The organism is Streptomyces sp. NPDC050548, from assembly GCF_044457385.1.
In the GTDB taxonomy this organism is placed as follows: Bacteria; Actinomycetota; Actinomycetes; order Streptomycetales; family Streptomycetaceae; genus Streptomyces.
Genome location: NZ_JBITGV010000004.1, coordinates 366,338 through 422,036, shown reverse-complemented (window position 1 = coordinate 422,036; position 55,699 = coordinate 366,338). Strand labels below are relative to the sequence as shown.

General features: G+C 70.9%; 56 protein-coding genes, 2 pseudogenes and 1 riboswitch (2 of these 59 cut by a window edge). Of the genes and pseudogenes, 21 read left to right on the top strand and 37 right to left on the bottom strand.

Annotated elements, in window-relative coordinates; all coding sequences use genetic code 11:
* A protein-coding gene (locus ACIBJH_RS15170; RefSeq protein ID WP_399117280.1) for an NADAR family protein crosses the window boundary here: on the top strand, positions 1–584 show its 3' portion. It extends 4 nt beyond the left edge of the window; 584 of the gene's 588 nt are visible here — the last part of the coding sequence; its start codon lies off the left edge, out of view; it ends in the stop codon at positions 582–584.
* Positions 585–987: 403 nt separating this feature from the next.
* Here the strand turns inward: ACIBJH_RS15170 and ACIBJH_RS15165 are convergent, their stop codons facing one another.
* Positions 988–1,815 (bottom strand): DUF4190 domain-containing protein, encoded by an 828-nt coding sequence (locus tag ACIBJH_RS15165; RefSeq protein ID WP_399117279.1) that lies wholly within the window; start codon positions 1,813–1,815, stop codon positions 988–990.
* 467 nt (positions 1,816–2,282) lie between these two features.
* Between ACIBJH_RS15165 and ACIBJH_RS15160 the strand changes: the two are divergent.
* Positions 2,283–3,427, top strand: a pseudogene (locus tag ACIBJH_RS15160) (adenosine deaminase).
* A 37-nt stretch (positions 3,428–3,464) separates the two neighbouring features.
* Complete coding sequence (locus tag ACIBJH_RS15155; protein WP_399117278.1) at positions 3,465–4,151, top strand: glycerophosphodiester phosphodiesterase; 687 nt, start codon at positions 3,465–3,467, stop codon at positions 4,149–4,151.
* Here ACIBJH_RS15155 and ACIBJH_RS15150 read toward each other — a convergent pair.
* Positions 4,135–4,809: an NADPH-dependent F420 reductase gene (locus tag ACIBJH_RS15150; RefSeq protein ID WP_399117277.1), complete on the bottom strand. Its 675-nt coding sequence runs from the start codon at positions 4,807–4,809 to the stop codon at positions 4,135–4,137. The genes ACIBJH_RS15155 and ACIBJH_RS15150 overlap by 17 nt on opposite strands.
* Positions 4,810–4,839: 30 nt before the next feature.
* Here ACIBJH_RS15150 and ACIBJH_RS15145 point away from each other — a divergent pair, with 30 nt between their 5' ends.
* Entirely contained in the window at positions 4,840–5,238 is a 399-nt protein-coding gene (locus ACIBJH_RS15145) for a winged helix-turn-helix transcriptional regulator (RefSeq protein WP_399117276.1), read from the top strand.
* On the opposite strand, the gene ACIBJH_RS15140 is transcribed toward ACIBJH_RS15145, so the two are convergent.
* Positions 5,220–7,421 carry an RNA polymerase sigma factor gene (locus ACIBJH_RS15140; protein WP_399117275.1) on the bottom strand — a complete coding sequence of 734 codons (2,202 nt, stop codon included), beginning with the start codon at positions 7,419–7,421 and terminating at the stop codon, positions 5,220–5,222. The genes ACIBJH_RS15145 and ACIBJH_RS15140 overlap by 19 nt on opposite strands.
* 16 nt (positions 7,422–7,437) lie before the next feature.
* A complete protein-coding gene (locus ACIBJH_RS15135; RefSeq protein ID WP_399117274.1) occupies positions 7,438–8,757 on the bottom strand; it encodes an alginate lyase family protein in 1,320 nt (439 codons plus the stop codon).
* A 246-nt stretch (positions 8,758–9,003) separates the two neighbouring features.
* Between ACIBJH_RS15135 and ACIBJH_RS15130 the strand changes: the two genes are divergently transcribed.
* Positions 9,004–10,161, top strand: a complete 1,158-nt coding sequence (locus ACIBJH_RS15130) for a serine hydrolase domain-containing protein (RefSeq protein WP_399117273.1) — start codon at positions 9,004–9,006, stop codon at positions 10,159–10,161.
* Here ACIBJH_RS15130 and ACIBJH_RS15125 read toward each other — a convergent pair.
* A complete protein-coding gene (locus ACIBJH_RS15125; RefSeq protein WP_399117272.1) occupies positions 10,154–10,678 on the bottom strand; it encodes a hypothetical protein in 525 nt (174 codons plus the stop codon). The two genes, ACIBJH_RS15130 and ACIBJH_RS15125, sit on opposite strands and share 8 nt — an antisense overlap.
* Before the next feature lie 62 nt (positions 10,679–10,740).
* Positions 10,741–11,385, bottom strand: a complete 645-nt coding sequence (locus tag ACIBJH_RS15120; protein ID WP_399117271.1) for a nitroreductase family protein — start codon at positions 11,383–11,385, stop codon at positions 10,741–10,743.
* A gap of 73 nt (positions 11,386–11,458) precedes the next feature.
* On the opposite strand from ACIBJH_RS15120, the gene ACIBJH_RS15115 reads away from it, so the two are divergent.
* Positions 11,459–12,151 (top strand): IclR family transcriptional regulator, encoded by a 693-nt coding sequence (locus tag ACIBJH_RS15115; RefSeq protein ID WP_399117270.1) that lies wholly within the window; start codon positions 11,459–11,461, stop codon positions 12,149–12,151.
* A gap of 6 nt (positions 12,152–12,157) precedes the next feature.
* On the opposite strand, the gene ACIBJH_RS15110 is transcribed toward ACIBJH_RS15115, so the two are convergent.
* The 7 genes from ACIBJH_RS15110 to ACIBJH_RS15080 form a co-directional block, all read right to left on the bottom strand.
* Complete coding sequence (locus tag ACIBJH_RS15110; protein ID WP_399117269.1) at positions 12,158–13,837, bottom strand: carboxylesterase/lipase family protein; 1,680 nt, start codon at positions 13,835–13,837, stop codon at positions 12,158–12,160.
* 83 nt (positions 13,838–13,920) lie between these two features.
* Positions 13,921–14,406: a hypothetical protein gene (locus ACIBJH_RS15105; protein ID WP_399117268.1), complete on the bottom strand. Its 486-nt coding sequence runs from the start codon at positions 14,404–14,406 to the stop codon at positions 13,921–13,923.
* Complete coding sequence (locus tag ACIBJH_RS15100; RefSeq protein WP_359609440.1) at positions 14,390–14,881, bottom strand: RNA polymerase sigma factor; 492 nt, start codon at positions 14,879–14,881, stop codon at positions 14,390–14,392. Before ACIBJH_RS15100 ends, ACIBJH_RS15105 begins: the two co-directional genes overlap by 17 nt.
* A gap of 85 nt (positions 14,882–14,966) precedes the next feature.
* Entirely contained in the window at positions 14,967–15,605 is a 639-nt protein-coding gene (locus ACIBJH_RS15095; RefSeq protein WP_399117267.1) for a class F sortase, read from the bottom strand.
* Positions 15,602–15,988, bottom strand: coding sequence for a sortase-dependent protein (locus ACIBJH_RS15090; protein WP_399117266.1), 387 nt, complete (start codon positions 15,986–15,988; stop codon positions 15,602–15,604). Before ACIBJH_RS15090 ends, ACIBJH_RS15095 begins: the two co-directional genes overlap by 4 nt.
* Positions 15,989–16,157: 169 nt before the next feature.
* Positions 16,158–16,517: a nuclear transport factor 2 family protein gene (locus ACIBJH_RS15085; protein ID WP_399117265.1), complete on the bottom strand. Its 360-nt coding sequence runs from the start codon at positions 16,515–16,517 to the stop codon at positions 16,158–16,160.
* A 122-nt stretch (positions 16,518–16,639) separates the two neighbouring features.
* Complete coding sequence (locus ACIBJH_RS15080) at positions 16,640–17,683, bottom strand: ABC transporter permease (RefSeq protein WP_399117264.1); 1,044 nt, start codon at positions 17,681–17,683, stop codon at positions 16,640–16,642.
* A 78-nt stretch (positions 17,684–17,761) separates the two neighbouring features.
* Between ACIBJH_RS15080 and ACIBJH_RS15075 the strand changes: the two genes are divergently transcribed.
* Entirely contained in the window at positions 17,762–18,214 is a 453-nt protein-coding gene (locus ACIBJH_RS15075; protein ID WP_399117263.1) for a MarR family winged helix-turn-helix transcriptional regulator, read from the top strand.
* 9 nt (positions 18,215–18,223) lie between these two features.
* Here ACIBJH_RS15075 and ACIBJH_RS15070 read toward each other — a convergent pair whose 3' ends face one another.
* Positions 18,224–18,937: a GntR family transcriptional regulator gene (locus tag ACIBJH_RS15070; protein WP_399117262.1), complete on the bottom strand. Its 714-nt coding sequence runs from the start codon at positions 18,935–18,937 to the stop codon at positions 18,224–18,226.
* A gap of 101 nt (positions 18,938–19,038) precedes the next feature.
* On the opposite strand from ACIBJH_RS15070, the gene manD reads away from it, so the two are divergent.
* The 6 genes from manD (at position 19,039) to ACIBJH_RS15040 (ending at position 25,950) form a co-directional block, all read left to right on the top strand.
* Positions 19,039–20,247, top strand: a complete 1,209-nt coding sequence (manD, locus tag ACIBJH_RS15065; protein ID WP_399117261.1) for a D-mannonate dehydratase ManD — start codon at positions 19,039–19,041, stop codon at positions 20,245–20,247.
* Positions 20,244–21,671 (top strand): mannitol dehydrogenase family protein, encoded by a 1,428-nt coding sequence (locus ACIBJH_RS15060; protein ID WP_399117260.1) that lies wholly within the window; start codon positions 20,244–20,246, stop codon positions 21,669–21,671. Before manD ends, ACIBJH_RS15060 begins: the two co-directional genes overlap by 4 nt.
* A 77-nt stretch (positions 21,672–21,748) precedes the next feature.
* Complete coding sequence (locus ACIBJH_RS15055) at positions 21,749–23,146, top strand: MFS transporter (RefSeq protein WP_399117258.1); 1,398 nt, start codon at positions 21,749–21,751, stop codon at positions 23,144–23,146.
* Positions 23,143–24,210 (top strand): L-idonate 5-dehydrogenase, encoded by a 1,068-nt coding sequence (locus ACIBJH_RS15050; RefSeq protein WP_399117257.1) that lies wholly within the window; start codon positions 23,143–23,145, stop codon positions 24,208–24,210. The genes ACIBJH_RS15055 and ACIBJH_RS15050 overlap by 4 nt, the downstream gene beginning before the upstream one ends.
* Before the next feature lie 34 nt (positions 24,211–24,244).
* Positions 24,245–25,252 (top strand): sugar kinase, encoded by a 1,008-nt coding sequence (locus tag ACIBJH_RS15045; RefSeq protein WP_399117256.1) that lies wholly within the window; start codon positions 24,245–24,247, stop codon positions 25,250–25,252.
* Positions 25,253–25,323: 71 nt separating this feature from the next.
* Entirely contained in the window at positions 25,324–25,950 is a 627-nt protein-coding gene (locus ACIBJH_RS15040; RefSeq protein WP_399117255.1) for a bifunctional 4-hydroxy-2-oxoglutarate aldolase/2-dehydro-3-deoxy-phosphogluconate aldolase, read from the top strand.
* 26 nt (positions 25,951–25,976) lie between these two features.
* On the opposite strand, the gene ACIBJH_RS15035 is transcribed toward ACIBJH_RS15040, so the two are convergent.
* The 4 genes from ACIBJH_RS15035 to ACIBJH_RS15020 form a co-directional block, all read right to left on the bottom strand.
* The gene (locus ACIBJH_RS15035; RefSeq protein ID WP_399117254.1) at positions 25,977–26,189 is read right to left on the bottom strand and encodes a hypothetical protein; all 213 of its coding nucleotides are present in this window, start codon (positions 26,187–26,189) and stop codon (positions 25,977–25,979) included.
* Positions 26,190–26,214: 25 nt separating this feature from the next.
* Entirely contained in the window at positions 26,215–27,408 is a 1,194-nt protein-coding gene (locus ACIBJH_RS15030) for an extracellular solute-binding protein (protein WP_399117253.1), read from the bottom strand.
* Between the two features lie 109 nt (positions 27,409–27,517).
* Positions 27,518–28,129 (bottom strand): sensor histidine kinase, encoded by a 612-nt coding sequence (locus tag ACIBJH_RS15025; protein ID WP_399117252.1) that lies wholly within the window; start codon positions 28,127–28,129, stop codon positions 27,518–27,520.
* Between the two features lie 143 nt (positions 28,130–28,272).
* Positions 28,273–29,712, bottom strand: a complete 1,440-nt coding sequence (locus ACIBJH_RS15020; RefSeq protein ID WP_399117251.1) for a gamma-aminobutyraldehyde dehydrogenase — start codon at positions 29,710–29,712, stop codon at positions 28,273–28,275.
* 165 nt (positions 29,713–29,877) lie between these two features.
* Between ACIBJH_RS15020 and ACIBJH_RS15015 the strand changes: the two genes are divergently transcribed.
* From ACIBJH_RS15015 to ACIBJH_RS14985, 7 genes and pseudogenes are all read left to right on the top strand, one after another.
* Complete coding sequence (locus tag ACIBJH_RS15015; RefSeq protein ID WP_026178557.1) at positions 29,878–30,393, top strand: Lrp/AsnC family transcriptional regulator; 516 nt, start codon at positions 29,878–29,880, stop codon at positions 30,391–30,393.
* Positions 30,378–31,757: an aspartate aminotransferase family protein gene (locus tag ACIBJH_RS15010; RefSeq protein ID WP_200716814.1), complete on the top strand. Its 1,380-nt coding sequence runs from the start codon at positions 30,378–30,380 to the stop codon at positions 31,755–31,757. The genes ACIBJH_RS15015 and ACIBJH_RS15010 overlap by 16 nt, the downstream gene beginning before the upstream one ends.
* Before the next feature lie 232 nt (positions 31,758–31,989).
* Positions 31,990–32,730, top strand: coding sequence for an ABC transporter ATP-binding protein (locus tag ACIBJH_RS15005; protein WP_399117250.1), 741 nt, complete (start codon positions 31,990–31,992; stop codon positions 32,728–32,730).
* The gene (locus ACIBJH_RS15000; RefSeq protein WP_399117249.1) at positions 32,712–34,061 is read left to right on the top strand and encodes a hypothetical protein; all 1,350 of its coding nucleotides are present in this window, start codon (positions 32,712–32,714) and stop codon (positions 34,059–34,061) included. The genes ACIBJH_RS15005 and ACIBJH_RS15000 overlap by 19 nt, the downstream gene beginning before the upstream one ends.
* 63 nt (positions 34,062–34,124) lie before the next feature.
* A complete protein-coding gene (locus ACIBJH_RS14995) occupies positions 34,125–34,532 on the top strand; it encodes a VOC family protein (RefSeq protein ID WP_399117248.1) in 408 nt (135 codons plus the stop codon).
* Positions 34,533–34,557: 25 nt separating this feature from the next.
* A pseudogene (locus ACIBJH_RS14990) lies at positions 34,558–35,717 on the top strand (LOG family protein).
* 161 nt (positions 35,718–35,878) lie between these two features.
* The gene (locus ACIBJH_RS14985) at positions 35,879–36,565 is read left to right on the top strand and encodes an LAETG motif-containing sortase-dependent surface protein (RefSeq protein ID WP_399117247.1); all 687 of its coding nucleotides are present in this window, start codon (positions 35,879–35,881) and stop codon (positions 36,563–36,565) included.
* A 61-nt stretch (positions 36,566–36,626) separates the two neighbouring features.
* On the opposite strand, the gene ACIBJH_RS14980 is transcribed toward ACIBJH_RS14985, so the two are convergent.
* The 10 genes from ACIBJH_RS14980 to rpsB all read right to left on the bottom strand — a co-directional run bounded on the left by ACIBJH_RS14980 (position 36,627) and on the right by rpsB (position 47,104).
* Positions 36,627–37,676: an ABC transporter ATP-binding protein gene (locus ACIBJH_RS14980; RefSeq protein WP_399117246.1), complete on the bottom strand. Its 1,050-nt coding sequence runs from the start codon at positions 37,674–37,676 to the stop codon at positions 36,627–36,629.
* Entirely contained in the window at positions 37,677–39,278 is a 1,602-nt protein-coding gene (locus ACIBJH_RS14975) for an ABC transporter permease (protein ID WP_399117245.1), read from the bottom strand. It lies immediately after the preceding gene.
* A gap of 44 nt (positions 39,279–39,322) precedes the next feature.
* Positions 39,323–40,402: a thiamine ABC transporter substrate binding subunit gene (locus ACIBJH_RS14970; protein WP_399117244.1), complete on the bottom strand. Its 1,080-nt coding sequence runs from the start codon at positions 40,400–40,402 to the stop codon at positions 39,323–39,325.
* Positions 40,399–40,505, bottom strand: a riboswitch (TPP riboswitch). It overlaps the preceding gene by 4 nt.
* 31 nt (positions 40,506–40,536) lie before the next feature.
* Positions 40,537–41,643 carry a 23S rRNA (adenine(2503)-C(2))-methyltransferase RlmN gene (gene rlmN / locus ACIBJH_RS14965; protein WP_399117243.1) on the bottom strand — a complete coding sequence of 369 codons (1,107 nt, stop codon included), beginning with the start codon at positions 41,641–41,643 and terminating at the stop codon, positions 40,537–40,539.
* Positions 41,644–41,706: 63 nt separating this feature from the next.
* The gene (locus ACIBJH_RS14960; RefSeq protein WP_399117242.1) at positions 41,707–42,153 is read right to left on the bottom strand and encodes an SRPBCC family protein; all 447 of its coding nucleotides are present in this window, start codon (positions 42,151–42,153) and stop codon (positions 41,707–41,709) included.
* A 121-nt stretch (positions 42,154–42,274) separates the two neighbouring features.
* On the bottom strand, positions 42,275–43,480 hold the full coding sequence (locus ACIBJH_RS14955; RefSeq protein WP_399117241.1) for a phosphatidate cytidylyltransferase: 1,206 nt from the start codon (positions 43,478–43,480) through the stop codon (positions 42,275–42,277).
* Positions 43,480–44,037 carry a ribosome recycling factor gene (gene frr / locus ACIBJH_RS14950; RefSeq protein WP_200716139.1) on the bottom strand — a complete coding sequence of 186 codons (558 nt, stop codon included), beginning with the start codon at positions 44,035–44,037 and terminating at the stop codon, positions 43,480–43,482. The genes ACIBJH_RS14955 and frr overlap by 1 nt, the downstream gene beginning before the upstream one ends.
* A gap of 130 nt (positions 44,038–44,167) precedes the next feature.
* A complete protein-coding gene (gene pyrH / locus ACIBJH_RS14945) occupies positions 44,168–44,926 on the bottom strand; it encodes a UMP kinase (protein WP_200685070.1) in 759 nt (252 codons plus the stop codon).
* 204 nt (positions 44,927–45,130) lie between these two features.
* Entirely contained in the window at positions 45,131–45,967 is an 837-nt protein-coding gene (gene tsf, locus ACIBJH_RS14940) for a translation elongation factor Ts (RefSeq protein ID WP_399117240.1), read from the bottom strand.
* A gap of 195 nt (positions 45,968–46,162) precedes the next feature.
* The gene (rpsB, locus tag ACIBJH_RS14935) at positions 46,163–47,104 is read right to left on the bottom strand and encodes a 30S ribosomal protein S2 (RefSeq protein ID WP_399117239.1); all 942 of its coding nucleotides are present in this window, start codon (positions 47,102–47,104) and stop codon (positions 46,163–46,165) included.
* A gap of 280 nt (positions 47,105–47,384) precedes the next feature.
* Here rpsB and ACIBJH_RS14930 point away from each other — a divergent pair, with 280 nt between their 5' ends.
* Positions 47,385–47,966, top strand: coding sequence for a murein hydrolase activator EnvC family protein (locus ACIBJH_RS14930; RefSeq protein ID WP_399117238.1), 582 nt, complete (start codon positions 47,385–47,387; stop codon positions 47,964–47,966).
* 131 nt (positions 47,967–48,097) lie between these two features.
* On the opposite strand, the gene ACIBJH_RS14925 is transcribed toward ACIBJH_RS14930, so the two are convergent.
* From ACIBJH_RS14925 to lepB (ACIBJH_RS14885), 9 genes are all read right to left on the bottom strand, one after another.
* Entirely contained in the window at positions 48,098–48,655 is a 558-nt protein-coding gene (locus ACIBJH_RS14925) for a TetR/AcrR family transcriptional regulator (protein ID WP_399117376.1), read from the bottom strand.
* 118 nt (positions 48,656–48,773) lie between these two features.
* Complete coding sequence (gene whiG / locus ACIBJH_RS14920) at positions 48,774–49,616, bottom strand: RNA polymerase sigma factor WhiG (RefSeq protein ID WP_019068776.1); 843 nt, start codon at positions 49,614–49,616, stop codon at positions 48,774–48,776.
* Between the two features lie 283 nt (positions 49,617–49,899).
* Positions 49,900–51,060, bottom strand: a complete 1,161-nt coding sequence (dprA, locus tag ACIBJH_RS14915; protein ID WP_399117237.1) for a DNA-processing protein DprA — start codon at positions 51,058–51,060, stop codon at positions 49,900–49,902.
* Positions 51,057–52,682: a YifB family Mg chelatase-like AAA ATPase gene (locus tag ACIBJH_RS14910; RefSeq protein ID WP_399117236.1), complete on the bottom strand. Its 1,626-nt coding sequence runs from the start codon at positions 52,680–52,682 to the stop codon at positions 51,057–51,059. Before ACIBJH_RS14910 ends, dprA begins: the two co-directional genes overlap by 4 nt.
* Before the next feature lies 1 nt (position 52,683).
* Positions 52,684–53,046, bottom strand: a complete 363-nt coding sequence (locus tag ACIBJH_RS14905; protein ID WP_399117235.1) for a YraN family protein — start codon at positions 53,044–53,046, stop codon at positions 52,684–52,686.
* 128 nt (positions 53,047–53,174) lie between these two features.
* Positions 53,175–53,483 (bottom strand): DUF2469 domain-containing protein, encoded by a 309-nt coding sequence (locus ACIBJH_RS14900; RefSeq protein ID WP_003965949.1) that lies wholly within the window; start codon positions 53,481–53,483, stop codon positions 53,175–53,177.
* 56 nt (positions 53,484–53,539) lie between these two features.
* Entirely contained in the window at positions 53,540–54,079 is a 540-nt protein-coding gene (locus tag ACIBJH_RS14895) for an NUDIX hydrolase (protein ID WP_399117234.1), read from the bottom strand.
* Positions 54,069–54,848, bottom strand: a complete 780-nt coding sequence (gene lepB, locus ACIBJH_RS14890) for a signal peptidase I (protein WP_399117233.1) — start codon at positions 54,846–54,848, stop codon at positions 54,069–54,071. The genes ACIBJH_RS14895 and lepB (ACIBJH_RS14890) overlap by 11 nt, the downstream gene beginning before the upstream one ends.
* A gap of 78 nt (positions 54,849–54,926) precedes the next feature.
* Positions 54,927–55,699, bottom strand: partial view of a signal peptidase I gene (gene lepB, locus ACIBJH_RS14885; RefSeq protein ID WP_399117232.1) — the 3' portion only. 202 nt of this gene lie beyond the right edge of the window; only the last 773 of its 975 coding nucleotides appear in the window; its start codon lies beyond the right edge, outside the window; the stop codon is at positions 54,927–54,929.

Below are 55,699 nucleotides of genomic sequence, written 5' to 3'. Positions count from 1 at the left end.
ACGGGATCACGGGGAAGCACGCGGCGGGCGCCGCGCAAAAGATCGATTCGCAGGAAGCCCTGATCAGGGAAGTGCGCGCCGGGACCAGGGTCAAGTACCTCCACTTCTGGGGCCACCGACCACGCCCGGACGGCCGCGTGAGCGCGAGCTGCCTGAGCCAGTGGTGGCCGTCGCCGTTCACGGTGGACGGGGTGACCTATGCGACCGCCGAGCACTGGATGATGGCGGGGAAGTCGCGGCTCTTCGGCGACGCCGAGGCGCTGGCGCGTGTGCTTTCCGCCGGTCATCCGTCCGAGGCGAAGAAGGCGGGGCGGCTGGTGCGTGGCTTCGACGAGGAGATCTGGACGCGGGAGCGGTTCGGAATCGTCGTCGAGGGGAGCGTCCACAAGTTCGCCGCGGACGAGGAACTGCGGGGGTTTCTGCTGGGCACGGGTCAGCGCGTGCTGGTGGAGGCGAGTCCGGTGGACCGCGTGTGGGGGATCGGGCTCGCGGCGGACGACCCGGCGGCGGAGGATCCCGAGCGGTGGCGGGGGCCGAACCTGCTGGGGTTCGCGTTGATGGAGGCGCGGGGGCGGTTGGGGTAGGGGGCGGTGGGGCGAGCCGCGAGGGTGTGTCGGGCGGGCGCTTCGGCCAGGTTGGGGGCACGCTGGCCGGGGTCCGGCGGCGGCTGCGGTTCGTGGGGGCGGGGTGAGCCTGAGCGGCGTATCGGGGAGCACACCGTGGGTGCGGTTCGGGCTCGCGCCAGCCAGGAGGCGGGGGTGGTCGAGGGAAAGGCCGAGGCGAGCCCAGGGGCGTGTTGACGAAGGCGCTTTGGCTGCGGCTGGGGTGCGCGTCGGCGCAAGGTCGCGGGGTGCTTCGGCGCGGCGAGCTTTGGGGGCCTGTCGGGGAGGTGCTTCGGCCGTGGGTGGGCTCGTGGGGATGGAGGGCTGGGGGTGGCTTCAGCGAGACTGGGCGCCGGGGGTGTGTCGGAGGGCTCGGTTGTTGTGATCAGGCCTGGGGTTGGAGCGGTGCCGACAGGCTGGGGGCCGAGTTGTAGGACGAGGTCGAGTCCGAGTCCTGGCGGTCGTTCTCGTGCTGGTAGACCGCGAAGCCGATGCCCAGCAGGACGATCACTGCGAGGCCGAGGATGATCCCAATGATGCCCGTGACCAGACCCGCCTGGGCCTGCCCCCGGTTCGTGGCCTCGCCCCTGTCGGCCCGCTTCTTGCCCTTGACGCCCAGGACGACGGCGATGACACCGAGGATCAGGGAGACGATGCCGTAGATGCAGAACAGGCAGCAGGAGAGGATGCCCAGCACCAGGGCCGTGGTGCCCATGTTGTTCCGCGGGGCCATCGGCATACCGGGCCAGCCGTAGCCCTGCGGGTAGCCGGGGTAGCCGTATCCGCCGGGGGCGTTGGGCGGGCCGTAGCCGGGAGTGCCGTAGCTGGGGAGGCCGGGGGGTGTACCGGGGTTGCCGGGAGGCGGTGTAGTCGGCTGGCCGTAGCCGGGTGCCCCGGAAGGGTGCGGGACTCCTGGCGCGCCGGAGGCGGGCGGGGTTCCGGGGGCGCCGGAGGCGGGCGGGGCGAAGCCGTCGGACGGGAGGGCGGTCATGGTGGGCTGGTAGTGCAGGGACTGCGGCGGAGGCTGGTGGGGCTGGGCAGCGGTGGGTGGCTGGTCCTGCGGGTGCGGCTGCCGGCCGGGGGCGGGCGGATAGGGCTGTGGCCCGGGGGTGGGCGGCTGTGCGCCCTTCTCCAGCGATGGCTTGCTCTCCGGCGGTGCCCACGGGTCGTCGTTCGCTCCCGCGCCGCCGTCCGGCTGTGTCTGGTCCCCCATGTCCCGTCCCCGTCCCCGTCGGTCGATTGTCAGGCGGACCATGCTAGAGCGTTCCCGTGACGGTTCCGCCACGCGGGCGGCCACGGGGGCAGGCGGCCCAGCCGGGCATCACGGGCGGCCTCACGGGTCCTGACCGGCGCGATCAGACGCGCGCTGCCCGGCGGACGCCACGGACGACTCGGGCGACACCCATCGGTCCGGACCGGCGGGACCAGCCGCCGGCCCGTCCGCTGTCCGCCTCCCGCCTCCCGCCTCCCGCCTCCCGCCTCCCGCCTCCTGACCCTACGAACGGCACCACCGGACGCGACCGATGCCATCAGCCCCCCTCCGCCGCGCACCAAGCACAGCACAGCGCACCGCCCACCGCCCACCGCCATAGGCACCCCACCAGCCCCAACACCCACCCCACTCCCCCCCACCCCACCCACCTCTGCCCCCACCTCCGTCCCCACCCACCCCGGCCTACGATGATTCCGAGTCATCGATCAGCCGATCACCCGCGTCCCGTACGGCACTGCCCGGGGCGCCGTTCCGGGGAGGAACCTTGTCCGACCACAGCGCCGTACCCGCCGCCGGTCAGGCCCGCGAGCTGCATGCCTTTATCGCCGGGCTGCCCAAGGCCGAGCTGCATGTTCATCACGTCGGCTCCGCCTCCCCGCGGATCGTCTCGGAGCTGGCCGCCCGGCACTCCGACTCCACGGTGCCCACCGACCCCGAGGCCCTGGTCGACTACTTCAGCTTCACGGACTTCGCGCACTTCATCGATGTGTATTTGTCCGTGGTCGACCTTATTCGGACGCCTGAAGACGTGCGGCTGCTGACCTACGAAGTCGCCCGGGACATGGCTCGCCAGCAGGTGCGGTACGCCGAGTTGACCATCACGCCGTTCTCGTCGACGCGGCGCGGGATCGACGAGCGGGCGTTCATGGACGCGATCGAGGACGCCCGCAAGGCGGCCGAGGCGGAGTTCGGGACCGTACTGCGGTGGTGCTTCGACATTCCCGGTGAGGCCGGGCTGGAGGCGGCGGAGGAGACCGTGCGGCTCGCGACCGATGACCGGCTGCGCCCGGAGGGCCTGGTGTCGTTCGGGCTCGGCGGGCCGGAGATCGGGGTGCCCCGGCCGCAGTTCAAGCCGTACTTCGACCGGGCCATCGCGGCCGGCCTGCGCTCCGTGCCGCACGCCGGTGAGACCACCGGACCCGAGACGGTGTGGGACGCGCTCAACGACCTGCGCGCCGAGCGCATCGGGCACGGCACCAGTTCCGCGCAGGACCCCAAGCTGCTCGCCCATCTCGCCGAGCACGGCATCGCGCTGGAGGTCTGCCCGACCTCCAACATCGCCACCCGCGCGGTCCGCACGCTCGACGAGCACCCCATCAAGGAGTTCACCCGGGCGGGGGTCCTCGTGACGATCAACTCCGACGACCCGCCGATGTTCGGCACCGACCTCAACAACGAGTACGCGGTCGCCGCCCGCCTCCTCGACCTCGACGAACGCGGTGTCGCCGACCTCGCGAAGAACGCCGTGGCGGCCTCCTTCCTGGACGCGGCAGGCAAGGCCCGTATCAACGCCGAGATCGACACCTACACCTCGGCGTGGCTCGCGCCCTGACGGTCGGCGCTCCCGCGACAACCAGCACAATGAGCCCATGGAGAACGTGACCGCCGTGGGCCATCGCGGCGACCCCTACCGTGCCCGTGAGAACACCGTCGACTCGCTGCGTTCCGCGCTCGAACAGGGCGCGGACGCCGTCGAGTTCGACGTACGCGTGACCCGTGACGGCGTGCCCGTGCTGCTGCACGACGAGACGCTGCAGCGGCTGTGGGAAGTGGACCGGCCGCTGAAGTCGCTGTCGGTGGACGAGGTGCGCGGGCTCACGGACGGCGGGGTGCCGACGCTGGTGGAGGCGCTGACCGCGACCGAGGGCTGCCGGGTGATGATCGACCTGCCCGGCGCGGCCGACCCGCGGGCCGCGCGCCGGATCGTGGAGGTGATCCGCAAGTACGGGGCGGACGACCGTGCCTACTACTGCGCGGGCGCCGACACGATGCTCGCCGTACGCGCGGCCGACCCGTCCGCCGAGATCGCCCTGACCTGGACCTCGCTCGCCCCGCCGCGCCCCGCGGTACTGGAAGCGGTACGGCCGCGCTGGCTCAACTACCGCTTCACACTGGTCGATCGGGACCTCGTCGCCCGTGTCCACCGTGACGGCTACCTCCTGTCGGTCTGGACCCCGGACACCCGACGCTCGATGCGCCGCCTCCTCGACCTGGGCGTCGACTCGATCACCACCAACCGCGTCGGCGTCCTGTGCGGGCTCAGGAAGAAGGGGTGAGGGCGGAAGCGGCTGGGGCGCGCGGGCCCGCGAACTCCCCCGGCGGCGCGATCGATTGAGCATCCGCCCCCTCCCCCACCCACAACCGGATGAGCAGCGCGGCGGTCGCCTCCAGTAGTGCCGCCCCCTGCTCCAACTCCCCCGCCGTGAAGGGTTCGCAGCCCACGTCCCGTACCAACTGCCGTACGACCGTGAGGGCTTGTTCGTTGTCGGCGCTCAGGGGGACGCCCAGGGGGCGGCCGTCGAACACCGGGGGTGTCAGGCGCCAGACGTCCTCGTGGCAGAGGTTGAACGCCTTGACCACGTGAGTCTCGGGGCCCGCGGCGGTGGCGAGTTGTGCGGCGGCGGAGGGGCCGCCCGCGGTGAGCAGGCGAAAGCCTTCGCCTACCGGGTTCGTGCAGTCGATCAACACGCGGCCGGAGAGGGGGAGTTGGCGGGCGGCCTCGATCGCCGCCCGCCACGGCAGTGCCATCAGTACGGCGTCGGTGCCAAAGTCGGCGGCCTGGTGGAGGGTGCCGTAGGCGCCACCCCAGCGGCGCGCGAGAGCTTCCGCCCGGCCCAAGTCCCGTCCGCCGAAACGTACTTCGTGTCCGGAGCGGAGCCACTGCGCGCCGAGCGCGTCCGCCATTCCGCCTGTGCCGAGGATTCCGATTCGCATGGCACGACAGTAGGAAGCGGCTCGGGCACCATGTGGTGCGTGACCTCCGAACCCGTGTTTCTCGCCGACTGCCGGGCCCGGCTCGCCTTCGACCTGTTGGGCAACACCTGGAACTGTGTGGTGCTGTGGGCGTTGCGGCACGGTCCGCGGCGGCCGGGGCAGTTGCGGGGGCGGATCGGCGGGATCAGCCAGAAGGTGTTGACCGAGACCTTGCGGCGGCTGGAGTTCAACGGGCTGGTGGCGCGGCGGTCCTACGGTGGTTCGCCGCCTCGGGTGGAGTACGAACTCACCGCGCTGGGGCGGACGTTGCTCGAACCGATCGACGCGTTCGGGGCCTGGGCCTTCGAGCACGGGGACGAGGTCATGGCCGCGCAGGACGACTACGCGCGGGACGCCTCCGCGCGGGACGGTCAGACCCGGGAGGCCTGAGCGACCGTCGCCGGGTCGGCCGGGGTGGTGCGGGTGACGTACTGGGGTACCGGCGCGTTGTCCTTTCCGGTGTCGCGAGTCAGGCCGTAGCGGGTCGCGCCCTGGGTGGGGCCGGTGGTGATGTCCTGCTCCACGGCGTTCCACGTGGTGGGGAAGACGTTCAGGCCGTAGTCGGCGCCGCGTTCGTTGACGGTGAGGGTGACGCTGCCGTCGACGTAGAAGTACTCGTTCTGCCACATCTGTTGGGTGCCGGTGGGCACGACGTCGTAGCCGGTGGTCTTGTTGCCCATGCCGGTGGCGGTGGGGTCGGTGGTGCTGACCGGGTCGTCCATGCGACGGCCGCCGCCCGAGGCCACGTGGAAGAGCTTGCCCTTCAGCGCGGTCCAACTCGGCATGACCAGCGCGCCGGAGCGGTACTGCGGCGAGACCTGCCAGCGGACGAGGACGTAACCCTGGCCGCTGAGCGTCACGTTGTCCCCGCGGTGGTTCATGGTGGCGTGCGCTCCGCCGGTGCTGGTGACGCCCGAGGCCGGGCGGTGCGGGAGGGCCGCGGGTGGAGTGTCGGGGTTCGGGGCCCGGTCCACGGCGTCGACGACCGAGCCGTACGGTCCGGTCGTCGTCTTCGAGGTGGAAGGGGAGGGCGAGGGGGAGGTCGACGGGGAGGGGGGTGCGGTGGTCGCGGGGTCGGACGAGGGGTGGAGCGTGCCGGCCGTCGCCGTGGGGGTCAGGGCCCTCGGGGGTGGGGTGTTCGGGGTGTGGGTGGCGACGTAGACGCCGCCCGCCGCGATCGTCGCGCCCGCCGTCACCGCGACGGCGGGCTTGGTCAGCAGCCCGAGCACCTTGGCCGACCAGCCGGCGGACCCACCGGCCGAGCCGACCGTTCCCGCCGCACCGGCGGCGGTTCCGGCCGTTCCGGCGGAGCCTACGGCGCCGGAGGCACCGGCCGCGCCCGCCGAACCCACGGCCCCCGCACCCGCACCCGCACCCGCACCCGCACCCGCACCATGCACTGCACCCGCCGAACCCGCGGCACCCGCGGCACCCGCGGCTCCGGCAAATCCCGTGGAGCCCGCGACACTTGAAGCACCCGCGGCTCCGGCCGCCCCCGCCGAACCGGAAGCCCCGGCAACCCCCGCCGACCCCAGGGCCCCGGCTGCGTGCACCGCACCCGCCGAACCCATGGAGCCCGCCGCTCCTGCCGTCCCTGCCGCCCCCGCGACGCCCGAGGCACCCGCCGAGCCGGCGAAACCCGCAGCCCCGGCCGAACCTGCGAAGCCCGCCGATCCCACGGCACCCGCCGTACCCGCCGCGCCCGCTGTTCCGCCTGCCCCGCCCGCCCCCGCCGCGAAAGCCGCCGCCGCCAGCCCCGTCGCGGCCGCCGCCGTCTTCGCGCCGAAGGCCAGGGACAGGGTGAAGCCGAGGGGGAGGGGGACGAGGGCGATGCCGACGAGGAGGCGTTCCGCCGGTACGACGGACTCGCGGGGGTCGCCGCAGTAGGCGCAGCCTCGCAGGTGGCGGGCCACGCGTTTGCGCCAGACCGAGTCCTGGCGGCCGTCCCAGCGGGCGGTGACCTCGCGCAGTTCGGGGCAGGCGCCGTCGAGGGCGCGGACGATGGCGCGGGCGGTCTCCAGGCGTTCCTTCATGCGCTGGACGCGGACCGCCGCGTGCTGGCGGCTGATGCCGACGGCGGACGCCAGTTCGCGGCGGGTGAGTTCGCCGCCGACCTCCAGCCACCACAGGGAGAGGAGTTGGCGGTCCTCGTCGTCGAGCCAGCGGACCGCCTCCGCGACCTCGCGCCGCTGGCCCTCCAACTGGAGCCGCAGGACGGTGAGTTCGGCGAAGTCGGCGGCGTCGCCAGGTAGTCCGTCCGGGAGTTGGTCGGGGGACTTGCGGCGGCGGGCCCGGTCCCGGATCTGGCGCATGGCGATCGCGACCAGCCAGGACCGGAAGCTGTCCGGGTCGCGGAGCGAGCCGAGGTGGTCGACGGCGCGGAGCATCGTCTCCTGGACCACGTCGTCCACGTCGGCGTGGCCGTTGAGGGCGCGGCCGACCACGTTGTAGACCAACGGCAGCCAGCCCGCGACCAGTTCGTCCAGCGCCCGCCGGTCACCGGCCTGTGCCGCCTCGATGGTGGAGTGCCACTGCCGCCCGTCCACGTCGTTCTCCGCCCTTCCCGACCTCACCCGGTCTCCCCCGACGTCACTTGCTGTACAGCAGCGTCCCGAAGCCGAGTTGGTCGTAGCCGCCGCTGTTGGGCCCGTAGTCGCCGCCACCGCCCTCCGCACGCACCTTCTCAGCCATGAGGGTGATGAACGGGGTGCTCAGGCGCCGTCGGCGGGCGTAGTGGTTGTGCAGAATCTCCCAAACCGGGCGAACGGTTCCCCGCGCTATGTCGGAGATCACAGGCTGCTCCAGGTAGCGTCCGGCGCCCTGGCCGCTGCGCCACGCGTACGTCGTGAAGGGCACGGCCGCGCCGAGGTTGTACTTGGCGACGTACTCGGCGGCCTTCATGAACCGGTTGTCGAGGTAGCCGTAGAGGTCGATGCCCTGGTTCCAGGCCATCTCGCAGATCGCGCCCATGAGGCCCATGCCCATCATGGTGTGGCCCTGGTCGCGGCCGCTCTCCTGCCACTGGGCGAGGTTCTGGCCGCTGTAGACGAACGGGATGGCGTGCTTGAACGAGCCGTTGCCCGCACCGGTCTTCATGTACGTCACCGCGCGTTCGAAGGTGGCGCGGTCGTCGCACAGGATGCCGGTGGCCATCAGGGAGGCGACGTTGCACAGGTCCCAATTCGCCCAGTAGTTGGTGATGTTGGCGGTGTTGTGGTTGGTGAGGAAATCGGTGTTCATCGGCGTGAAGACGGTTTGCAGCATCTTCTTGAAGCGGGTGAACTCGAAGTCCGGGTGGTCGCGGACGAGTTCGGCGGCGTTGGCGAACTGGTAGCCGTAGATGCCGGAGGCCAGGAAGCGGTCGGCGTTGCCGTTGACCGAAGTGAGCGTGGCCGACCAGGCGTTGAGGATGGCGACGGCCGTGTCGCCGTTGGCCTTGGTGCCGCCGATCTGCCAGCGCAGGGCGTTCTGGTAGGCGGCGTGGATGTCGTTGTAGAGGATGCCGTAGTTCTGGCCGGTGCCGCCGCGGACGACGACGGCCTGCGGGCGGGGCTGCCAACTGCTCGCGGAGTGCGGGTTGTTGGTCAGCCGCGTCCAGCCCTTCAGCCAGGGGTCCTTGTGGGCGGCGATCCGGACCTTGGCGCGGTGCAGGTCGCCGGCGTTGTGCAGCATGCCCGGGTGGGTCAGCGCCTGCGGCCGGGCGGTGGCGGTGCCGATGGCCGTGCCGGGCTGCGCGGCGTCCGCGCCGCCTCCGGAGAACGCGGCGATCCCCCCGCCGACGACTCCCGCCGCCGCGATTCCGCCGCCGAGCGTGAAGAGGCCCCGGCGCGTGAGGCGGTGCTTGTTGGCGGGCTTGCGGGTGCCGGTCGGCTCGGGGGCGCTGGTCGGCTCGGGTGCGTTCGTTGCCATGTGGGTGGCTCCGGTGCGTGAGGAAACGGAGGACGCAGAGGGAGACGGGGTGAAGGCTCGGGCGATAACAGTTTTTGCGGCGCCGAGTTGGATCCCGTAGGGGGAAACCCCGGTAAATCCCTTGTGGGGTAGGGGAGTTGGTGCGGGTGACACCAGGGGCGGGTGCCCTCCCCGCCGACGATCCGGGGACGGGCGTACCGGACGAGGCTGATCACCGACACCCGCCGGAGATCCCAGGAGCAGCCGATGCGCGCCCGCCGTCGCACCACCGTCCTCACCGCCTCCCTCGTCCTCGCCCTCGCGGCCGGACCGCTCGCCGCACCCGCGTTCGCCGCGTCCCCGACTCCCTCGACTGCCGTACGGGGGACGGCCGGTCCGGACGCCGAGGCGCTGCGCGCGGCGCTCGCCGGGCTGCCGGACGCGGATGCCACGGCGGCTCTCGTGCGGGTGGGAGGGACGGACGGGAGCTGGCGCGGGAGTGCCGGTGTGCACGATCTGGAGAGCGGTGCCGCCGCCGATCCGGACGCCCGTTTCCGGGCCGGTTCGACGACGAAGGTGGTGACGGCGGCGACGGTGCTCCGGCTCGCGGCACAGGGGAAGGTCGACCTGGACACGCCGGTCCAGCGCTATCTGCCGGGGCTGCTCACGAAGGCCTTCGAGCCCATATCCGTACGGCAGTTGCTGAACCACACGAGTGGTATCCAGGCCGGTGACGGCTTCGGGGACGCCTTCGAGGACCAGTACGCGCACCGCTTCGACACGCTCACGCCCCGGCAGGTCGTCGCGTCGGCGGTGGCGAAGGGGCCGGAGTTCCGGCCGGGCACGCGGCAGGACTACCTCAACATCAACTACACGATCCTCGGCCTGCTGATCGAGAAGGTGACGGGACACTCGTACGCCTCGGAGGCCACCCGGCTCGTGCTGCGCCCGGCGGGCATGCGGGACACGTACTTCCCCGGCACCGACCCGCGCATCCGCGGCCCGCACAACCACGGCTACCAGGTGGTCCGACAGGCCGACGGCGCAACGAAGTTCGTCGACGTGACCGACTGGAACCAGGCGGACCGGTGGGCGGCCGGCGACATGATCTCGACGACCGCCGATCTGGAGCGGCTGATCACGGCGCTGTTCCGGGGGCGGATCGTGCCGGGCCCGCAGCTGAAGGAGATGTTCACGGTGCCGGCCGGTGTCGAGGGCGCCAGTTACAGCGCCGGGCTCCAGCGGTTCGAGTACGGCGGGAAGGTGTACTGGCTCAAGTCCGGTGCCCGGTACGGCTACAGCGCCGTCGTCCTCGCCACCCGCGACCTGTCCCGCACCCTCGTCTACTCGGTCGGCTCGACGGACGCCAAGGGCGAGTCGATGAACGCGGTCGCGATGCGGATCGCGCTGGCGGCGCTCAAGTAGCCGGTGCGGGGGCGGGAGTTGGCGCGAGTGCCGCTTCCAGGCGCTTGATCTTCTTCCGGACGACGTACAGCGGGACGATCCCGATGACCCCGAAGGACATGTCGATCACCGTCCACCAGAGGGGAATTCCGCGGATCGGTCCGCAGATCAGAGCGAGCGGGATGATTCCGGCACAGGCGATCATCCCGAACTCGACGACCCAGATGTTGCGGACGGGGTCGCGGTAGGGGCCGTAGAAGGCGACCGCGATGACGAGGTGGGCGAAGGCCAGCCAGTCCGTGCCGTAGAGGAGGAAGGGGTAGTCGGTGTCGGCGGTGTCGAGTCCCTGGCGTACGCGCTCGATCCAGTCCGCGAGGGCGGGCAGGTAGTGCGGTACGGACAGGGACGTCAACACGTCCTCGGTCCAGCGGAGTTCGTGGACCAGCGGGAAGGCGGTGGCGCCGCTGAGCACCAGACAGACGACGAACAGGGCAAGCCAGGCGCGGATGCCCTTCAGGAGGACGGCTCTGTCGTTCATGGCGGCAGCCTACATTCATAATTGAACACGTTCAAAACAATCGACGGGTGCCCTCTCCTCCGTCACCACGCGTCCCAGTGCAGCACCTCCTCGCGGGGGATCCTGCGGGCCGGGCGGAAGTCCGTGCCGAGGGTGTACGCGACGGGGATCAGGGCCGTCTGCATCACGTCGGTGTACGGGATGCCCAGGAAGCGGGCCGTTTCCTTCTCGTGGACGAGGTTGCCCGTGGTCCAGCAGGTGCCGAGGCCTCGGGCGCGGGCGGCGAGCATGAAGCTCCAGACCACCGGGAGGATGGATCCCCAGGTGCCCGCCTGGTGGAGCACGGGGGCGTCGTCGGTACGGCCCTCGACGCAGGGGACGACGAGCGCCGGTACCTCGTGGAGGTGTTCGTAGAGGTGTGCGGCGCCGGAGAAGACGCGGTCCATGTGGGCGACGTCGGCCCGGCGGATGTCGCGCTGCGGGACGGGGGCGGAGACCCCCGGCGTGCTCACCCCGGCCCGCCACAGGTCGGCGAGGGCGGCTCGCCGCTCCGGGTCGGTGACGATGACGAAGTGCCAGCGCTGGCGGTTGCGGCCGGTGGGGGCCTGGACCGCCAAGTCCACGCATTCTTCGAGGAGTTGACGGGGGACGGGGCGCGCGAGGTCCAGGCGGTGACGGACGGCCCGGGTGGTGGACAGGAGCTCGTCGGAAGAGAGGTCGAGAGTCATGCGTTGACCTTCGCGGGGCGTGCCTGGCGGCGACAACGTCCGGCTTTCACTGGATGAAAACGTGGGGTGCGAAGTGGCCGAGAGTGTGGCCGGGCGGGTCTTCTCGGTGCTGGACGCCTTCGTGGGCGGCCCGGACACCCTGCGGCTGACGGACATCGCACGGCGGACGGGACTCCCGGTGCCCACCGCGCTGCGGATGGTGCGGGAACTGGTGGCCTGGGGCGGCCTGGAGCGCGCGGCCGACGGTTCCTACCGCCTGGGCACCCGCATCCGGGCGCTCGGCGCGGCGGCGCCCTGCCCCCGTGGGCTGCTGGACGCGGCGCTGCCCGCGCTCCGCGCGCTGCCCGCGCGCACCGGCGGGCACGCCGACGTCGCCGTACCGGCGGACGGTACGGCGCTGTGCCTGGTCAGCGGCGAGCGGCTGCCGCTGTACGCGACGGCGGCCGGCAAGGTCCTGCTGGCCCACGGCCACGGCCCGCCCGCCTCCGTCGAACGCCATACCCCGCACACCCTGACCGCGCCGGGCCCCCTCGGCGCCCAGCTGGCCCGGGTCCGGGCGACGGGCCTGGCCAGCGTGCACGAGGAGCACCGGCTCGGCGAACTGTCGCTGGCCGCACCGGTGTTGAGGGCCGGCATCACGGTGGCGGCCGTCTCGGTCACCGCCGTCACCAGCACGCCCTACGACCGGCTGGGCGCCGCCGTACGGGAGGCCGCCGTCGCGGTGAGCCGCGTACTCGGCGAGCCGCCGCGCACGGGGCGACCGTAACTCGCGTCAGCTGCTCGGTGTCGCGAGGCTCCCCCAGAAGTCCAGGTCGTGTTCCTGGGCGAAGTCACGGGTGGACGTGGAGCAGGCGGCCGGAGGCGCGTCGCTGGAAGGGGCCGTGTCGCAGGCCTTCAAGGACATCAACTCGCCTGTCCCCGTACGGTACTTCGGCCAGTTCGGGAGGCCGGAGCCGTTCGGGTCGCCCGTCGCGGTGAAGCGGTCCCAGAAGGTGATCATCTGGCGGGACAGCTCCAACTGGTCGTCGTCGTACGGGAGAGTCTGGCCCAGGTAGTCCCAGAGGTAGCCGAGGTCGTCGACGTGGATGGCGCCGCCGAAGGGGAAGTCCCGGGCCGTGGCGCTCTGTTGCTGGAGGCGGAAGATCGAGGTGAAGTGCGGGGTGTCGCTCTCGGCGAACTCGTAGGCGTACGTCGGCACCCAGCGCGACAGCCGCGCCATCAGCTGTTGACGGTCGTAGGAGGTCGAGCCGTTCTGGACGGCGGTCCAGGCCTGGCCCGGGGTGGGGTAGGCGGTGAGCGGGTACTCGGCGAGGACCTTGTCGGCGTTGGTGCCGTACGTCGACTTCACGGTCTGGGTGTACTGGTCGGCGGTCATCGGTGTGCCGAGGTAGTCGTAGTTCTGGAAGGTGAACAGGCCGCGTTCGCTGTTGGTCTGGCCCAGCATGACCGGGACCCTGGTGAAGTTCCCGGTCTGTACGGCTGTTGCCGGGTCGAGCGGGAAGGCCGTGCCGCCGAGGGACGGGCGGACCGGGGCCTTCAGCTGGGCGGCGACGATCGCGGTGGCGGGCTTGGCGCGCAGACAGGCGAGGACGTCGGGGGCGGTGGCGCAGCCGATCTCCTTGACGAAGGCCCGGCTCTGCGTCTCACCGGCGGCGGCCGACTGGAGGGCGCAGCTGCCGCTCATGATGACCGCGCGGGCGAACAGGCCCTTGGCAGCGGGCGAGGCGAGCTGGTCGCAGACCGAACTGCCGCCCGCCGACTGGCCCGCGATGGTGACGTTGCCCGCGTCGCCGCCGAAGTGCCCGATGTTGGAGCGCACCCAGCGCAGCGCCGCCTGCTGGTCCAACAGGCCGTAGTTCCCTGCCCCGTTGGCGTTCTCGGCGCGGAGTTCGGGGAGGTTGAGGTAACCGAGCGGGCCCAGGCGGTAGTTGACGGTGACGACGACCGCGCCGGTCTGCTGGACGAACTTGCGCGGGTTGGTGTCCTGGCCCGCGCCGCCGAAGAAGCCGCCGCCGTGGATCCAGACCACGACCGGGGTGTCGGCGCTACTCCCTTGCGGGGCATAGACGTTGAGGGCGAGGCAGTCCTCGGTGGTGATCGCCTTCTCGTAGCCGGGGTCCCAGCCGGAGGGCTGGGCGCAGCGGTCGGAGAAGCGGGTGGCGTCGCGGACGCCCGTCCAGGAAGCGGCCGGGCGTGGGGCCGTCCAGCGGTCGGCGGCGGCGGGGGTGGCTGCGTACGGGATGCCGAGCCAGGCGTCGTATCCGGTCCGGGCCTGTCCCTTCACCTTGCCGGAGGCGGTGGGGACCACCAGTGAGGTGCGGTGCGAACTCCCTTGTGCGGGAGGGGATTTCAGCGCGTGTACGGCGATCGGGGACAGAAGCCCGAGGCCGAGCACGCTCACGGTCGCCAGGATGGTGCGGACTCTGCTGCGGAGTGTCGTCGTCCTTCCCATGACTCACTTGTGTAACCGCTCGGCAATATTGTCGGCAAGATGCGCGACACGATTGGCTGCAATTGCCCGTGCAGTCGCGGGAGTTACCGCGTGCGGGTCGGTATGGCCGAGGGGGCGACGGTCCGGGCCGTGGGTGAGGCCGGTGCCGACGAGGGTGCCGATGCCGATGCCGTGGGGATCCTGGACGGTTCCGTGGTGGGGGCGCTCGTGCGGCTCGGGGTCGCGCTGGGGGCGGGTGCCTGGGTGGCGGACGGGGCGGGCGGAGTCGTAGGAGTAGGACTGCTGCTCGCGGGAGGTGGGGCGAGGGGGACCGTGGGGGTCACGGGTGAGTCGTGGTGGGCCAGGCGGAAGGGGAGGGCGGCGAGGACGAGGACCGCGCAGGTCGCGCCGGCGCCGGCCGCCGCGCGGAGCAGGCGGCGGCGGTGCGCGCCGCGGCGGATCGACTCGTAGCGGCCGGGGGGCGGGCCCAGGTACTCGGCGGAGGAGGGCCGCAGGATGACCGTGAGGGGGTCGTCGAGGGCGAAGTCGGGCTCACGTCCCCCGTCCTCCTCGTCAAAGTGTGTGGTCAAGGCTTCTCCTCAGATGGGCTCGGAGCAGTTCGCGGGCCGCGTGGAGGTCGGCCTTGATGGTTCCTTCCTTGCGCCCGGTCAGCACGGACACCTCCCGGATCGGCATGTCAGCGTAGTAGTGCAGGAGGATCGGGACGCGCAGTCGTTCCGGCAGCGACTGGACGAGCAGCCGTACGGACGGGTCGGTCTGTTCGGTGGGCGGGCGTACCGCTTCCTCGGTGGTGGCGCGGCGCACGGCCCGGCGTTCGCGCTCCAGTTTGCGCCAGTGGTCCCGGACGAGATTGGCCGCGGTGACGTAGAGGAAGCCGCGCGGTTCCGCGACCTTCGTCCAGCGGGCCCAGAGCCGGGTGAAGGCCTCGGAGGCGATCTCGTGGGCCGTCTCGTCGTCGTCGACGAGCCGGCGGCACCAGCCGGCGAGGCGCGGGTAGACGGCGGCGAACAGTTCGGACGCTGCCCTCTCGCGGGACCGTTTCAACATGCTCCGTAGGGGGTGGTGAGGTTCACCGGGGAAGACCCCGGACCGCCGGCGGGGGTTCCGGCGGTCCGGGATCCGGACCGGGTCAGGGGCTCGCGGCGGTCAGTGCCGCGAAGACGATCACGTTGTCGAGGTAGCCCGTACCGGTACGGGTTCCGCCGCAGGTGATGAGCCGCAGTTCGGGGCGGTCCACGTTCCCGTACACCTCGTCGGACGGGAAGTCGGCCTTGGCGACCGTCCGCACCTCGGTGACCGCGAACACGGCCGTCGTGCCGTTCTCCAGGACCACGTCGATCCGGTTCCCCGTGCGCAGCCGCGCGAGGTGCCGGAAGACCCCGTCCCCGTACGCGCCGACCGTCACATGCCCGAGGATCACCGACGGCCCGGTCCGGCCGGGGGTCGGCGAGTACCGGTACCAGCCCGCCCGGTCGTGCGCCGTGATCGGCGGCACCTGCACGGTGCCGTCCGCGGCCAGCCCCAGTTTCATGACCGGGGTGTCGACCCCGATGGCCGGGACGCGCAGGGTGACCGGGACGGACCGGGCGAGGGCGTGGACCGGCTTCGCGGCGGCGGACGGCGTGGCGGGCGTCGGGCTGCCCTGCTCCGAACTCCCCTGTTTCGCGGCGGAGTTCGAGGCCGGGGCGGTCCCGTCTCCGCCGCCGCAGCCGGTGAGCAGGGCCGCCGCCGACGCCGTGACGAAGGCGCGCCTGGAGAGCGAGGTCATGCCCCGGTCGCCCTCCGGCGCCGTACGACGACGAAGGCGCCGCCACCGACGACGGCCGCGGCGGCCGCCCCGCCGATCAGCGTGGTCGACAGGTCGGACGACTTCGACTCCGGCGCGACACCGGTGTCCGGGGCGCCGCGGGGGACGGTGCCGACCTGGCTCGGCGCGGCGCTCGGCGCGACGGTCGGTTCGGCGGAGGGCGCGCTGCTCGCGCTCCGGGTGGGTTCGGCGGTGGCGCTGGGGACCGGGCTCGGCGCCCTGGTCGGTGCGGCGGTCGCGGCGCGGCTGGGTGACGCGGATGCCCCGTCGGCGAACGCGGGCGCGGTGCTCGCCAGTACGGCGCCGCACGCGAGTGCCATGGCGCTGAGGACAGTTCGGCGCATGAATCGCTCTCTCTCGTCGGCCGGCCCGCCGGGTCCGCCGGTGGTGCACCGGCGGGGCGGGTCACGGATCGAGCGGAGAGACGAGCCGGCGGGAGGGCGGGTTGTAAAGAGCGGGCAAAGTCCTGGAGGCGTACGGGACTTCGCCCACCGCGCCGCGCTGTCCCGCGGCTCAGGCGTAGAGCGGGGCGAGGTCGATGTAGACGCGGAAGTCATCGATGAGGCCGGTCTCGTCGACGTGCCACATGGTGACGGCGGGGACGGTGACGGTGTCGCCGGTCAGCCGGAAGTAGTCGACCGTCTCCTCGACGATGGCGTCGGCACCGGTGTACCACTCGCGCACGATGTTGTGGCGCAGCCCCTTGACGGTGCCGAAGAAGCCGCCGATGCCGGCCGCTATCTCCTCGGGCCCGGTCATCGGCGCGGCGTTCCCGAAGCGCATCCGGCCCTGTAAGGCGAACAGACGGCTGAAGCCTACGGCGTCGGTCCCGTCGACCAGGGCGAAGACCCTGGCGGCGAATTCTGTGGGCATGGCGGGCTCCCTCAAGTCGAGACTCCGGTGACGGCACCGGCGGCCCGGTCCCTTCGTACGGCGTCGAGCCTAGTCGGCGCCGATCGGCCCTGATCCGCGCCGGGGCAAGGGAGTTGACCGCTTCACGCGGGCACGGCGGCCCGTTCGGCGGCCGGGGTGCCGCGGCGGTACACGTCCTTGAGGTAGAGGACGAGGGCGGCGCCGAGTATCCACACCGGGAGGATCACCAGGGCGCGGGTGAGGCCGTCGTTCTGGAAGCGGGACAGACCCTGCATCGCGCGGACGCCGACACCGACCGGCAGGATCTCGGAGAGCGGGCGCAGCCAGCCGGGCAGATAGGCGGCCGGCATGATGCCGCCGCTGCTGCTGTTGCCGAGGATCAGCATGAGGATCGAGGCGAGGCTGACGCCGGCCGAGCCGAACACCCGCAGCAGCACCATGGTCGTACCGCCGACCGCCGCGCCCATCAGCGCGATGACCGTGACGAGCGGCACGAAGGAGCCGGGCAGCGCGCCGAAGCCGGTGCTTCCCGCGATGGTCGCGATCAGGAGTCCGCCGACGATGCCGAACAGGGCCAGGCTGGCCATCCGCCAGCGGTACTGGAGGCGGGGCGCGAGCTGGTAGGTGGTCATACCGAAGAGGTAGCCCGCGAGGACCAGGCCGAAGGCGGCGTAGAAGACGGAGAGGCCGCGGGTGTCCCCTGCTGCCGCCGGGGCCACGTCCTCGACGGCGAGTTCGTGGTGCTCGGCGTGGGCGACGGAGCCGAAGGCGGTGGTGACGGTCGCGGTGACGGCGCCGCCGTTCGCGCTGCCGTAGAGGAGCTTGCCGCCGCCGAGGTAGGCCGCGTAGACCTTCCTGTCCTGTACGGCGTTCCGGGCGGCGGTCTCGTCGGGGTAGGTCTCGACGGTGAAGCCGCCCGGCGCGACGCGCTCCAGGTCCTGGCTCAGGTGGGTCTGTGCGGTGCCTATCTCCGTTGTGCCGACGCGGAGTTGGTGCGGGCGCGGGGCGTGGAAGGCGGCGAGGTAGACGCTGACGAAGACGGTGCCGATCAGCAGCACGACCGCGACGGGGAGCAGGACGGCGCGCGTGTTTCCGGGGCCGGGGGGCGGGTGCGCCACGTCCAGGGCGTGCTTGTGAGTTTGCCGGACGGCGAATTGCTGGGACATGGGTACGGTCCTAGATGAGAAGGCAACTGATATTATTTGTACATCACAATCAGCTGCCTTACAAAAGAGGTCCACCCTGTGAACCATCCCGACCGCCGCACCGGCTACGTCACCTGGCAGATCGGCCAGATCATGGCGGCCCGGATGGAGCGCGCCCTGCGCCCGCTCCGGCTGACCCTCGCCCAGCACCGGGCCCTGATGCAGGCCGTGCTCGATCCGGGGGTCTCCAGCGCGACCGCGGCACGGCGGGCGGCGATCACCCCGCAGTCCATGGGGACCGCGGTCAACGGGCTGGTGGAGCGGGGAATGCTGGAGCGCCGGACCACGCCGGGCGACCGGCGCACCCAGCGCCTGCACGCCACCGAGGCCGGCGTCCGCCTCGCGGCCCAGGCCGCCGAGACGGTGGACGCGGCCCACGCGGAGGCGCTCCAGGCCCTGACACCGGCCGAGCAGGAACAGGCGCACGCACTGCTGCTGAAGCTGCTGGCCTCGCTGAATCCGTCGGCGCTGGAGGGTGGCGGCGCGGAGTAGCCGGGGCCGCTACTCCCAGACCACCACGTTCCGCCGCACCGGCACCGTCGACGGCCCGCTGGCGAAGAGTTCCGGTGAATGGGCGTGGATGCGCTCGATGTCGCTGAAGACGGCCCGGAGATGGGTGCGCATCGCGGCGCGGGCGAGCGGGATGTCGCCGGCGACGACCGCGTCGTAGATCTCGCGGTGCTGGAGCGCGAAGACGGCCGGGGAGACGTTCTCGTGCAGGCCGAGGCGTCGGGCGCGGTCGAGGTGGCCCTTGGCGGCGGCGACGTTGGTCCACACGTTGCCGTGACCGCTCAGTCGCATCAGGCCGTGGTGGAAGGCCTCGTCCAGGGCGAAGAACTCCTCCAGGTCGAGGTCCGCGCGCTGCTGGCGGGCGAGGTTGTCGCGCAGTTCCCCGTCGACGTCGGGGTCGAGTTCGGCGGGCAGGTCGTCGAGCGAGGCGAGTTCCACGGCCTCCCGCAGGAACTGCGCGTCGGCGACCTGCGCCGGGTCCACCCGGGAGACGAAGGACCCGATCTTCGGGAAGACCTGCACCAGGCCCTCCTGCGACAGCAGGATCAGGCTCTCCCGCACCGGGGTCCGGCTCACGCCGAGGGATGCCGCGAGTTCGTTCTCCGACAGGGCGGCGCCCGGGGCGAGTTCGAGGGTCAGGACCATCTGACGCAGTTTCAGATAGATCGCGCGCCGACTGGTGCGGTCCCGATTCGAGTGAGCCATGCGGCCATCGTATCCGTGACGCGACCATTGCCACTTCGCGACACCTGCTTGTATACAAGTACTGACCGACCAACGACCGACCCTTTTGAGGAGAGTCACCCGTGAGCAAGATCGAGCGCGTCGACGTGTTCGTCGCCTCCCCCGGGCGCACGTTCGTCACGCTGCGCGTCACCACGGACGACGGTGTGACGGGCCTCGGCGACGCCACGCTCAACGGCCGTGAACTGGCCGTGGCGAGCTATCTGCGCGATCACGTGGCACCGCTGCTGATCGGCAAGGACCCGGCCCGCATCGAGGACATGTGGCAGTACCTCTACCGGGGCGCGTACTGGCGGCGCGGGCCGGTCACCATGACGGCGATCGCCGCCGTCGACACCGCGCTGTGGGACATCAAGGGGAAGACGGCCGGCCTGCCCGTCTACCAGCTGCTCGGCGGCCGGTCCCGGGACGGCGTCCTGATCTACTCGCACGCCAGCGGCACCGACGTGCCCTCGCTCCTCGACGACGTCGAACGCTATCTGGAACTGGGCTACAAGGCGGTCCGCGCGCAGGCCGCCGTACCCGATGTCGGCGGCACCTACGGCGTCCGCAAGGGCAAGGTCTACGAACCGGCCGCGACCGAACTGCCGGACGAGCAACCCTGGGACACCGAGGCCTACTTGGGGTTCGCGCCGAGCTATCTGGCGGCCGTCCGGGAGCGGTTCGGCTTCGGCTTCCATCTCCTCCACGACGTGCATCACCGGCTCACGCCGATCGAGGCGGCCCGGTTCGGCAAGAGCGTCGAGGAGTGCCGGCTGTTCTGGATGGAGGACCCGACACCGGCCGAGAACCAGGAGGCGTTCCGGCTGATCCGGCAGCACACCACGACCCCGATCGCGGTCGGCGAGGTGATGAACTCGATCTGGGACGTCCAGCACCTGATCACCGAGCAGCTCATCGACTACGTCCGCACCACCGTCGTGCACGCCGGCGGCATCACGCATCTGCGGCGGATCTTCGACCTCGCCGCGCTCTACCAGGTGCGGACCGGTTCGCACGGCGCGACCGACCTCTCCCCCGTCAGCATGGCGGCGGCCGTGCACCTCGACATCGCCGTGCCGAACTTCGGGATCCAGGAGCACATGGGCCATCCCGACGAGGCCGCCGAGGTGTTCCGCACGGGCGTCACCTTCGCCGACGGCATGCTCCACCCCTCGGAGGAGCCGGGCCTCGGCGTCGAGTACGACGAGAAGGCAGCCGAGCGCTTCCCCTACCAGCAGCGCTATCTCCCGGTCGCGCGCCGCCTCGACGGGTCGGTGCACGACTGGTGAGCGCGCGCCTGCGTCGTACGACGCCCCTCGCCCCACAGGTACGGCCGGCCGTCGACCCCGACCGACTCCGCACCCGCGTCGTCCACTTCGGCCTCGGCGCCTTCCACCGCGCCCACCAGGCCGTCTACACCGAGAACGCCGCCGCGCTCTCCGGTGAACCCTGGGGCATCACCGCCGTGGCGCCCCGCTCGGCGGAGACCGTACGCGCCCTGCGGGACCAGGACTGTCTGTACTCGCTCACCGAGCGCCGTCCGGAGGGACCGCGCACCCGGGTCGTCGGCTCGGTGCTCGACGCGCTGGCCATGGGGCCCGAAGCGAAGGCCGTGGACGCCCTGTTGGCCGATCCGGAGGTGACGGTGGTGACGCTCACCGTGACCGAGAAGGGCTATCAACGGCTCGCGTCCACCGGCGGGTTGGACAAGGCAGCCGTCGCCGCCGACCTGGTGGCGGACCCGGCCGGACCGCTCACCACCGTGATCGGACGGCTGGCCGCCGGACTGGCGGCCCGGATGCGGGCGGGAGCCGCGCCGATCACTGTCGTGTCCTGCGACAACATGGCAGGGAACGGTGCGGTGTTGAGCCGGATGGTGCGGGAGTTCGTCGGCGCCTCCGACCGGCCCGACCGCGACCGGATCCTGGACCGGATCGCCGAGAGCGTCGCCTTCCCCTCGACGGTGGTCGACCGGATCGTGCCCGCGACGAGTGCGGCCGACCGGGCCGCCGCCGAGACCGCGCTCGGGGCGCGCGACGCGCTCGCGGTGACGGCCGAGCCGTACCGGCAGTGGATCCTGGAGGACTCCTTCGCGGCACCCCGGCCGCCCTGGGAGCGCGACGGCGCCCTGTTCGTACGGGATGTGACGCCGTATCAGCTCACCAAGCTCCGGCTGCTGAACGGCTCCCACTCGGCGCTCGCCTACCTGGGCCTGGCCGCGGGACACACCACGATCGCCGACACCATGGCGGCCGAATGGGGCGAGCGGCTGGTCCGCGCACTGTGCGCGGAGGTCGCCCCCACGCTCCCGGCGGGCGGCCCCGATCCGGCGGTCTACGGCGACGATCTCGTCGTCCGGTTCCGCAACCCCGCGATGCGGCACGCGCTGCGGCAGATCGGCTCCGACGGGTCGCTGAAGATCACGGAACGCTGGCTGCCCGCCCTGCGCACCCTGCGGGCGACCGGCGCCGCCACTCCCGTGCTCGAACTCGCCCTCGCCGCCTGGGTGTTCAGCACCCGTCCGCCCTCCGCCGTCACCGACCCGGCGGCCGACGCCCTCGCCGCCTGCTGGGCCGGGAGCCGCCACCCGGTGGACACGGTCCGCGCACTGCTGCGCGCCGTCGACGCGCCGGACCTGGCCGACGACGCCCCGCTCACCACCGCCGTCACCGCCCGGCTGCCCGCACTCCAGGCGGGCCGCATCGAGATCTGAGCCCCAGTCCTCCGCCCTCTGTCCCCTGTCCCCTGTCCCCTGTCCCCACTCAACTCGGCACACGAACAACGGAGTTCATGATGCAGAACAGCCCCACCATCCCGGAGACCGCTCACTCCGCCCGGCGCACGACCCGCGACCTCACCAAGGCGGCCGTCTCCGGCTGGCTCGGCACGGCCATGGAGTTCATGGACTTCCAGCTGTACTCGCTGGCCGCCGCGATCGTCTTCAACAAGATCTTCTTCCCGGACGTCAGCCCCGCCATCGGCCTCATCGCCGCGATGGCGACCTACGGCGTCGGCTACGTCGCCCGGCTCGCCGGCGCCGTCTACTTCGGCCGGATGGGCGACCGGATCGGCCGCAAGAAGGTCCTCGTCATCACCATCCTGCTGATGGGCGCGTCCACCACCCTCATCGGCGCCCTGCCCACCTACGCCACGATCGGCATCCTCGCGCCGAGCCTGCTCGTCCTGCTGCGGCTGGTGCAGGGGTTCGGCGCCGGGGCCGAGATCGCCGGGGCGACCGTGCTGCTCGCCGAGTACGCCCCCGTGCGCCGACGCGGCCTGATCGCCTCGCTGGTCTCGCTCGGCACCAACTCCGGGACGCTGGCCGCCTCCGGGCTGTGGGCCATCCTCATCGGCGTGCTCAGCGAGGACCAACTCCTGTCCTGGGGCTGGCGGTTGCCGTTCCTGCTGAGCTTCGCGCTGATGCTCTTCGCGGTCTGGCTGCGGCGCGGCCTCAGGGAGAGCCCGGTCTTCGAGAAGCGCCCCGACGTCGTCGAGGGGGTGGCGATGGCCCGCAGCGAGATCGAGGCCACCGTCGCCGAGGCCCCCGAGACCGAGGGCGGCGTCCTCGCGGCGGGCATCCGGCAGCGCAAGGGCAGGGCGTTCTTCCTCGCCCTCGGCCTGCGCCTCGGCCAGGCGGGCAACTCCGGGCTGATCCAGACCTTCCTGGTCGGCTACATCGCCACCAACCTAGCCGTCGGCCGCTCCGTCCCCACCGACGCGATCGTCTACGGCTCCCTCCTCGGCTTCGCCACCGTGCCGGCCGTGGGCCTGGTCGGCGACCGCTACGGACGCCGCCCCGTCTACATGGCGCTCTCCCTCCTGACCGTCGTCCTCGCCTTCCCGGTGATGTTCCTCATCGCGTCCGGCTCCCCCGCGGCGGTGCTGCTCGGCATGGTGCTCGGCCTCAACGTCGGTGTCCTCGGCCTCTTCTCCCTGGAGAGCGTGACGATGGCCGAACTCTTCGGCTCCCGCACCCGGTTCACCCAGCTCGCCCTCGCCAAGGAGATAGGCGGCATCCTCACCACCGCGATCGGCCCGGTCCTCGCGGCCTCCCTCACCGCCGTCACCGGCAGCTGGTGGCCCATCGCGGTGATGCTCGTCGTCTACTCCCTCATCACCTTCGTCAGCGCGTACCTCGCGCCCGAGACCCGCGGCCGCGACCTGGTCCGGCTGGAGGACGCCGTATGAGCGACTGCCGTACCGACACAGGCCGGATGCGGGCGGTCGTGGTGCACGGGCCCGGCGACGTCCGCATCGACGAGCGGGCGCGGCCAACTGCCGCCGCCGGAGAGGTACTTCTGGCCCTGGAGTGGGGCGGGATCTGCGGATCCGACATCGCCTACTGGAAGAACGGCGCGTCCGGCACCGCCTCGCTCGCCCACCCGCTGGTCCTCGGCCACGAGGTCGCGGGCCGGATCGCGGCACTCGGCGCCGGGGTCACCGGCCTGGACGAGGGACAGCAAGTCACCGTCCACCCGGCCCAGTTGGTGGGTGACGGCGTCCTCCCCGACCGGATCGCCGGCCGCACCAACCTCTACCCGCACATCCGCTACTTCGGCTCGGCCGCCTTCGACCCGCACACCGACGGCGGGTTCAGCGAATACCGTACGGTCCCCGCCGCCCAGATCCGCCCCCTGCCGGACGGCGTCGACACCCAACAGGGCGCCCTGGCCGAGCCGTTGGCCGTCGCCCTGCACGCCGTGGGCCGCGTCCCCGCACTGCGCGGCCGGACGGTTCTGGTCAACGGGGCAGGTCCGATCGGCTCGTTGGTGGTCGCCGCCGCACGGCACGCCGGAGCCGGCACCGTCGTAGCGGCCGACCTGTCCGCCGCCTCCCTGGCCGTGGCCCGCGCGATGGGCGCCGACGAGACCCGGGACATCTCACGCGGCGAGTCCCTCCCCGAGGACGTGGAGGTGGTCTTCGAGGCGTCCGGCGCCCCCTCCGCCGTCGGCCCGGTCCTCCGCTCCACCGCGCGCGGCGGCACCCTCGTCCAGGTCGGAAACCTCCCCGGTACGGCGGTCTCCGCCGCCCTCGGCGACCTGGTGACCCGCGAGATCACCTGGATCGGCTCCTACCGCTTCGTCGAGGAGATCGACGAAGCGCTGCGCGCGCTGCGGGACGGACTCGACGTGACACCGGTGATCAGTCACCGCTTCCCGCTGGAACGGGCCGAGGAGGCGCTGGCCGTCGCGGCGGATCCGGGCAGCGGGAGCAGCAAGGTGATGCTGCGGCTGGCCGCCCCGTCCACCTGAACCTCGTACCCCCGGAAGATCACAGGAGATTCCCGTGCCCCTGCCGCTCCCACCCGGTCCGGCCGACGTCGTGTGCGTCGGCGAGACGATGGTCGTGCTCGCCCCGCCGGACGGCCGCCCGCTCGCCGAACAGCCCTCGGTCACCATGGCCGTAGGCGGTGCGGAGTCGAACGTCGCCTGCGGTCTGGCCGGCCTCGGCCACCGCGCCGCTTGGCTCAGTCGCCTGGGCGACGATCCCTTCGCGCACCGCGTCCTGGCCGAACTCACCGCGCGCGGCGTGGACGTGAGCGGGGTCGAGACCGACCCGGCCCGCCCGACGGGGGTCTACTTCAAGGACCCGGCCCCGACCGGCACCCGTACCCACTACTACCGCGGCGGATCGGCCGCGTCCGCGATGGGCCCGGACCTGCTGACCCGGACACCCGCGCTGCGCCGGGCCCGCGTCGTCCATCTCTCGGGCGTCGCCGCGGCACTCTCCGACGACTGCGCCGCGCTCCTGGAGGCGATCCTCGTCGACCGCGCCCTCGGCCGTGACGAGAACGCCCCGCTCATCTCCTTCGACGTCAACCACCGCCCCGCGCTGTGGCGTCACGGCTCCCCGGACGCGGCGAAGACCCTGCTGACCCTCGCCCGCGCCGCCGACCTCGTGTTCGTCGGCCGCGACGAGGCCGAAGCCCTGTGGGGCACCGCCCGCCCCGACGACGTGGCCGAACTCCTCGCCCCCGCCCCGCTGATCGTCGTCAAGGACGCCGAACACGGCGCGACTTCGTACGCCGACGGCACCCGTACGTTCGTCCCCGCGCTGCCCACCGAGGTGGTAGAGCCGGTCGGCGCGGGCGACGCGTTCGCCGCCGGCTACTTGGCCGCGCTACTGGAACACCGCGACGAACGCTCCCGGCTCCGCCTCGGCCACGTGGCGGCGTCGGCGGCGCTACGGACGAGGGGGGACGTGCCCGTGATGCCTACGCGCACGGAAACCGATCGTCAGCTCGGCCTGGACGAAGCGGCATGGGTCAACCAACGCGAGCACCAACTCCCTTAGGGGCGCGGGGAACTGCGCGACAAGCCCCCACTGAGCCGCACCCGACCAACGACCAAAGGACCCCCGAACCCATGTCCACAGACTTCCTCACGCAGCTGACCAAGGACCGCGTGATCGCCGTGGTCCGCGCACCAGAAATCCCGGACGCCTCAGCCCTCTGCACAGCCCTCCGCGCAGGCGGCATCCACTGGATCGAGTTCACCCGCACCACCCCCTCACTCGCCGCACACCTGCGCCGCGCCGTCGCCGACGGCCTCGGTGGTGTCGGCGCGGGCACGGTGATGACCGCCGAGCAGGCCGAGGAACTGATCGACGCGGGCGCCGAATACCTGGTCACCCCCGGCTGCCGCCCAGGCGTCGCGCGGGCGGCGACCGCGGCCGGCGTGCCGGTCGTCATGGGCGCCCTGACCCCCACGGAGGTCGGCCAGGCCCTGGACCTCGGCGCGGACGCGGTGAAGATCTTCCCGGCGCGCGCGTTCGGCCCGAGGCACTTCCGCGACCTGGCGGGCCCGTTCCCCGACGTACCGCTGGTGGCTTCGGGCGGCGTCAACGCCGAGAACGCGGCCGGCTTCCTCACGGCCGGCGCACGCGCGGTCTGCGCCGGTTCGGAGGTGGTACCGCCGGGGGTCGTGGCGGCCGGGGACTGGGCGGAGATCACCCGCAGGGCACGCGCGTTCACGGAGTCGCTGGTGAGGTGACGAATGCCGCCGGCGTCACTGCTCGCTCAGGCGCACGGAGTGATGATCGCCCAGTCCTTCGCGGGATCCCCGGTCAGCAGGTACTCGCTGAGGTACAGGTCCGTGTCCTCGTGGAGATCGTCCTCCAACTCCCAGACGGACTCGCATTCCGGGCACAGGAAGAACCTCCTGCCCGTGTCCTTGCGCTCGTAGCAGCGCACCCGGTCCTGGCCGCAGTGGGCGCAGGCAGCCTTTTCCATCAGTTCCAACTCCCCGGACGTGCTCCTACAGCCCCACGATCTTGTTCCACTCCTTCGCGAACTCCACCCGTTCCGTCGACGTGATGTCGCGGGCGATGGCGAGGTGCTTGCGCATCGTCGCGTCCGGGAAGATCAGGGGGTTTTCGGCGAGGGCCGCGGTGTCCTTGTCCTTGGAGGACGCGAGGACGTCCTGGGCGGCGGGGACGGGGCAGACGTAGTTGACCCAGGCGGCGAGTTCGGCGGCGACCTCGGGGTCGTAGTAGTAGTCGATGAGTTTTTCGGCGTTGGTCTTGTGGCGGGCCAGGTCGGGGATCATCAGGGAGTCCGCCCAGAGTTCGGCGCCCTCCTCGGGAACGACGAAGCGGATGTCCGGGTTGTCGGCCTGGAGCTGGATGACGTCGCCGGAGTACGCCTGACAGGCCAGGACATCGCCGCTGACCAGGTCCTTGGTGTAGTCGTTGCCGGTGAAGCGGCGTATCTGCTTCCTGCTGATCTGGGTCTGGACCTGGTCGCACACCTTGTGGAAGTCCGCGGCGGTCCACTTGGTGATGTCGACGCCGTTGCCCTGCATCAGCAGCGCGAACGCCTCGTCGAGACCGGAGAGCAGGGTGACCCGGCCCTTGAGGTCGCTCGCCCACAGGTCGGAGACATGCCGGATCTCGCGGCCGAGCTTGCGGTGGTTGTACGCGATGCCGGTGATGCCCGACTGCCACGGCACCGAATAGCGGCGGCCCGGGTCGAAGGCGGGCGAACTCAGCTGCGGGTCGAGGTACTTCGCCACGTTGGGCTGCGCGGCCCGGTCCATCCGCTGGACCCAGCCGAGGCGGACGAAGCGCGCGCACATCCAGTCGCTCATGACGATCAGGTCGCGGCCGGTCTGCTGGTGGTTCATGAGGGCCGGGCTGATCTTGCCGAAGAACTCGTCGTTGTCGTTGATCTCCTCGATGTAGTCGACGGAGATCCCGGTGCGCTTCTCGAAGGCGTCGAGGGTGGGCCGCTTGGTGGCGTCGTCGTCATCGGTGTCGATGTACAGCGGCCAGTTCGCCCAGGTCAGCCGCTTGTCCTTGGCGGACAGATCGGTACCGGCCCGGTCTCCCGCCTTCACATAGGCGGCGGGCACACCGCACCCGGCGAGGGCACCGAGCGCGGCGGTACCGCCGAGCGCGCGCAGCAGGGAGCGGCGGGAGGGCGGCGGGTACGACTTCGGAGTCTTGGGCACCCGCGCAGCATGACCCGCCGACCCGTGTCCGATCAATGGACGCTGCGTCCAGCGGCCACCCGCGGACCCGACACCTTGTCGATCGGTTGTCTGTGAAGTAACCGCCAGTTCACACGAGAGGCGCGGGGTGCGAGATCCCGGCCGCCGCGGAGGCCGGGCTCCGGTGCTCGGCCGGGGCGTACGGCGGGGCGTGCAGCGGGGCGTACGGCGGCAGGGGCACCTCCACCACGAGGCCACCCTGCGGACGGGTCCGCACCCGCACCCGTCCGCCGTCCCGTCTGCCATCCCAACTCCCCTCCCCCACCGGGAGGTTGTGCCGCACGGACAGCTCCACGCCCTTCAACCGCTCCCCCGCGACCGCCGCGAGATCCACGAACTCCCCTGCCCCAAGCCCCCGTTGACTGCGTGCGAGGGTCAACAGCGCGTCGATCAGCCGCTCCTGCTCCTGCCCGGGCGCCCGCACCCGGCCCAGCGCGGCCCGCAGCACCTGCGCCGAGGCGTCCGGGTCGGCGAGCGTGACGTCCACGATCGCCTGCTGGAGCGTGAGCGGGGTGCGCAGTTCGTGCGAGGCGTTGGCGACGAACTGCTTCTGCGCCTCGAACGCGCCCTCCAGCCTTGCCAGTACGGCGTCGAAGGTGTCACTTCGCCCGCTGCCTGCGTGGGCACGGCCGGACCGTCTTCCCCGGCTTCCACGCCGCCAAGGACACGGCGGGGCACGCAAGCCGGGCGATCCCGGCAAGGTCACCTCCGAACTGCCCTCCCTCACCCGCGTCTTCGAGAACTCCTGACCATCCGGAGGGGGAAACAGCGTGGCCCCGGACAGATCAACTCCCGTCCGGGGCCGCGCACTTGTACCAGTGACCGCTACTCGCCCAGCGACGTCATCACGTGCTTGATCCGGGTGTAGTCCTCGAAGCCGTAGGCCGAAAGGTCCTTGCCGTAGCCGGACTTCTTGAAGCCGCCGTGCGGCATCTCCGCGACCAGCGGGATGTGGGTGTTGATCCACACGCAGCCGAAGTCGAGCGCCTTCGACAGGCGCATCGCACGGGCGTGGTCCTTCGTCCACACGGACGACGCGAGCGCGTAGTCGACGCCGTTGGCCCACTCGATCGCCTGGGCCTCGTCCGTGAACGACTGGACGGTGATGACCGGTCCGAAGACCTCGTTCTGGATGATCTCGTCGTCCTGCTTGAGGCCGGAGACGACGGTCGGGGCGTAGAAGTAACCGACGTCACCGACCCGTTGACCGCCCGCCTCCACCTTCGCGTGCGCGGGCAGCCGCTCGATGAAGCCCGAGACCTGCTTGAGCTGGTTGGGGTTGTTCAGCGGGCCGTAGAGCACGTCCTCGTCGTCCGGCTGGCCGGTCTTCGTCTCGGCCGCCGCCTTCGCGAGCGCGGCCACGAACTCGTCGTGGATGCCCTCCTGGACGAGGACGCGCGTCGCCGCCGTACAGTCCTGCCCGGCGTTGAAGAAGCCCGCGACCGAGATGTCCTCGACGGCCTTGGCGATGTCGGTGTCCTCGAAGACCACGACGGGAGCCTTGCCGCCCAGCTCCAGGTGGACCCGCTTGAGGTCCTTGGACGCGGACTCGGCGACCGACATGCCGGCGCGCACGGAGCCGGTGATGGAGGCCATCGCCGGGGTGTGGTGCTCGACCATCAGGCGGCCGGTGTCGCGGTCGCCGGTGACGACGTTGAAGACGCCCTTGGGGAGGATCGAGCCGATGATCTCGGCGATCAGGACGGTGGAGGCGGGGGTGGTGTCCGAGGGCTTCAACACCACGGTGTTACCGGCGGCCAGCGCCGGGGCGAACTTCCACACCGCCATCATCATCGGGTAGTTCCACGGGGCGACCTGCGCGCAGACGCCGATCGGCTCGCGCCGGATGATGGAGGTCATACCCTCCATGTACTCGCCGGCCGAGCGGCCTTCGAGCATCCGGGCGGCGCCCGCGAAGAAGCGGATCTGGTCGACCATCGGCGGGATTTCCTCGGAGCGGGTCAGCCCGATCGGCTTGCCGGTGTTCTCCACCTCGGCCGCGATCAGTTCCTCGGCCCGCTCCTCGAACGCGTCCGCGATCTTCAGCAGGGCCCGCTGGCGCGCCGCGGGAGTCTCGTCCCGCCAGGCCGGGAAGGCCGCCGCGGCGGCCGCCATCGCGGCGTCCACGTCCGCCGGCCCGGACAGCGGGGCGGTGGCGTACGCCTCGCCGGTCGCCGGGTTGACCACCTCGGTGGTCCGTCCGTCGGCGGCGTCCCGGAACTCACCGTCGATGTAATTGCGCAGACGACGCAGCTCGGTGCTCACTGCCGGCCCTCCAAGTTCAGGTGTCCAATCACTGAGACACCCACCCTAATCGCCCGGCCCACGTTTTCAACACCCCCGGTCGCGCCAAGACTACGAAATCCGCAAGTCTCGACCTTGTAAACAACGAATTTCATCGAAGCGGCCTTGCGGAACGGTCGAGACGTCGTGCACAGTGAAGCCGTGGCCAGTCGCAGCGCAGAACACAGGGACTCCCGCGAGTCCAGGAACGGGACTCCGCATCTGGATTCCGTCTCCCTCGCCATCATCGAACAGCTCCAGGAGGACGGCCGCCGGCCGTACGCCGCCATCGGCAAGGCCGTCGGCCTCTCCGAGGCTGCCGTGCGCCAGCGCGTCCAGAAGCTGCTCGACCAGGGCGTCATGCAGATCGTCGCCGTCACGGACCCGCTCACCGTGGGCTTCCGCAGACAGGCGATGGTCGGTGTCAACGTCGAGGGCGATGTCGAGAACGTGGCGGACGCGCTGACGGCCATGCCGGAAGTGGAGTACGTGGTGATGACCGCGGGCTCGTACGACCTCCTCGCCGAGATCGTCTGCGAGGACGACGACCACCTGCTGGACGTCATCAACAAACGCATCCGGGCACTGCCCGGCGTGCGCTCCACCGAGAGCTTCGTTTATCTGAAGCTCAAGAAGCAGACCTACATGTGGGGAACCCGATAACCGTGAGCAAGGACCTCAGCCGCACCGCGTACGACCACTTGTGGATGCACTTCACCCGCATGTCCTCGTACGAGAACGCGCCCGTTCCCACGATCGTCCGTGGTGAGGGCACCTACATCTACGACGACAAGGGCAAGCGCTACCTCGACGGTCTCGCGGGTCTGTTCGTGGTCCAGGCCGGTCACGGCCGCGCCGAGCTGGCCGAGACCGCCGCCAAGCAGGCGCAGGAGCTGGCGTTCTTCCCCATCTGGTCGTACGCCCACCCGAAGGCCGTAGAACTCGCTGAGCGTCTCGCCCACTACGCGCCCGGCGACCTGAACAAGGTCTTCTTCACCACCGGCGGCGGCGAGGCGGTCGAGACCGCCTGGAAGCTCGCCAAGCAGTACTTCAAGCTCCAGGGCAAGCACACCAAGTACAAGGTCATCTCGCGCGCGGTCGCCTACCACGGCACCCCGCAGGGCGCCCTGTCCATCACCGGACTCCCGGCCCTGAAGGCCCCGTTCGAGCCCCTCGTGCCCGGCGCGCACAAGGTCCCGAACACCAACATCTACCGCGCCCCGCTCTTCGGCGACGACCCGGAGGCCTTCGGCCGCTGGGCCGCCGACCAGATCGAGCAGCAGATCCTGTTCGAGGGCCCGGAGACGGTCGCCGCGGTCTTCCTGGAGCCCGTGCAGAACGCCGGCGGCTGCTTCCCGCCCCCGCCCGGCTACTTCCAGCGGGTCCGCGAGATCTGCGACCAGTACGACGTGCTGCTCGTGTCCGACGAGGTCATCTGCGCCTTCGGCCGCCTCGGCACGATGTTCGCCTGCGACAAGTTCGACTACGTCCCGGACATGATCACCTGCGCCAAGGGCATGACCTCGGGCTACTCCCCGATCGGCGCCTGCATCATCTCCGACCGCCTGGCCGAGCCGTTCTACAAGGGCGACAACACCTTCCTGCACGGCTACACCTTCGGCGGCCACCCGGTCTCCGCCGCGGTCGGCCTCGCCAACCTCGACATCTTCGAGCGCGAGGGCCTCAACCAGCACGTCCTCGACAACGAGGCCAACTTCCTGGGGACCCTCCAGAAGCTGCACGACCTCCCGATCGTCGGCGACGTCCGCGGCAACGGCTTCTTCTACGGCATCGAGCTGGTGAAGGACAAGGCCACCAAGGAGACCTTCACGGACGAGGAGTCGGAGCGCGTGCTCTACGGCTTCGTCTCCAAGAAGCTCTTCGAGTACGGCCTCTACTGCCGCGCCGACGACCGCGGTGACCCGGTCATCCAGCTGTCGCCGCCGCTGATCTCCGACCAGTCGACCTTCGACGAGATCGAGGGCATCGTCCGCCAGGTGCTGACGGAGGCCTGGACGAAGCTCTGATCGTTCCGATCGTTCCGAGGTTTCGATCGTTCCGAGGTTCGGATCTTCCTTCTGGATGATCAACACCGGCCCCGGCGCCGCCGTTCGAGTGAGAAACGGCGGCCCGGGGCCGTGTGCTGTCCGGGCTCCCGCCGACCCCTCCTTAGCGTGCCAGTGACCGATCGGCCCCCTCTTCGTTCCCCCGGACGGGGGATGCGATACGGGAAAACGGATCTGAACGAGGTGTACGCGCATGGTGGCCCCGCCGGACAACGACGTGCTCTGGGCACGTGCCCTGCACTTCCAGCACCACGACGGAACGCCCGCGCTCGGCGGCGTCTCGCTCGGCGTCCGGGAGGGCGAGATCCTCGCCGTCTGCGGCCCGCGCGGCAGCGGCAAGACGACCCTGCTGCGCTGCCTCTCCGGGCTTGAGCGTCCGAACCGCGGCGAGGTCTGGTTCAACAGCGTGCCCGTGCACACCATGGGCCCGATGACCCGCGAACGGCTGCGCCGCGACCGCTTCGGCTGGATCGACCCGGCGCCCGTGCTCGTCCCGGAGCTGAACGTCTGGGAGAACGCGGCCCTCCCCCTGATGCTGCGCGGCACCAGCCGCCGCCGGGCCAAGACCGCCGCCCTGGAGTGGCTGGACCGTCTCGACATCGGCGACCACGCCCGCAAACGCCCGCACGAACTGCGCCAGGCCGAGCGCCAGCGCGTCTCCATCGCCCGCGCGCTGGCCCCGGCGCCGACGGTCCTGTTCGCCGACGAGCCGACGGCCCCGCTGCACAGCGCGGACCGCGCCCAGGTCCTGCGCACGCTCACCACCGCGGCCCGCTCGCACGGCATCACAGTCGTCCTCGCGACCCACGATGCGGAGACGGCGGCCCTCGCGGACCGCACGGTGTCGCTCCTCGACGGGCGTCGCGTGAACACCGTCCACCTCCCCCCGGTCACCGAGGCGGAAGGCCGGGCCGCGTGCTCGCTCTCCGTCTGACCCGCGGCTCGCAGCCCGCCGTCCAACTGCGCCGCCTGCTGGTCGCGGTGGCCTCGGCGGGCACGGGCTTCCTCCTGCTCTGCACCCTCGGCTACGCGATGGGCCACCCCGACTCCCCCGCCGCCGCGGCCCTCCGCCTCGGCTGGTGCGCGACCCCGTTGGCCACCACCGTGTACTTCGCGATGGCCGTCGCCCGCACCGACCCGGCGACGAAACCCCGCCCCGGCCTCTCCGCGATCGGCCTCGGCCCCGCCCGCCTGATGGCCATCTCGGCGACCACGACCGCGCTGGCCTGCACCCTCGGCTCCATGCTGGCGCTCCTCTTCTTCCTCCACCTGCGCGGCGACCTCACGGGCATGCCCTTCGACGGGGCGGCGGCGGAGTTCCTGGCCTCGGACCAGCCCCTCCCCCTGCCCGCCGCACTGACCCTCCTCGCCCTCGTACCGGTGACCGCCTCCGTCGCGGTGGCCCTCGCCCTGCGCCCACGGGACCTCCGCCCCGCCTCGGAGAAGGGCCCGGCGAGGTCGTACGGCCGCTTCGGCGCGCAGGGCCGCCCGGGTTCCCGCGAGACCTTCGGGGCGTACGGCCGTTTCGGCGCGCACCTGCGCGCGGGGGCGCGCGGCGGCGAGCAGGAGCCCGAACAGCCCGCGCAGGCCGAGCAGTTGGAGGCCCCGAGCGAAGCCGCACCTCCTTCCGACCCCTCGCGCCCCCCGGCTCCGCGGGAAGCCCCCCGAGGTCTCCCCTGGGGCATCGCCGTACTGGCCGCCGGGCTCGCCGTGGAGGCGTACGCGAGCCGGGCCAAGGACGGCGGCGGGCTGTCGCTGCCCGGCGGTCTCGCCGACGGCCCCGTGAGTGTCCTGGCCGGCTGGGTGCTGACCGCGATCGGACTCGCGCTGGCAGGACCCGGACTCACCCATCTCTGCGGCCGGCTGCTCCAGTCCGTCGGCCCCGGCGCGCTGCGGCTGCTGGCCGGGCGGGTGCTGATGGAGGAGGCGACCCGGATCGGGCGCCCGCTGGGCGTGGTGTGCGCGGTGGCGTCCGGCGGCTTCGCGATGACGGCGCTCTACGACGCGGACGCCCCGGCCTTCGGCCCGCTGACCACCCTCGGCCTGCTCCTGGTCACCGGCTGCACGGTGGCGACCCTGCTCACCGCCGCGCTGGAGGCCAAGCACGCCCGCGCCGACACCACGGCCGCGCTGCTCCGCCTCGGCGCCCCCGCGGCGATGCTGCGCAGCGCGGCGGCCCTGCGTGCGGGCGCCCTGCTGGCCCTGTTCCTCCCGCTGACCCTGTTCGTGGCCGAGCTGGCGGCACTGCCGCTGGCCGGCCGATGAGTTTCGTACGGACGGCCGGTCTACCCACCGAACAGCACGCACGCCCGATGGGAGAGACCTCGCATGTACCAGCAGATGATCTTCGTGAACCTGGCCGTGAACGACGTCGACGCGTCGAGGAAGTTCTTCACGGAGCTTGGCTACTCGATCAACCCCCAGTTCAGCACCGACGAGTGCGCCTGTGTCGTGATCAGCGACACGATCGTCGCGATGCTGCTCGGCAAGGAGCGGTACAGCGACTTCACCAAGAAGGAGATCGCCGACTCGACGAAGACCAGCGAGGTGCTGCTGTGTCTGAGCGCCGAGAGCCGCGAGAAGGTCGACGAGCTGGTCGACAAGGCCATCGCGTCCGGCGGCACGGGCAGCGGTGACGCCATCGACCAGGGCTTCATGTACGGCCGTTCCTTCGACGACCCCGACGGCCACACCTGGGAGGTCATGTGGATGGACCCGGCGGCCGTCCAGGGCTGACCGTCGGGATGCCTAGCATGGGCGCGTGCAGACGAGCCCGGCCCATGCGGCCCCTCACGACGAACGCGAGATCGAGACGGTCGAGGACTTCGACGCGACCGTCTCGGCCCGCGGCACCCTCGCCGGGTACCGCGTCCAGGCCGTCGATCTGACGGACCGTACAAAGGAGTTGCTCACCACCAGCACCACGGGCGCCGTCTTCCTCGGCTGCCCGATGCGCGAAGAGGCCACCGCGAAGCTCCGCGCCGACGGCGCCCTGGTCTTCCCGCCGGTCCCGCATCTCCCCTTCGACCCCTACCGCGGCCGTCTCTACACGCCGGCCGAGCTGTTCACCTCGCTCGACAAGGGGTACGAGCGGACTCCGGACGCGCTCGCGTACGCCTGGTTCCAGCGGACCAAGGCGGACGGCGACATATACGCCTCGATGCTGCGCGCCGTCCACGACGACTCGATCTCCGACGCCCTCGACGAACTCCTGCGCGGGGCACGGGTGGTGGGCGATGGGGGCACCTCCCGGTCGAGCGAAGCCGAGAGTGGGGGAGGGCGGCCACGCGATGGCGCGCGGGACGGAGGCCTACGGCGGTGCCGCGCGCCTGGGCCGGGAGCTGAGCCGCGCCGGATTCACGGTGGCCACCGGCGGCGGGCCCGGCGCGATGGAGGCGGCCAACCTGGGCGCGTACGCGGCGCCGTACGAGGACGCGATGCTGGAGAAGGCCTGCGAACTCCTCGCCGCCTCCCCGTCGTTCAGCCCCTCGATCACCGACTGGGCGCGGAGTGCCTTCGAGGTCCGCACCCGCTGGCCCAAGGGCAACCACTCGATTCGGCATCCCGACCTGGTTCTACGGCCATGAGCCGCCGAACGCCTTCGCCTCGCACATCGCCAAGTACTTCGCCAACGCCACCCGCGAGGACGGCCTGTTGGCCCGCTCGAACGCGGGTGTGGTGTTCCTGCCGGGCGCGGCCGGGACCGTACAGGAGATCTTCGACAACGCGACGCCGAACTACTACGAGTCGCGGGGCGAGCCCACGCCGATGGTTCTGGTGGACCGGGAGCACTGGACGGAGCGGCTGCCGACGTGGCCGCTGCTGTGCGCACTTGCCCGGGAACGGTCGATGGAGAGCCGTATCGCCCTCGTTGACCGTATCGAGGAGGCTCCGGAGGCGCTGAAACGTCTCGCTCATTAAAGTGCAGGTAAAGCCAACTGCCGCACACCGCATATGCATTGACACTGCTTACGCAGCACTTATAGACCAGTGAGACTCCTGGGGGTGGTGGTGCCTCACCTCGAACGCTGCCTCATCTCCCCCTAAACCCCCCGCAGTTGCACATCCCGTGAAGGGCAAACGTGTCCATATCTCGACGTTCCGTACGCATCCTCGGTGTCGCGTCCGCCTCGGCCGCGCTCGCGCTCGGATTCGCGGGCAACGCGCTCGCCTGCAACATCAGTGAGTTCTCCGCCGAGGCAGTCTGTGACGGCACCAACGGTGTCATCCACGTCACCGACAAGGACGCCTCCGGCACCCCGGCTGTCATCACCGTGTTCCTTGAGAGCAACGGTGCCGACGCGAAGCAGGTCGGCAAGCCGACCGAGGTCAAGGGCTCGGCCGAAGGCGTCACCGTCACCTTCGCCGAGGACTGGCAGCCGGACGCCAAGTACCGCGTGCACGTCAAGGCCGGCAACCAGGTCGACGAGGACCTCAAGGAACTCCTGACCACCCCGTCCAAGGCCTGCGACACCGAGGAGTCGCCCAGCCCGACTCCGACCGAGGCTTCTCCGACCCCCTCGGAGACCGCCTCGACCCCGGCCGAGTCCGACACCCCGACCCCGTCGGCCTCGGAGAGCAGCAGCACCGCCCCCGCCACGACGACGGACAACGCGCCGTCCCCGGCGGCCGGTAGCTCGAACCTCGCCGAGACCGGTGCCAACTCCAACACCGGCATGATCGCCGGTATCGCGGGCGCGTTCGTCGTCGCGGGCGGCGGAGCCGTCTACTACGGCATGCGCCGTCGCGGTGCGACCAACGGCCGCTGATCCACCCGCTGTTGCTGTTGTGGCCCGTCCGGTTCGTGGGGACGGGCCACACGCATGTCCGCTAGACGCCGTCGAGCACGACGACCTCGGCCGCGTCGAACTCCACCCCGACCGTGTCCCCGACCTCCGGCGCCTCCCGCAGCGCACACGCCGCCTCAAGCCGCGGCGCGCCCTCCGGCTGCAGTTGTACGGCGACATGGGTGCCCCGGAAGGTGCGGGCGGCGACCGTGCAGCGCAGGCCCTCCTCGACGGGCAACAGGCGTACGCCCGCGGGGCGTACGAGGAGCGTGCGGGCGCCCTGGGGAGCGTTCTCGGGGACCGGCACCTTGCCCCAGGGGGTGTCGGCGGCCTCTCCGGCGACCGTGGCCCCCACCACGTTGTCGAAGCCGAGGAAGCGGGCCACGAACTCGTCGGCGGGGCGCTGCCAGACCTCAAGTGGCGTACCGGACTGGGCGATCCGCCCGTCCCGCATCACCACGACCCGGTCGGCCAGCGCGAACGCCTCGCCCTGGTCGTGCGTGACCGCGAGCACGGTCGTGCCCAACGCCCCGAACAGTTCCCGGAGTTCGACGACCAGCCGCTCCCGCAGTGACCGGTCGAGCTGGCCGAGCGGTTCGTCGAGCATGAGGAGCCGAGGGCGGGGCGCGAGGGCGCGGGCCAGCGCCACGCGTTGCTGCTCACCGCCGGACAGCCCCGCGACGGCACGGTGGGCCGCACCCGGGAGTCCGACGAGGTCGAGCAACTCGCCGACCCGGGCGTCCTGTTGTCCCTTCGACGTCCCGTGCATCCGCAGTCCGAAGGCCACGTTGCCGGCCACGTCCCGCTGCGGGAACAGCTGATGGTCCTGGAACATCAGACCCACCCCCCGCTTGTGCGCGGGCACCCCGGCCTGGTCACGTCCGTCGAGCAACACCCGCCCGGAGTCCAGGGGTTGCAGCCCGGCCACCACTCGCAGCAGCGTCGACTTGCCGCTGCCGCTGGGCCCGAGCACACACACGATCTCGTGCTCGGCGACCCCGAGATCGACGGCGTCCAGCACCGGGCGCCCGCCGAACCGTACGGTCGCGCCCGCAAGACTGAGCAGCATGTTCGGCGAAGTCTTCGGCGGCATCTAGAACTCCCCGGTCCGGTCGGTGCGCAGCCGCTCAAGGACCAGCAGGGCCGCCGCGCACACCACCATCAGAATCGTCGAAAGGGCCATCGCCTGGCCGTAGTTGAGATCACCGGGCCGGGACAGCAGCCGCGCCACCGCGACCGGCAGCGTCGGGTTGTCGGGCCGCGCGATGAACACCGTCGCCCCGAACTCCCCCAGCGACACCGCGAACGCGAACCCGGCGGCGATCAGCAACGCCCGCCGCACCAGCGGCAGATCGACCTCCCGCCACACCCGCCAGGGCGAGGCCCCGAGCACGGCCGCCGCCTCCCGCAGCCGCCCGTCCACCGCCCGCAGCACGGGCAGCATGGTCCGTACGACGAAGGGGACGCCGACCAACGCCTGCGCGAGCGGCACCAGGATCCATGAACTCCGCAGATCCAGCGGGGGTTTGTCGAGCGAGATCAGAAACCCGAAGCCGACCGTCACCGCCGACACCCCGAGCGGCAGCATCAGCAGCGCGTCGAAGCCTCGCACCAACCTGCCCGCGTCGCGCCGGGTCAGCGCCGCGGCGGCGAGCCCGCCGATCACCACGGCAATGGCGGTGGCGGCGACGGCGTACTCCAGCGAGTTGCCGATCGCGGCGATCGGCGGGACCAGGAAGGTGCCGCCGTCGTCGTGGGTCAGCGCCCGGTAGTAGCCGAAGTCCGGTGAGTCCAGCGACCGTTGGACCAGCACGGCGAGCGGCAGGACGAGCAGCAGCAGGACGGAGACGAGCACTCCGGCGAGCAGGGACCACTGCCCGGCTCCGCGCGGGCGGCGGGCGGTCACCGAGGGGTCGACCAGCCGTAGGGCCGTCTCCCGTCGTCGTACGGTCCAGGCGTGGACGGCGAGGATCGTGCCCACCGCGACGAACTGGACGATCGTCAGCACGGCCGCCGTGGAGAGGTCGAAGATCTCGGAGGTCTGGCGGTAGATCTCCACTTCGAGGGTCGAGAAGGCCGGGCCGCCGAGGATCTGCACCACGCCGAAGGACGTGAAGGTGAAGAGGAAGACCATCAGCGCGGCGGCGGCCACGGCGGGCGCGAGCGCGGGCAGCGTCACCTTCCGCCAGGCTCGCAGCCGGGAGGCGCCGAGCATCCGCGCGGCCTCCTCCTGACGCGGGTCGAGCTGGGCCCACAGGCCGCCCACCGTCCGTACGACGACCGCGTAGTTGAAGAAGACGTGCGCGAGCAGGATGGCCCACACGGTGGTGTCCAGCCGTACGCCCCACAGGTCGTCGAGGAGTCCGCCCCGGCCGACGAGCGCGAGGAAGGCCGTACCGACGACGACCGTGGGCAGCACGAAGGGGACCGTCACGACGGCCCGCAGCACATGTCTGCCGGGGAAGTCGAAGCGCGCGAAGACATACGCGCCGGGGAGCGCGATCAGCAGCGTGAGCGCGGTGGAGGCGAGCGCCTGCCAGGTGGTGAACCACAGGACGTGCCGCATGTCGGACTGGGCCAGCACGTCCCCGATCCGGCCCAACTGCCAGGCGCCGTCCACCTTGAGGCCCCGCCCGACGATCGCGACGACGGGGTAGGCGAAGAACACCGCGAAGAACGCGACGGGCAGAGCCATGAGGCCGAGCCGCGTCACGTTCCCCTTCCGGGTCCTGCGGGGGGCTACTTCAGTACGAGCGAGGTCCACGACTTGACCCACTGGTCCCGGTCGGCGGCGATCTTCGCGGGGGCCATGGTCTCGGGGTCCTCGGCCTGCGGACCGTACTTCGTGAACTCGGCCGGCACGGTCGCCCCCTCGACCACCGGGTAGACGAACATGTTGAGCGGCATGTCCTGCTGGAACTCCTTGGTCAGCAGGAAGTCGATGAAGGCCTTGCCGCCCTTGGTGTTCTTGGCGTTGCTGAGCAGTCCCGCGTACTCGGTCTGCCGGAAGCAGGTGCCGTACGACACCCCGGTCGGCGCGGTGGTCGGCTTCGGGTCGCCGTATATGACCTCGGCGGGCGGCGAGGAGGCGTACGAGACGACGAGGGGCCGGTCGCCGCCCGCCTTCTTGCCACCGGCGGAACCGGAGAACTCCTGGTCGTAGGCCTGCTCCCAGCCGTCGACGACCTTCACGCCGTTGGCCTTGAGCTGCTTCCAGTAGCCCTGCCAACCTCCATCCCCGTACTGCGCGGCGCTGCCGAGCAGGAAGCCGAGGCCGGGTGAGGAGGTGGCCGCGTTCTCGGTGACGAGGAGGTTCTTGTACTCGGGCTTGACCAGGTCCGCGAAGGTGGCCGGCGGGGTCAGCCTGTGCTTGGTGAAGTACGCCTTGTCGTAGTTGACGCAGATGTCGCCGGTGTCGATGGGCGTGACCCGGTGCTTGGTCTCGTCGACGCGGTACGCGGGCTTGACGGTGGCGGAGCCCTTCGCGTCGTAGGACTGGAAGAGGCCGTTGTCGAGAGCGCGGGAGAGCAGGGTGTTGTCGACTCCGAAGAAGACGTCGCCCTGGGGGTTGTCCTTGGTCAGGATCGCCTTGTTGACGGCCTGCCCGGCGTCGCCGTCCTTGAGGACCTTGACGGTGTACCCGGACTGGCTCTCGAAGTCTTTCAGCACGCTCTTCGAGACGGCCCACGAGTCGTGGCTGACGAGGGTGACGGTCTTGTCGGATCCGGAGCCGCCGCTCCCGTCCGACCCCGACCCGCACGCGGAGAGCGTGACCAGGCCGAGGCCCACGAGGACAGCACAGTACTTCTTGGTGTTCACGGTGATGACCGAACTTCCTACCCAGAATGACCTGGGCGAGGTTCAGAGGGTCTGCGGCCCGATTGCCGCACTCTCAGCGCTGCGCGCTCCCCTGTCGGATATGAAGGTGTACGTACAGGTGGTACGGGTGAAGGTTACCTCTCGGTGGCCGCCAGCTGACCGCACGCTCCGTCGATCTCCTGGCCACGGGTGTCCCGGACGGTGACCGGCACCCCATGGGCCGCGATGGCCTCGACGAACGCCTTCTCGTCCTCGGGGCGGGAGGCCGTCCACTTCGAGCCCGGCGTCGGGTTGAGCGGGATCAGGTTGACGTGCACGGGCTTGCCCTTGAGGAGGCGGCCGAGCCGATCGCCGCGCCACGCCTGGTCGTTGATGTCACGGATCAGCGCGTACTCGATGGACAGCCGGCGTCCCGACTTCGCCGCGTACTCCCAGCCGGCGTCGAGGACCTCGCGCACCTTCCACCGGGTGTTCACGGGGACCAGGGTGTCGCGCAGCTCGTCGTCGGGCGCGTGCAGCGAGATCGCGAGCCGGCACTTGAAGCCCTCGTCCGCGAAGCGGTGGATCGCCGGGACGAGTCCGACCGTCGAGACGGTGATCCCGCGCTGCGAGAGCCCGAGGCCGTCCGGCTCGGGGTCGGTGAGGGCGCGGATGGACTGGACGACCCTCCTGTAGTTGGCGAGGGGCTCGCCCATGCCCATGAAGACGATGTTGGAGAGGCGGGCGGGACCGCCGGGAATCTCGCCGTCGCGCAGCGCGCGCATCCCGTCCACGATCTGGTGCACGATCTCACCGGTCGACAGATTGCGATCGAGGCCGGCCTGTCCGGTGGCGCAGAACGGGCAGTTCATGCCACACCCCGCCTGCGAGCTGATGCACATGGTGACCCGGTCCGGGTACCGCATCAGCACGGACTCGACGAGCGTCCCGTCGAACAGCCGCCACAGCGTCTTGCGGGTGGTCTCCTGGTCGGTCGACAGATGCCGTACGACCGTCATCAGCTCAGGGAGCAGCGCTTCCTGCAGCTTGGCGCGCGAACCGGCGGGGATGTCGGTCCACTCCGCCGGGTCGTGCGCGAGGCGTGCGAAGTAGTGCTGCGAGAGCTGCTTGGCGCGAAAGGGCTTCTCCCCGATCGCGGCGACGGCTTCCTTGCGCTCGGCGGGCGTGAGATCGGCAAGGTGCCGCGGCGGCTTCTGGGCTCCGCGGGGGGCGACGAATGTGAGTTCTCCGGGCTTAGGCATGGCTGTACCAGTGTCGCAGATCGTTTGACGTGATCCGTTTACGGTGATCCGCTTCACCCGGTCTCAGCCGATGTGCTCCAGGTGCTCCTTCAGGAGCTTCTCGTTGTGGGGCATCTCGCGTCGGACCTGGGGGCGGACGACGAGGGGCAGCAGGACCTTGCCGATGCCGTGTCCCTCGAAGTCGAGGTCCATCGTCACCCGGGTACGGCGGCCGTCGTCGACGGGTGAGATCTCGCCGCGGAAGGTGCCCCTGATGGGGCCGTCGATCCCGCGCACGGTCCAGGAGTGCGGCGGCTGGAACTCGGTGCACTCCATGGTCATCGCCATGTCGCGGCGACCCACGTGCCGGGTGACGCGGACCCGGGAACCGAGGCCGAAAGGTCGGTCGTCGAGCTGCTGCGCGGACACCGCGCTCTCCTGCCACTCGCGGAGGTGGGAGGGGTCGATGACGTACTCCCAGGCGTCCTCGGGACGGCAGTCCACGTCGAACTCTTCATGGAAGGCGGACATGACGCCCTCCTTCGTTCAGGGCGGTCCCCCTTTTGTGAGGGCTTACACCGAAATCGTACGACCGGGCGCCCCCGTCCTGTACAGGTCGGGGGCGCCCGGAATGCCGTAGGACCGGACGACCTCAGGCCGAACCCACGAACAGCACGAACAGCAGCCACACCACCGGCGCCGTCGGCAGCAAGGAGTCCAGGCGGTCCATGATGCCGCCGTGGCCCGGCAGCAGGGTGCCCATGTCCTTGATGCCGAGGTCCCGCTTGATCATGGACTCGCCGAGGTCGCCCAGCGTGGCGCTGGCCGCGACCGCGAGGCCCAGCAGCAGCCCCTGCCACCAGCTGCCGTCGTCGATCAGGAACTGCATGCACAGCGCGCCCGCCACCATCGCGAAGGACACCGCTCCGAAGAGGCCCTCGCGGGTCTTTCCGGGGCTGATGCGCGGGGCGAGCTTGTGCGTGCCGAAGCGCCAGCCGACGGCGTAGGCGCCCGTGTCGCTGACGACCGTCAGCAGCAGGAACGTCATGACCCGCCAGGCGCCGTCGTCCGCGGTGAGCATCAGGGCGACGAATGTGGCCAGGAACGGCACGTAGAACGCCGCGAAGACGCCCGCCGTGACGTCCTTGAGGTAGCCCTCCGGCGGTTCCGTCATCCGCCAGACCAGGACGGCCAGCGCGGTGAGCGCCATGGCGACCCAGGCGCCCTCGGGACCCCGGACGTAACCGGCGACGACCATCGCCGCACCGCCGACCGCGAGGGGCACGAGGGGCGCCTTGATGCCCTTGCGCTCCTGCAACCGTGAGGTCAGCTCCCACAGGCCCACCACGACGGCGACCGCTATCACGCCGACGAACACGGCCTTGACGACGAACAGGGACGCGATGATCACCGCGCCGAGTCCGACCCCGACCCCTATGGCCGCACCGAGGTCCCGGCCCGCGCTCTTCTTCTGCGGGGCGGGCGCCGGTGGCGGGACGTCGGGCATGGGCTCCGGATTCTGCGGCACCGCCCCGTAGGGCTGCGCCTGCGGCGTGTCAAAGGGCTCCGTCCGCGGGTCGTACGACGGCGACTGCCGTACGTCGTACGGCGGTTGCTGCGTCTCGTCGCGGAACGTCTCGTCGCGGAACAAGGGGCCGCTCAGCCGAGCGGCCCCCCGGTCGTCATCCTGGTGTCCGCCGTATGCGGGCTCGTCGGGCACGATGGGCATGGGGCGAGTCTGCTGCGCCTCAGGCGCATCGTACGTGGGACCCGCCGGGGCAGCCCCCTGGACAGGCCCCTGGTCGGACGGCCCCCAGTACCCGGCTTGTGGCGGTGCCCCCCAGGAAGAGTCGTTCATCAGACCTCTAGCAGCTCCGCTTCCTTGTGCTTGAGGAGTTCGTCCACCTGGGCGACGTACTTCGCCGTGGTGTCGTCGAGCTCCTTCTCGGCGCGGCGGCCCTCGTCCTCGCCGATGTCGCCGTCCTTGATCGCCTTGTCGATCGCTTCCTTGGCCTTGCGGCGGATGGAACGGATCGAGATCTTGGAGTCCTCGGCCTTGGTCTTGGCGACCTTGATGTACTCCTTGCGGCGCTCCCCGGTCAGCTCCGGGAACGTCACACGGATGATGTTGCCGTCGTTGCTCGGGTTGACGCCGAGGTCCGAGTCGCGGATCGCCTGCTCGATGTTGCGCAGCGCGCTCTTGTCGAACGGGGTCACCACGGCCATGCGCGGCTCCGGCACGGAGAACGAAGCCAGCTGGTTGATCGGTGTCAGTGCGCCGTAATAGTCGGCCACGATCTTGTTGAACATCGCCGGGTGCGCACGGCCGGTGCGGATCGCGGCGAAGTCCTCCTTGGCGACCACGACGGCCTTCTCCATCTTCTCCTCGGCTTCGAGGAGGGTCTCTTCGATCACCACTTGCTCCTGCGTGTCTTGAGTAGGCCCGGCTGCTGTGCTGTGTCGGCGTCGGCGGCCGGCTGCGTCGCGTCTTCTTCCTGCACGGTTCCCGACCGGCAGGACATTGTCCATCCCCCGGTCAGGGTCATCAGCCCTGGCTGCCTTGGTCACCCACAAGCGTGCCGATCTTCTCACCCTTGACGGCGCGGGCGATATTGCCCTCCGCCAGAAGCTCGAAGACCAGGATCGGAAGCTTGTTGTCGCGGCACAGGGTGATGGCGGTCATGTCCGCGACCTTGAGGTCCTGGGTGATGACCTCGCCGTAGCTGAGCGCGTCGAACTTGACGGCCTCGGAGTTCGTCTTCGGGTCGGAGTCGTAGACCCCGTCCACACCGTTCTTGCCCATGAGCAGCGCCTCGGCGTTGATCTCCAGGGCGCGCTGGGCGGCGGTGGTGTCGGTGGAGAAGTACGGCATGCCCATACCGGCGCCGAAGATGACCACGCGGCCCTTCTCCAGGTGGCGCACGGCGCGCAGCGGGATGTACGGCTCGGCGACCTGACCCATGGTGATGGCGGTCTGGACGCGGCTGTCGATGCCCTCCTTCTCCAGGAAGTCCTGGAGGGCGAGGCAGTTCATCACGGTGCCGAGCATGCCCATGTAGTCGGAGCGCGCCCGGTCCATGCCGCGCTGCTGGAGTTCGGCGCCGCGGAAGAAGTTGCCGCCGCCGATGACGACGGCGACCTCCGCGCCGTCCCGGACGACGGCCGCGATCTCACGGGCGATCTTGTGCACCACGTCGGGGTCGACGCCCAGGCCCCCGCCGCCGGAGAAGGCTTCCCCGGACAGCTTCAACATGAACCGGCCGCGTACCTTGCCGTCGTCGCTCTTCTGGGCCTTGGTGGTCATGACGTTCTCGCCTCTTTTACGTGGTCGCACATACGAAGAAGGCCACTGCCGGTGGGGTGTCTGTCGCATCCCATGCTCGGCAATGGCCTCCTCGTCAGATCTGCTGTCGTCCGCCACGCGCGCGTGCGCGACGGCGTACCGGGCCGACTGCTGACGACCCTAGCGGGATTCCGCCGGGCGCCGCGCGTCGATCGCGGTACGGACTCAGATGCCGACCTTGATGCGCGTGAAGCGCTTCAGGGTGACACCCGCCTCGTCCAGAACCTTCTGGACGGACTTCTTGGGGTCGAGCGCGTATGGCTGACCGAGCAGCGTCGCGTCCTTGAAGAAGCCGTTGACGCGACCCTCGACGATCTTGGCGATCGCGGCCTCGGGCTTGCCCTCGGCGCGGGTGGTCTCCTCGGCGATACGGCGCTCGGACTCGACGACCTCGGCCGGCACGTCGTCCTTGGCCAGGTACTTCGGCGCGAAGGCGGCGATGTGCTGGGCGACACCGCGGGCGACCTCGGCGTTCGGCTTGTCCAGCTCGACGAGGACACCGATCTGCGGCGGCAGGTCGGGCATCGTGCGGTGCATGTACGCGGCGACGTAGCCGTCGGCGTACTGGGCGAAGCGGTCCAGGACGATCTTCTCGCCCAGGTTCGCGTTGGCCTCGTCGACGAACGCCTGAACCGTCTTGCCGGACTCGATCTCGGACGCGAGGAGCGCCGCGATGTCGGCCGGGGAGGTCGCGGCGACGTGCTGCGCGATCTGGTTGGCGACGGCCTGGAACTTCTCGCCCTTGGCGACGAAGTCTGTCTCGCACTTCAGCTCGACCAGGACACCGGAGGTGTTGTCGTCGGCGATGACGGAGACCACGGCGCCGTTCTCGGCGGAGCGGCCCTCGCGCTTGGCGACGCCCTTCTGGCCCTTGATGCGGAGCGCCTCGACGGCCTTCTCGACGTTGCCGTCGGCCTCGTCCAGCGCCTTCTTGCAGTCCATCATGCCGGCGCCGGTGAGCTCACGGAGCTTCTTGACGTCGGCGGCGGTGTAGTTCGCCATGATCTGAAAATCTCTTCTCGGAGTTCGAAGTCTCGAAGTCGGCGGCGGCCGCGTGGTGAGCGGGCTTCCGCCAAAGATCTACGGGCTACGAAGATCTAGGGGCTGTGAGTGAACGGCGGGTGGCGCGGTCGGCACCACCCGCCGTCACTTCGGCTCAGCCCTTGGCCCGGAAGGTCAGGCCGTTGACCGGAGGGGTCAGGCCTGCTCGGCGTCGGCGACCGGAGCGGCCTCGACCTCGGCGGCGGGCGCCTCGACCTCGGCAGCGGCCTCGGGGGCGGGAACCTCGTCGGCCTGCTCGGCGTCGGCGACCTTCTCCGTCTCGGCGGAGGTCTGGACCTCGGCGGCGGGGGCCTCGTCGGCCTTCTTCTCGCCTTCGAGCAGGTCGCGCTCCCACGCGGCGAGCGGCTCGCCGGCGGCCTTGTCACCCTTGGCCTCGGCGGCGACACCGGAGCGGCTGATGAGGCCCTCGGCGACGGCGTCGGCGATCACGCGGGTGAGCAGGGTGACGGAGCGGATCGCGTCGTCGTTGCCCGGGATCTTGTAGTCGACCTCGTCGGGGTCGCAGTTCGTGTCGAGGATGGCGACGACCGGAATGTTGAGCTTCCGGGCCTCACCGACCGCGATGTGCTCCTTCTTGGTGTCCACGATCCAGACGGCGCTGGGAACCTTGGACATCTCGCGGATACCACCGAGGGTCTTCTCCAGCTTGGCCTTCTCGCGCGAGAGCACGAGAAGCTCCTTCTTGGTGAGACCGGACGCGGCGACGTCCTCGAAGTCGATCTGCTCCAGCTCCTTGAGGCGCTGCAGACGCTTGTAGACGGTGGAGAAGTTGGTGAGCATGCCGCCCAGCCAGCGCTGGTTGACGTAGGGCATGCCGACGCGGGTGGCCTGCTCGGCGATGGCCTCCTGCGCCTGCTTCTTCGTGCCGACGAACATGACCGTGCCGCCGTGGGCGACGGTCTCCTTGACGAACTCGTAGGCGCGGTCGATGTACGACAGCGACTGGAGCAGGTCGATGATGTAGATGCCGTTGCGCTCGGTGAAGATGAAGCGCTTCATCTTCGGGTTCCAGCGACGGGTCTGGTGACCGAAGTGGACGCCGCTTTCCAGCAGCTCCCGCATCGTGACGACGGCCATGGCCGTTCTCCTTGGTTTTCTCGGTTGTGCCGCGAGCACCGGGACGGCACTCGCGCCTGACGCCCACATGCGCGTGCCCAGAGGACCGAGGAGCGCTGACACCGGATTCGTCTCTCGACGGAGGACCAGATGTCGGGGCGTGCGAAGTCGACCCGGTGACCCGGATCGCCAAAGGAAGTGTACGGGACCCGCGAGGTACCGGGTGACGCCGTTGTCCACAGGCACCCGGCGGTCCACAGGTCCCGGCCATGATCGACGCGGGTACGGCACGGTTTGTGCCATGCGAACACGACGGCGTCCACGACATCCGCACACGGCGCTGGCCTTGATGCTGGCCTTCTTCCTGACCCTGCTGACCTGCGCGGCCCGTGCGGACGAGGCCCCTCCACCGACACCGGCCGGCGTCCCACCCCCTCCCGTACCGGCCATCGCCCGCACCTGGCCCGTCGGTTCCCACCCCTTGGTCCTACGAGGCTGGGACCCCCCGGCGACGCTCTACGCCCGGGGCCACCGAGGCGTGGACCTGGCGACCGCGGCGGGCGCTCCGGTACGGGCGGTGGCGGCGGGCCGGGTGTCGTTCGCGGGCCGGGTGGCGGGGAGAGGGGTGGTCGCGGTGGAACTGACGGGCACGGACCTCCGCACGACCTACGAACCGGTGACCGCATCGGTGAAGAAGGGCGACGAGGTGGAGGCGGGCGAGGCGGTGGGGACGGTGGAACTCACGGGCTCGCACTGCGGCGCGACTCCGTGCGTGCACTGGGGCTTACTGAGAGGGGAGGTGTATTTGGACCCACTGGGGCTACTGCCCCCATGGCTGCTGAATCGGGGGCCATCACGCTTGTTGCCGGTGCTCAGCTCTTAGGGGCCCGCCCCTCTTGCTGCCTGTGCTCAGCCTTCAGGGTCTTGTCCATCTTGCAGCCCGTCCTGGGAACGCCCGTCTTTCAGGGGCGCGGGGAACTGCGCGACCAGCCCCCACCGGCCCGCAGACAACACTCAGCCTTCTACGCCCCGCAAAGCCATACTCACCGCAGCCTCAGTAATCACCGAGGGATCCTCCGCAGCCCCCAGCTCGATCCGCCGCACAGCCGCATCGACAACCCCCTGAAGCAACATCGCCGCCAACCGCGGCTCCGCATGCCCCATCTCCGCCAACGCCTCGACGATCATCGCGACCAGCCCGCCGTGCGCGGCGCGGATCTTCTCCCGCGCCCCGGCGTCCAGTTCACTCGCGGAGATGGCGACGACAGCCCGATGCCGCCGGTCCCCGACCAGGGCCAGCTGCTGCCGCACATACGCTTCGACCTTGCCCTCGGCGGAGCCGGCCCGCTCCATCGCCGCCGACACATCCGCCGCCCAGACGGGGAAGTCGACCTCGCAGAGTTCCTCGACGACGGCGGCCCGCGAGCGGAAGTACTCGTACACGGAGGACCGCGCCAGACCCGTCCGCTCGGCCAGGGCCGGGAAGGTCAGCGCCTCCGTCCCACCTTCGGACAGCAGGGAACGAGCCGCGTCCAGCAGGGCGGCTCGCTGCATCGACCGGTGCTCGGCCACGGAGGCCGCTCGAATCCTTGGCACGTCAACCACTCTACGGACGGTCCACCCCCGACGGGAGTGACCTGGGCCATGCAGGCACGATTCTGCGAGGGCGAGAAGGCGGTACGGCTTTCGCTCAACGGCCGAAACTGGCCAGCTTGGCGCGCAGCTGCAGCACGGACTTGGTGTGGATCTGGCTGACCCGGCTCTCGGTCACCCCGAGCACGTTGCCGATCTCGGCGAGGGTCAGGCCCTCGTAGTAGTAGAGCGTGACGACGGTCTTCTCCCGCTCGGGCAACGTGTTGATCGCCCGCGCCAGGAACCGCCGCAGCTCCCGCCCCTCCGCCACCTCCACCGGGTTGTCGGCGGCGGTGTCCTCCAGGGTGTCCATCAGGCTGAGCCGGTCGCCGCCCTCGCCGCCGGCGTGCAGCAGCTCCTCCAGCGCCACCACGTTGGCCAGCGACAACTGGCTGAAGACGGCGTGGAGTTCGTCCACCGCGATGCCCATCTCGGCGGCCACCTCGCCCTCGCTGGGGGTACGCCTGAGCCGCGCCTCCAGCGTGGCGTACGCCCGCTCCACGTTCCGCGCCTTCTGCCGCACCGAGCGCGGGATCCAGTCCAGCGCGCGCAGCTCGTCGATCATCGCGCCCCGGATACGGGTGATCGCGTACGTCTCGAACTTGATCTCCCGCTCGATGTCGAACTTCTCGATGGCGTCGATCAGTCCGAACACCCCCGACGACACGAAGTCCGCCTGCTCGACATTGGGCGGCAGCCCGACGCTCACCCGCCCCGCGACGTATTTCACGAGCGGCGAGTAGTGCAGGATCAGCTGCTCGCGCAGCCGCTCGTCGCCCGTTGTCTTGTACGACCGCCACAGCTCGTCGAGCGTCGAGGGAGCGGGCGGCCGGACGCTGCCACCGTCACGGGCGGCTGGGGGGATCGCCGCCCGGTCGGACCCGGAGGTGTGCTGGGGCATTCGTCGCCTTGTGCCGTTCTGCCGTGAAGTGGGGTTGCCTGGGTGAGCTGTCGGAGTGATGGGGAGTTACCGGTCTGTTTGCCGGTCTGTGCCGGAATCCCCGTGAGCGTAGCGTGACTGGAGTGTCGCGGTGTGCGAAGGGAAGGGCTCGGACCGGCCACGGACGCGTTCGACAGGGTGCCGGAACGGGTCACTCCAGTCGCTCTGCGTGATCATCGGAATGCGCCAACTGCGGGAATTCCCAAGGGTGTCGGGGTTCCCCCGGACGGCCGAACACACTCGGTCAGCGGCGCCCCCGATCCGGCCGGACCGAGATCATCGCCTGGCGTGTCAACTTCCAGCCGTCGCCGTGTCGTTCGACGTAACCAAGTGCTCGGAGTTCGTACAGTCTCGCGACCGCGTCGTCCTCCGTGGTCTGCGCACCCCGGGCGATCTCCCGCGCCGCTGCCGCCCTGTTGCCGGGGAGCGCGGCGAGGATGCGGCGGGCGGCCGGTTCCAACAGGTCGCGCGGGAGCACCGGTCCGCGTCGGTCCGGGGCCAGTTCGCCCATGTCGCCGACCAGTTCGACGACTTCGGCGGCGTCGGTGACCAGCACCGCGTCCCCGCGCAGGAGTTCGTGCACACCGGCGGACAGCCCGCTGGTGGCCGGGCCGGGCACGCCCATGGTGTGGCGCCCCAGCCGCTGCGCCGCCCGGGCCGTGACGAGCGATCCGCTGCGATACGCGGCCTCGACCACCACGGTGCCCCTGGTGAGCGCGGCGATCACTCTGTTCCGGAGGATGAACCTGCTCGATGTCGGATGCTCGCCGGGTGGCAACTCGCCCACCACGAGCCCCTGTTCGGCGATCCTGCCGATCAACTGGGCGTGGCCGCGCGGGTAGGGCCGGTCCACTCCGCAGGCGAGTACGGCGATGGTGGCACCGCCCGCGCCGAGGGCGCCGCGATGTGCGGCACCGTCGACGCCGTAGGCACCCCCGGACACGACGATCCAGCCGTCCTGGGCGAGGTCGGCGGCGAGGGTGACCGCCATGTGGGCGCCGTACTCGGTGCAGGCGCGGGCGCCGACGACGGCGACCGACTTGAGCGCCCACACCCGCAGGCTGGGCCGCCCGCGCACCCACAGTCCGACGGGCCGCGCGTCCCCGAGGTCGTCGAGCTGGGCGGGCCACTCGGTGTCGCCGGGGCACACGAACCGCACCCCGGCCTCCCGCGCCACCTCCAGGTCCCGCCCCGGCTCGACCGACTCGGCCCGCGCGCACAGCCCGGCCCACCGTTTGTCGGTGACCCCGGTGAGCTGTGGCCCTCCGTCCCGCAGCCGCCGGGCCACTTCCACGGCTCCCAGCTCACGAATCCACCGACCGGCCACTTCGTCGCCGGGTTCGAGGACCCGGGCGAGGAGGACACGGGCGTGGAACTCGTCGCCCGGGTCCTCGTGCGCGGTCATACCAGCGCCCCGAGGGTCATCGACGCGCCTCGTGAGACACCGGTGCGCAGTTGCAGGGCGAGGAGCACGTCCGTGTCGTCGGGCCGGTCGTGGCCCTTGAGGTCCGCGACCGTCCAGGCCACCCGCAGGACCCGGTCGATCCCGCGCGCGGTCAGCGCGCCCCGCTCCAGACTGCGTTCGGCCTCGTCCATCGCCCCGCGCACGGCCTGCCAGCGGCTGCGCAGCTCACGGCCGGGCACCTCGCTGTTGGTGCGCCAGGGAGTGTCCGCGAGGCGTGCCCCCGCCCGCTCCCTGGCCGCCCGCACCCGGTCCGCGACCGTCGCGGTGGTCTCTCCTCGCGCGCCGCACGCGCTGAGGTCTTCCCGTGTGACGCGGTCCACCGTGACCCGCAGGTCCACCCGGTCGAGCAGCGGTCCGGAGATCCGGGCCTGATAGCGGCGGATCGACGTGGACGGGCAGTCGCAGAAGTCGTTCTTCTGGGAGTAGCGGCCGCAGGGGCAGGGATTGGCCGCGAGCACCATCTGGAACCGCGCCGGGAACCGCACCACACCCGCGCTACGGGCGATCACGACGTACCCCGACTCCAGTGGCTGCCGCAGCGCGTCGAGTGCCTGGCCGCTGAACTCCGGAGTCTCGTCGAGGAAGAGAATTCCCCGGTGCGACAGGGACACCGCTCCGGGCCTCGCCATGTGGGGTCCGCCCCCGACGAGGGCCTGCATCGTGGCCGAGTGGTGCGGGGCGCAGTAGGGGGCGACGTCGATCAAGGGTTTCCCCGGAGGCAGCAGGCCCGCCACCGAGTGGACCGCCGTGACCTCCAGGGAGTCCTGCCGGCTGAGGCGGGGCAGGATCGCGGGCATCCGCTCGGCCAGCATGGTCTTGCCCGCGCCCGGCGGACCTTCGAGGAAGAGGTGGTGTCCGCCGGCCGCGGCGATCTCCGCCGCTGTGCGCGCCGCGCCCTGCCCGACGACATCGGCGAGGTCATGACCGGGGTCGTAGTGCGCCGCTCCCATGCTGTGCATGCCCGTGGCCGCCCCGGTGCCCGGCATGCGCAGGCCGGCGAGGAGCGGATCGGGCCGTCCCAGGTCGTCCGGTTCCTCGTCGGGGACGGGCTCGTCCGCGAGTACGGCGATCAGTTGCCGCAGGCTGCGGACGCCGAGCACGGACACCCCGGGCACGAGGGACGCCTCGGCGGCGGCGCACTCCGGCACCACCACCTGCTCGTACCCCGCGTCCGCGGCCGCCAGCACTGCGGGCAGGATCCCCCGGACCGGGCGGACCCTCCCGTCGAGTCCCAGCTCGCCGATCATCACGATGTCGGCGAGCACCCGGGGATCGATCCGTTCGGCCGCGCCGAGTACCGCCGCGGCGACGGCCATGTCGAAGCCGCTGCCGCTCTTCGGCACCGACGCCGGGCTCAGGCCCACCGTCAGTTTCTTCTGCGGCCAGGCGGCGCCCGAGTTGACGACCGCGGCCCGCACCCGGTCCTTGCTCTCCGTGAGGCTCTTGTCGGGCAGGCCCACCAGGGTGAACGCGGCGACGCCGGGTTCGAGGTCGGCCTGGACCTCGACGACGACGCCCTCGACGCCCACCAGCGCCACCGAGCACGTACGAGCGAACCCCATCTCAGACCACCCCTCGCGCGTGCTCGACGACGGGTGCGCCACGGCCGGGCACCAGCACGCCCACCAGGTCGATGCGGACACCGCCCGGTGGCGCGCCTCCGTGGGCGTGGATCCAGCATTCAGCGAGGCCGCGCAGGCGCTCCGCCTTCTCGGGGGTCACGGCGGCCATCGGGTGCTCGTAGGCACCGACCCGCCGTGTCTTGACCTCGCAGACCACCAGGACGTCGCCGTCCCGCGCCACGATGTCGATCTCGCCGGTCCTGCCACAGCGCCAGTTGCGCTCCAGGACCGTCATACCGGCCGCGACCAGCCGTCGTGCGGCCACCGTCTCACCGAACTTGCCGAGTGCACTGCGTGCGTTCATGTCGGCACCACCTCCGGAGCCAACCGTCACGCAGAACGGTCCACCGAGTGGATCTTGGTGGACCGTTCAGTGGTTGTGGAGAACTCCGTCACCCACACGAGCGACGGATGCCCCGCGAAGAGCCGCCGTCAGCCGCCCGGCAGCTCCAGATCGCTCTTGTTCAGCTCCTCGATGTTCACGTCCTTGAATGTGAGCACCCTGACCTGCTTCACGAAGCGAGCCGGTCGATACATGTCCCACACCCAGGCGTCCGCCATGGACACCTCGAAGAAAACCTCGCCCTGGACCGAGTGCACCTGCATCTCGTAGTCGTTGGTGAGGTAGAAGCGCCGTTCGGTCTCGATCACGTATTTGAACAGACCGACGACATCGCGGTACTCCCGGTAGAGCTTCAGCTCCATCTCGGTCTCGTACTTTTCGAGGTCCTCGGCGCTCATGGCATGTTCCCCTTCAGCCGTGCGATCCCACCATTGTGCGCCAGTCCCGTGCGCCCCTAGACGATTTCCGTGTCAAGGGTCACCGGCCCGGCCGGGGGCCCTTCGTCGATCAGCCTGCGGAGCAGCTCGGCGAGTCTGGTCGGATACACCGTCTCATGCGCCCGCTCCAGTTCCCGGCACGTCCACCAACGTGCTCCGGAGACGCTGCGCCGCTCCAGCTCGGTGAGGGCCGTGGCGCCGGGCACCCCGTCGGCCGTGGCGGCCGTCCTGGCCAGGTAGTACCACTCGTCCTGGTCCCAGCGGCGGCCCGCGAACGGGAAGGAGCACGTCCGGGTCCACAGCACCGGGCCGAGCTCCACCTGGGTGATCCCGGTCTCCTCCGCGAGTTCCCGCAGCGCGGCCTCCTCGTGGGTCTCGTCGCCCTCCAGGCCGCCGCCCGGCGTGAACCACCAGTCGTCGGCCGGATCGTCCGGCTCGTGGCCGTGGAGCAGCAGGATGCGGTCCTGCGGGTCGAGGAGGACCACCCGGGCGACCCTGCGCAGCCCGCCCTCGTACGAGTCGCCGTGGGCGCCCTCCTCGGTGGCCTCAGCGGGCACCGGCGGGCTCCGTACGGGTGCGGGAGCGGCGGCCGGCCAGCAGCTTGGCGACGGGGCCGTAGGCGCCGCCGCCGAGGACGAGCACCGCGCCCGCGACGATGAGGGCGACGACCGTCCGCAGCGGGCCCTGCTGGGAGAGGCCGCCGAGTTCCTCGAAGCCGGTGGGACGCTCCAGCATGCCCTTCATGGGCCACACCACGGCGTCCACGCGGGCGTTCACGGCGCTGCTGGCGACGGTGCCGCCGGCCACGTCCGTGAGGTGGGCGCTGGAGTCCAGGGAGCCCTGACGCTCGTCGCCGAGCAGGAAGAGGCGGCCCTTGGGGACCTTCACCGTCGGGATCGTCTTGTCCTCGACCGCGCCGCCCTTGAGGTAGCCCTCGTCGATCTGCTTGCCGTTGACGACCAGCTTGCCGTTCGTGCAGCAGGAGACGGTGTCGCCGCCGACCGCGACGACGCGCTTGACCACGGGCGCGTTCGTCACCCAGGTCTTGTCGGTGAAGACGACGACGTCGCCCCGGCGCACCTCGCTGCCGTCGATGCGCTGCGCCAGCACCCGGTCGCCCATGTCGATGGTCGGCGTCATGGAGCTGGTGGGCACCGTGTACGGCCGGTAGACCACCGCTCCCCAGCCGAATCCGCCGAGGAACAGCACAAGGCCCAGTGCGACGGCCAGCCCGGACAACCGCTGTCCGGTCCGGCTGCCCACCGGGCCCTTGCCAGTGCCACCGCCGGTACGCGGGGCCGTACGTGTTGCGCTCTCGCCACCCATGGGTCCGCACCCTACCCGGCGGTACCGAGGGTGGTCAGCCCTTCCTCCGGGACCAAGGTCACAAGCTCTACAAGGCCTTTACCCGACCTTGGCGGACCGCCTGCGGCGCCACAGGGCCAGCGGCAGCACGCCGACGAGGGCGAGGCCCTCCGGAGCGGCCGTCAGCAGCCGGGAGGCCGAGGCCTGGGTGTTGATGCCGGTCTGGTCGAAGGTGTCCGGGATCGGCAGAGTGCCCCAGCGGTTGATGGGCCAGGCCTTGACGATCGCGCGGCCGACGACCTCCTTCACCGGGACCATGCCGTGGTGCTTGTCGGACTGGTTGTAGCGCGAGTCCCGCGAGTTCTGCCGGTGGTCGCCCATCACCCAGATGTCGCCCTTGGGGACCTTGACGGTGAACTGACCGCCCTGGTCGTCGTTGGTGCACGGGGTGTTGCCCGGGTAGACGTACGGCTCGTTCAGCGCCTTGCCGTTGACCATCAGCGGGCCGGTGCCGCTGCAGGAGACCGTGTCGCCGCCGACGCCGATGACCCGCTTGATCAGGTCCTTCTCCTGGGCCGACGGCATCAGGCCGATCCAGCTCAGCACCGTCTGCAGGGCGTTGGGGTTCGCCGTCGGCTCGCCCGCCAGCCAGTCGTCCGGGTCGTGGAAGACGACGACCTCACCGCGCTCGGGCTCGGAGCCGAACCACGGGGTGAGCTTGTCGACCAGGACGCGGTCACCCTGCTGGAGGGTGTTCTGCATCGAGTCGGAGGGGATCGAGAACGCCTGCACCAGGAACGTCTTGATCAGCAGCGCCAGGACGAGCGCGATGACGATGAGGATCGGCAGCTCCTTCCAGAAGGAGCGCGGCT

Bases quoted from the DNA above. Each gene is read 5' to 3' on its own strand.
- ACIBJH_RS15165 (WP_399117279.1), bottom strand. From the start codon at position 1,815: ATGGGGGACCAGACACAGCCGGACGGCGGCGCGGGAGCGAACGACGAC.
- ACIBJH_RS15155 (WP_399117278.1), top strand. From the start codon at position 3,465: ATGGAGAACGTGACCGCCGTGGGCCATCGCGGCGACCCCTACCGTGCC.
- ACIBJH_RS15150 (WP_399117277.1), bottom strand. From the start codon at position 4,809: ATGCGAATCGGAATCCTCGGCACAGGCGGAATGGCGGACGCGCTCGGC.
- ACIBJH_RS15145 (WP_399117276.1), top strand. From the start codon at position 4,840: ATGTGGTGCGTGACCTCCGAACCCGTGTTTCTCGCCGACTGCCGGGCC.
- ACIBJH_RS15135 (WP_399117274.1), bottom strand. From the start codon at position 8,757: ATGGCAACGAACGCACCCGAGCCGACCAGCGCCCCCGAGCCGACCGGC.
- ACIBJH_RS15130 (WP_399117273.1), top strand. From the start codon at position 9,004: ATGCGCGCCCGCCGTCGCACCACCGTCCTCACCGCCTCCCTCGTCCTC.
- ACIBJH_RS15125 (WP_399117272.1), bottom strand. From the start codon at position 10,678: ATGAACGACAGAGCCGTCCTCCTGAAGGGCATCCGCGCCTGGCTTGCC.
- ACIBJH_RS15120 (WP_399117271.1), bottom strand. From the start codon at position 11,385: ATGACTCTCGACCTCTCTTCCGACGAGCTCCTGTCCACCACCCGGGCC.
- ACIBJH_RS15110 (WP_399117269.1), bottom strand. From the start codon at position 13,837: ATGGGAAGGACGACGACACTCCGCAGCAGAGTCCGCACCATCCTGGCG.
- ACIBJH_RS15095 (WP_399117267.1), bottom strand. From the start codon at position 15,605: ATGACCTCGCTCTCCAGGCGCGCCTTCGTCACGGCGTCGGCGGCGGCC.
- ACIBJH_RS15090 (WP_399117266.1), bottom strand. From the start codon at position 15,988: ATGCGCCGAACTGTCCTCAGCGCCATGGCACTCGCGTGCGGCGCCGTA.
- ACIBJH_RS15085 (WP_399117265.1), bottom strand. From the start codon at position 16,517: ATGCCCACAGAATTCGCCGCCAGGGTCTTCGCCCTGGTCGACGGGACC.
- ACIBJH_RS15080 (WP_399117264.1), bottom strand. From the start codon at position 17,683: ATGTCCCAGCAATTCGCCGTCCGGCAAACTCACAAGCACGCCCTGGAC.
- ACIBJH_RS15070 (WP_399117262.1), bottom strand. From the start codon at position 18,937: ATGGCTCACTCGAATCGGGACCGCACCAGTCGGCGCGCGATCTATCTG.
- ACIBJH_RS15055 (WP_399117258.1), top strand. From the start codon at position 21,749: ATGATGCAGAACAGCCCCACCATCCCGGAGACCGCTCACTCCGCCCGG.
- ACIBJH_RS15050 (WP_399117257.1), top strand. From the start codon at position 23,143: ATGAGCGACTGCCGTACCGACACAGGCCGGATGCGGGCGGTCGTGGTG.
- ACIBJH_RS15040 (WP_399117255.1), top strand. From the start codon at position 25,324: ATGTCCACAGACTTCCTCACGCAGCTGACCAAGGACCGCGTGATCGCC.
- ACIBJH_RS15035 (WP_399117254.1), bottom strand. From the start codon at position 26,189: ATGGAAAAGGCTGCCTGCGCCCACTGCGGCCAGGACCGGGTGCGCTGC.
- ACIBJH_RS15005 (WP_399117250.1), top strand. From the start codon at position 31,990: ATGGTGGCCCCGCCGGACAACGACGTGCTCTGGGCACGTGCCCTGCAC.
- ACIBJH_RS14995 (WP_399117248.1), top strand. From the start codon at position 34,125: ATGTACCAGCAGATGATCTTCGTGAACCTGGCCGTGAACGACGTCGAC.
- ACIBJH_RS14980 (WP_399117246.1), bottom strand. From the start codon at position 37,676: ATGCCGCCGAAGACTTCGCCGAACATGCTGCTCAGTCTTGCGGGCGCG.
- ACIBJH_RS14975 (WP_399117245.1), bottom strand. From the start codon at position 39,278: ATGGCTCTGCCCGTCGCGTTCTTCGCGGTGTTCTTCGCCTACCCCGTC.
- rlmN (WP_399117243.1), bottom strand. From the start codon at position 41,643: ATGCCTAAGCCCGGAGAACTCACATTCGTCGCCCCCCGCGGAGCCCAG.
- ACIBJH_RS14960 (WP_399117242.1), bottom strand. From the start codon at position 42,153: ATGTCCGCCTTCCATGAAGAGTTCGACGTGGACTGCCGTCCCGAGGAC.
- ACIBJH_RS14955 (WP_399117241.1), bottom strand. From the start codon at position 43,480: ATGAACGACTCTTCCTGGGGGGCACCGCCACAAGCCGGGTACTGGGGG.
- pyrH (WP_200685070.1), bottom strand. From the start codon at position 44,926: ATGACCACCAAGGCCCAGAAGAGCGACGACGGCAAGGTACGCGGCCGG.
- tsf (WP_399117240.1), bottom strand. From the start codon at position 45,967: ATGGCGAACTACACCGCCGCCGACGTCAAGAAGCTCCGTGAGCTCACC.
- rpsB (WP_399117239.1), bottom strand. From the start codon at position 47,104: ATGGCCGTCGTCACGATGCGGGAGCTGCTGGAAAGCGGCGTCCACTTC.
- ACIBJH_RS14930 (WP_399117238.1), top strand. From the start codon at position 47,385: ATGCGAACACGACGGCGTCCACGACATCCGCACACGGCGCTGGCCTTG.
- whiG (WP_019068776.1), bottom strand. From the start codon at position 49,616: ATGCCCCAGCACACCTCCGGGTCCGACCGGGCGGCGATCCCCCCAGCC.
- dprA (WP_399117237.1), bottom strand. From the start codon at position 51,060: ATGACCGCGCACGAGGACCCGGGCGACGAGTTCCACGCCCGTGTCCTC.
- ACIBJH_RS14910 (WP_399117236.1), bottom strand. From the start codon at position 52,682: ATGGGGTTCGCTCGTACGTGCTCGGTGGCGCTGGTGGGCGTCGAGGGC.
- ACIBJH_RS14905 (WP_399117235.1), bottom strand. From the start codon at position 53,046: ATGAACGCACGCAGTGCACTCGGCAAGTTCGGTGAGACGGTGGCCGCA.
- ACIBJH_RS14900 (WP_003965949.1), bottom strand. From the start codon at position 53,483: ATGAGCGCCGAGGACCTCGAAAAGTACGAGACCGAGATGGAGCTGAAG.
- lepB (WP_399117233.1), bottom strand. From the start codon at position 54,848: ATGGGTGGCGAGAGCGCAACACGTACGGCCCCGCGTACCGGCGGTGGC.